Source organism: Paenibacillus radicibacter (genome assembly GCF_024721995.1).
In the GTDB taxonomy this organism is placed as follows: domain Bacteria; phylum Bacillota; class Bacilli; order Paenibacillales; family NBRC-103111; genus Paenibacillus_AM; species Paenibacillus_AM radicibacter.
Map to the genome: position 1 here is coordinate 288358 of NZ_JANQBC010000005.1, position 49042 is coordinate 337399.

Sequence of the window (49042 nt, forward strand, 5' to 3'; positions counted from 1 at the left end):
CATTGTCCCTGATGAGACGGATGAAATTATGGCTGCACTTATTGAGATGGCCGATTATTTTGAAGCGGATTTAATTCTAACAACAGGTGGGACTGGACTAAGTCCAAGAGATGTGACGCCAGAAGCGACACTTAACGTAGTCGATCGTGAAGCGCCTGGTTTTGCTGAAGCGATGCGCGCGAAGTCGATGGAGAAGACGCCTCGTGCAATGTTGTCCCGTGCAGTAGCAGGGATTCGTGGCAAGACACTCATCTTGAACTTACCAGGTTCTCCGCAAGGTGTGAACGAGAATTTGGCAGCCGTAATCGATGTATTACCGCACGCGCTTGGCATTCTCACAGGTAGAGAAGGAGAGCACTAGCCATGAGTCAGATGGAAATGCTTCGGGAAGTGAAGGTCGAAGATGCGATTGGGTTGCGACTTTCGCATGACTTAACGCAGATTATTCCCGGACAATTCAAAGGCAGATTGTTTACCAAGGGGCATGTCGTTCGCGAAGAGGATATTCCTGCTCTATTATCGATCGGAAAAGAACATATTTATGTGATGGATTTAGCGCCGGGTTATGTGCATGAAGATGATGCAGCTCGGCGCTTAGCTGCAGCTTTTGCAGGAGAAGGACTTACACTGAGTTCACCGCATGAAGGAAAAGTTGCAATCAAGGTAGCGATTGATGGGCTTGCTAAGATTAACGAGGCGTTCGTACATGAAGTGAATACACATGAGCAATTGATCATGTCTACGGTACATACGAATAAGATAGTGAAAGCGGGGCAATCGCTTGTTGGAACAAGGATTATTCCGCTATTTATTGAGGAATCGAAGATCGAGGCGATTGAGCAGCTTGCGCAGCAGTATCGAGATCGTGGCGAATCCCTTGTAGAGGTGAAACCTTTTTCCCAATTGAAAGTCGGGCTTATTACTACAGGTAGTGAAGTTTTCAAGGGACGGATTACGGATAAATTCGGACCTATTGTAATTGATAAGGTTGCTGCGCTCGGGAGTACGGTGGTAAGTCAGGTGCTAACCCCAGATGATAAATCGGTGATTGTGGAGGAAATCCGCAAGTTTGCAGCGCAAGGTGTAGACGTAATCTTGCTGACAGGCGGAATGTCCGTTGATCCCGATGATCGAACACCGGGTGCAATTCGCGAAGCAGCTACACATGTGATTTCTTATGGCACACCGATGTTACCTGGTTCCATGTTAATGATGGCTTATCTAGATGAGATTGCAATCATGGGACTTCCGGGATGTGTAATGCATGATCCGTTTACTTCGTTTGATGTATTGTTCCCACGAATTTGTGCGGGAGAGAAAATTGTGCGCAGCGACATTTCGACCATGGGTTATGGCGGTATGTTAGGTTGCTAGGTTCATATGTAACTGACAATTCATTGTTTTTATATTTTTTAATATAGCGAGGTGAGAATGATATGGGTTCCATTGGCTTTACAGAATTTTTATTAATCGGAATTGTATTGCTTTTATTATTCGGTCCGAAGAAGCTTCCTGAGCTTGGTCGTGCGTTCGGTAAAACGCTGCGCGAATTTAAGAATGGCGCTCGCAACATGATGGAAGAGGATACGGTGACAACTACACCTGCTCCTGCGACTGCCCCGATTCAGCAAGTAGCAGCTCAGACAGAGTATGTCGCTGCACCTGCTGCTCAGAGTGCGCAAGCATCGGAAGCAAGAGTGCGTACACCGGATTCCAGACGTTTACCTGATTAAGAGGATAATGAACGAAAGCAGTTCATAAGGTAGGTTGATAACTATGAGTAGTGATAAAGATATGGCGTTATTCGATCATATTGGCGAGCTTCGCAAGCGCCTGATTTGGGTGCTCGTCTTTTTAATTATTGGTATGGCTGTGGGGCTGTATATCGCCAAGCCTGTTCTTCTGTATCTACAGCAACTTCCACCAGCAAATGGCATGAAGTGGCATGTGTTCTCGCCCTGGGATTCTTTGCGACTGTATATGAGCTTTGCGCTTGTGATCGGCTTCATCGTGACGATGCCTGTGCTCATGTATCATCTGTGGGCTTTCGTTAGCCCTGGGCTTCGTGATGTGGAGCGAGGAGCAGCGCTCATGTATATGCCGTTTGCGGTCGTGTTGTACTTACTGGGGCTTGCTTTCGGTTATTTTGTCGTATTTAAAATGGCCTTTCACTTCTCAACATCGATTGCTGGCAATCTGCAAGTGGAAGAAACATACGGAGCAGCGCAGTATTTCTCCTTCATGTTTAACATTATTATTCCACTGTCGATCTTGTTTGAATTACCGATCGTAGTCATGTTCCTAACGAAAATTAGGCTACTGAACCCGGCTAGATTAGCGAAATTCCGCAAACTCGCTTATATGGTGCTTGTCATCTTGGCTGCGGTGATCACACCGCCTGATGCGATATCTGCGATCTTGGTATTCGTACCGATGGTGGTGCTGTATGAGTTTTCGGTGTTGTTATCGGGAATCATTCATCGTAAGCAATTAGTGGTGGATGCAGCATGGGAACAAGAATATGGCGCGAAATAAAGAAAGAAGCCTCGCTTAGCAGCGCAGGCTTTTTCACGTATATAGGCTGATTATGGAAAAATGTAAAAAACTCCGTAAAGCCACTTGCAAAACGAGCTGGAAATCAGTATCATAAAAAGTGTTGTTAGCACTTGGAGAGTCCGAGTGCTAAGCACTCTACTAATAAAATTAATCAACATTTCTAAAGGAGGCTATTTTCACATGATCAGACCGTTAGGAGATCGCGTAGTACTTGAAGCCATTGCTAAAGAGGAGACAACTGCAAGTGGCATCTTTCTTCCAGATACAGCGAAAGAAAAGCCGCAAGAAGGTAAAGTTGTTGCTGTAGGCAACGGCGCACTGAACAAAGATGGAGAGCGTCTTCCACTAGAAGTGAAAGAAGGCGACCGTGTTATTTTCTCCAAATACGCAGGTACAGAAGTGAAATTCGAAGGTCGCGAGCTATTGATTATGCGTGAAAGCGACATTCTTGCTGTATTAGCTTAAATATTAATTCGTGAATCGAAATAAATAATACATGAAATACATTCATACCCACTTTTAGAGGAGGTTTTTTTCAAATGGCTAAGGACATTAGATTTAGTGAAGACGCACGTCGCGCGATGCTTCGTGGTGTAGACGCTTTGGCAAACGCAGTAAAAGTAACACTTGGACCTAAAGGTCGTAACGTGGTGCTTGAGAAGAAATTCGGTAGCCCGCTAATTACGAACGACGGTGTAACAATTGCTAAAGAAATCGAGCTTGAAGATGCATTCGAGAACATGGGTGCACAGCTTGTTAAAGAAGTAGCAACTAAGACGAACGATGTAGCTGGTGACGGTACAACAACTGCAACGGTTCTTGCTCAATCCATGATCCGTGAAGGTCTTAAGAACGTAACTGCGGGTGCTAACCCAATGGTTATCCGTAAGGGTATCGATAAAGCGGTTCGTGCTGCTGTTGAAGAACTACAAAAAATTGCGAAGCCAATCGAAGGCAAGCAATCCATCGCTCAAGTAGCTGCTATCTCTGCTGCTGACGATGAAGTAGGTCAGTTCATCGCTGACGCTATGGAAAAAGTGGGTAAAGACGGTGTTATCACTGTTGAAGAATCCAAAGGTTTCGCTACTGAACTAGAAGTTGTAGAAGGTATGCAATTCGACCGTGGATACGTTTCCCCTTATATGATTACTGACACTGACAAAATGCAAGCTGTCCTAGACAATCCTTTCATTTTGATCACAGATAAGAAAGTGTCCAACATTCAAGAAATCTTGCCAGTTCTTGAGAAAGTTGTACAACTTGGTAAACCGCTTGTTATCATCGCTGAAGATGTTGAAGGCGAAGCACAAGCAACTCTAATTGTGAACAAACTTCGTGGAACATTCACTTGCGTAGCTGTTAAAGCGCCTGGTTTCGGTGACCGTCGTAAAGCTATGCTTCAAGACATCGCTGCTCTTACTGGTGGTCAAGTGATCACTGAAGAATTGGGTCTTGAACTTAAATCCACTGTAGTTACACAATTGGGCCAAGCGCGTCAAATCGTTGTAACTAAAGAAAACACAATCATCGTTGATGGTGCTGGTAACAAAGAGGATATCAATGCTCGCGTTAACCAAATTCGTACACAATTGGAAGAAACAACTTCCGAATTCGATAAAGAGAAATTGCAAGAGCGTCTTGCTAAGCTTGCTGGCGGCGTAGCGGTAATCAAAGTTGGTGCTGCTACTGAGACTGAGCTTAAAGAGCGTAAACTTCGCATTGAAGATGCACTTAACGCAACTCGTGCTGCAGTTGAAGAAGGTATCGTAGCTGGTGGTGGTACTGCACTAGTGAGCGTATACGGCGCTGTTGCAGCAGTTAATGCTGTAGGCGACGAGAAAACAGGTGTGAACATCGTTCTACGTGCTCTTGAAGAGCCAGTTCGTATTATCGCTGCGAACGCGGGTCAAGAAGGTTCCGTAATCGTTGAGCGCTTGAAAAAAGAAGAAGTTGGCGTAGGTTACAACGCTGCTACTGACGAATGGGTGAACATGATGGAAGCAGGTATCCTAGATCCTGTTAAAGTTACTCGTTCCGCTCTTCAAAACGCAGCATCCGTTGCAGCTATGTTCCTAACAACTGAAGCTGTAATCGCGGATAAGCCAGAAAAAAACGCACCAGCAATGCCTGATATGGGCGGCATGGGTGGTATGGGCGGCATGATGTAATATGAGGGCTGAGCCCTTGTGTAGCAAGGGATTGTCCTCAGGGCAACACTGATTGCCCACATTGTGTAAAATGAAGACACCTTAGAGTGATGGAAATTGCTCTAAGGTTTTTTCTATATCCAAGAGATAGCCTCGCTGGCCATCTCTTGACAGCAGAACGCTCACTCCATCATGGAGTGAGCGTTCTATTCATTAGTCCAAGCAACCTCTTATCAATACCTAAAAAGACTTCGGAACGGGTAGCCGTACACTCTTTAACATAAGTGCAACCGTAAGTTGACAAAGTGCATGCCCCAGTTGATAGAAATAGAGGGAATTTGGGTATAAGATAAAGATGGCAATATGATAAAATACAAGGAGGAAAAAACATGAGCAAAGTAAAGATCGCCAAAATTGTTATTACCTTAGGAGTACTAGTCCTTTTGAAAATTTTTATGGATTCAGCACCAAGAATTAGCGAGTCAATATCTAATGCAGTCGTTTTCACAGGCTTTCTAATTTTCGTAATTTATTATGGCATATCCGAAATTAAAAAAAAAAATGAAAAGAAATAAGAGAGAAGCAAGCTTCTAAAGGAGGTAAGACAAATGACTTTTGGTGAAAAGCTTTTTCAACTTAGAAAAGAAAAAGGACTTTCTCAAGAGGCTTTAGCCGAAAAGCTAAACACAACAAGACAAGCAATAAGTAAATGGGAGAATGGGCAAGGCTATCCTGAAACTGAAAAAATCCTAATGATTGGTAATGTCTTCGAGGTATCTATGGACTATCTATTGAAGGATTCTGTTGAGCCAAGCAATGATAAACAGGCTGGATATTATGTCAGCAAAGAAATGGCAGAAGGATATTTATTGTCAGTACATAAGGCTTCTAAATATGTAGCATCAGGTTTCTTTCTGATTGCATTGTCCTTAATCCCCTACTTTATATTTAACCAAGATCCGGCGAAATATATGATACCAACCATCATTTTGGCTACGGTTGGTATTGGGATGTTTGTGTCAGCATCATTTATACAAGAGGACCAATATAAAGTATTAAAAACAGAGCCGTTGCTGTTTGATGAAAAGTACCTTAAAGAGTTGAATACAAGATACGAAAATCTAAAGAAGAGATATTTCGCAATTAATTTAGTAGGCACCAGTTTATTTGTCGCTGGAATCATAGCCATAGGAATAGAAAGAAGGTTTATTGATACCGGATTTTTAATGCCCTATTATCCAGTCTGTATTGGATTGATTGCAATCGGAGTCCACATTATAACGCGAACTTCAACCCTGATTGACGCATATAAGCTACTAGCAAAAAATGAGCTGTATACGACTAAATTCGGCTTCAAGTTCAAAAGGAAAATAAAGAGAAAGTTTGATGATTTATAATAAGCAACGGTTTGAAGCTTAAAGTTGCTACTTCTTGAAGTCACAATAGCCGCAAGCTCTTTCTTACATCAACACTAACCGCTTGAGAGCCCTATATTTAAACAAAAAAGAAATCGCTATTTGGCAAAATGGAAATATAACCAACCATAACCAAAAGGAGCGATTTCATTGTATAAAAGATTCCATGGACCAGCTTCATCTGCCAATGGATTTGGAGGTCGATAATCCTCCCAATCATCGTATTCGTCTTGCTAATGAAGCGGTGAACCGTTTGGATGACCAGTCCTTTAAGGCAGCTTATCCTAGTGGAGGACGAGACAGCTCCCAACTTTTTAAGATAGCTCCTTAATCTTTGGGACGCTTCTTTCTTCATCGTCTTAGTGACATGAAGATAAACGCGCTTTGTAATTTCGTCGTCCTGGTGCCCTAATCTCATGAATGCCGACTCCAGCCTCTGCAAGTAATTATGTATGCGTGTGACGCAAGGAATGAGGGGTTAGTTCCATTCTATCCAGCGAGCCTTAGAATCCTTCTCATACGGTTCTGGATCGTTTTAATAAATTCAGGATAGCCCATATCCTTATCGTTTTTGGCAAATATGAAATCTTGATCGTAATACACATCTCGATGAAGCATCGTAAGCTCATTTTGACGAGCTTTTAGCTTTTCAAGGTATTTCACCTTTACCCGTGAGTGGATCTCGACCGATATCAAGGGTGAATGACCAGGTCGCATCACAAATACAGCGTTTACCGCCGCATTTACAACCACGTTTTCTAAAGTAGCCTTTCGGATTTATCGAACCAAATTTTCAAGAAAATCGGACAAATCCCCCACCAAGAGACTCAAAAAACACATAATAACGTCCTTGTCTCATGGGCGGCATGATGTAATAAGGCGTTAAGCCTTTTTACATCAGGGTTAGATGACTGCGCAGCGTCTATTCCCGCATTTTTCCCATATGATACAGAAGAAGCTTCTCACGATTTCAATTGAACTTGTGGGGAGCTTTTTTTACTTGTTAACAAAGATTGAATGCTTGTGTTAGATTATTTTGAAATATTTATCACTTGCAGGAAAATAATTTCATGGTAAAGTGGTAGCTGGTCGACATAAACATATAACACCTAGAGGGTTGTTCTGAAAGGGAAATATCAAATGAATTTTCAGTCCGTATTCACCAAATCACGGTGGAAGATTTTTACTTATGATGTGTTCATTACGATTGTTTGCGGTTTGCTAGTGGGGGCGGGGATTCAGCTGTTTCTGACGCCTCATCATTTACTAAGCGGGGGTATTCCAGGTCTTGCGTTGATTGCGAATTATGCAGTTGGTTGGGATATGTCTCTGACGTATTTCATACTGAATCTGCCTTTAATCATATGGGGTTATATTTCTCTCGGAAAGAAGTTTATTCTACTTAGCTTAACTTCGGTTCTAGCTACGACGGTTGCACTGAAATTCATACCCGCCTATCAAGTGACGACAGATCCGATTATTGCGGCTATTGTGGGGGGAATTATTATTTCCATCGGTGTAGGTTACTCGCTACGTGTTGGGGGATCTACGGGTGGATTCGATATTATCGGATTTATTATGACGAAGAAGCGTGACTTCCCCCTGGGTAACGTGTTATCTGTATTAAACTCATCAATCGTTGTCGTGGTTGGTTTTCTTAATAGTTGGGATGTTGCTTTCTACTCGATGCTCTCGATCTATGTGAAGGGAAAGGGAATCGATATGATACACGTTCGTCATATGAAGGTGACAGCGTTCATCGTGACGGAGAAGAAAGAATTGATGGCAGAAGAACTCGTCAAATTCTCACATGGTGTAACTATGATTGATGCGTATGGTTGTTACAGCCATAAGGCCAAATATATGCTGATGACGGTCACTACTCGGCATGAGTTGCCTGCTCTTCGGAAGCGCGTGCTTGAACTAGACTCCAAGTCGTTCATTAACATTGTGGATACCGCGGAGGTTGTTGGAAGATTCCGAAGGATCGTATAAAGTTGAAAACTAACCAGAAGCTTCTTACGAGTTCAATTGAACTCGTGGGGAGCTTTTATTCATTTAGTTAATTATCCTTAAAAAATAAAAGAGATGGCAATATGCCACCTCTGGATTTATAATTTCCTATATTTTTTCAAAGCGAAGATATTCAGCACGATAAAAAGGATAGCAAATCCAGTAAGCACTAGAATGTCGAAGCTGACTTCACTTAAGCCCTGCCCCTTGTACATGATCCCTTTGAGCGCATCAGCAGCATAATATAGCGGCATGATCTTGCCTAAAGATTGCAGCCATGTCGCCATGTTATCCAGCGGGAAGAGGCCAGAGAAGAACACTTGCGGTACGACAACGAGCGGGATGAACTGAATCATCTGGAATTCGGATGAGGCGAAGGTAGACAATAGGATTCCAAGTGTTAGTGCCACAAAAGCAATAAGAATATTGATCAGAATGACGTGCCAGATAGAGCCTACGAGCACCAGATCAAGCACATTGATGGAGTAGATGACGACGATGATTGTCTGGATCAAGGCAAAAAGTCCATAGCCGATCAAATATCCCATAATGATCTCACTTCGACGAATAGGAGTCGACATTAAGCGATCCAGTGTACCTGTCATTCGCTCGCGAAGCAGTCCAATTCCTGAGATCAGGAACACGAAGAAGAAGACGAAGAATCCAACGAGAACAGGGCTTAACACGTCGAAGAAACTGGTATTGGCATCTCCGTACACATAATGAATGTCGATATTCGATTGCAGCTGGCTTGTCATGTCAACGCCCATCTGGGTCTGAGCGCTTAACAGAATAGCTTGTTGAATTTTCATTTGCAGCATCTTGGATGTGGACGGATCGGTGTTCTGAAGCGTCAAATCGATCTTCCCGTCTTTTAATTGGAGCAATCCATCGAGATTGTCCTTGGTGATAGTGTCTGCTGTAATTTTATCGTATGGACGAACGTCAATTTTTCCTTTTTCAAGTACGGGAATAATATTGTTATTCATGTTGTATACGCCGAGCTTAGGTGATGAGGCATCGCTATTGAAAATAAGATACATCAGTGACAGTACCAAGAGTGGGGCGAGAAATAGCAAGGCGAGAGTCCGTTTATCTCGTATCATTTGTAAAATGATGCGTTTAATCAAAGCAGAAATTCTCATACGTTCACGCCTCCTGCCCGTAAAAAGACGGTTTCGAGATCGTCTGTTTCATATTGCGCTTTCAGATCAGCAGGAGAGCCTTCGGTTAGAATATGTCCTTGTCGTACCATCGCGAGGCGGTCACAGCGTTCGGCTTCATCCATGACATGTGTGGTGATGATGATGGTTTTGTGTTCTTCATTTTTCAAGCGGAATAGTTCTTGCCAGATCGTGCGTCTCAGCTCAGGGTCAATGCCGACAGTTGGCTCGTCAAGAATGAGAATTTGAGGATTCTGTATGAGTGCGATAGCAAGGGATAGACGGCGCTTCATACCGCCTGAGTAGGCAGATACTTTCTTCGATAATTGATCAGTAAGATTAACAAGTCCCGCGGCATAGGCGATGCGGGTTGTTTGTTCGGATTTTTTTAATTTAAAAAGAGAGGCAAAGAATTTCAGATTCTCTGCGCCAGTTAGCTCCGCATAGAGGGCATCAGATTGCGCCATATAGCCAATTTGCTGCAGTACTTCAAGATTAGGCATCTTATTGCCGAGTACAGACACACTCCCAGTATCTGTCTGATCCATGCCGACCATAAGCTTGACGATTGTCGTCTTACCCGCTCCAGAAGGACCGATGAGTCCATAAATTTGCCCGCGCATTACTTCGATATTGATGTTGTCTAACACTTTTTTCTTGCGAAAACTTTTGCTGGTGTTATGTAGTTGAATTGTTGTTTCCATGAGCCTATACACCTTCCTCGTACGAAGTGGTGAATCTCTCTTAAATATACAAGAGACTCCCCACATGTGAGAAGTCTCAAAATAGTCATGATACAAATTATGTTGTTATAACATGCTCATGGCTACGCCAATTCCATACGGAATAAGCCACAAGATCCAGACGATAAGGCTAAATTTATGAAAGTTTGCTTGCGATTTCGCGTTGCCTTTCCACTTCACAAGACCAGCCCAAGCAGCATGAATTAGCATCAGAATAAGGGCAATTTCACCTGTAATCGCGTGTACATAATTGTTCGTCCCTTCGGCAGCAGCAATGGAACTCATGAGCATCGTGCCTGTTGTATCACAGATTAGACCGATTAGGAAATAAATCAAATGGCTATTCTTCAGTGTACCAGAACGTTTCTCTCCCCATACACCGATCGTATAGAAAACAAGTGCTAAATTAATAAATATAATTGCAGCCACTAGCATGTTGTATCACTCCTTGTTGTTATCGCTGCGGTATGTCTTAAGCATACGCCTAAAATTTGAACGGAGTGTGAACGAACGATTACATCTCGTATGATTGACAAATGATTAGGAAATTACTATACTGTCGTTAATCTTATACGAAACATACGTAGAAGGAACGCAGTAGCAAATTGTCCCTGTTACACAGAAAGCTGGGGGTTGATGGAACTCAGCACAAACAATGTTGCGAATTACATTCTGGAGTATCTTAGGTAATGCTAAGCGAAGTGGCAATGCGATACAATTGCTAAGAGTGGCACGAATTTGCGCGATTAAGAAACGCAGTTCTTGCAATCTGGGTGGTAACACGGTTATTAATCGTCCCTATGTCTATATGACATAGGGGCGTTTTTGTTTTTTTAAAATATAATTTTGTGATCAAACAGTTAAACGAAAGAAAAATGTAGTGCTGGAGGAACGAAGTGTTCGCCTTTGAAATCGTGAAATAACATTAAAACCTAATCAAAAAATTCACGATTGAGACAGCGACCGGAAGTACTATATTTTTCTGCAGTGACTCGGCTGTTTGAGCACAACGACGAAGGAGACGACTAACCCATGAACATTATTGACGAACTATTGTGGCGCGATGCCATCAACCAACAGACTGACGCAGAAGGTCTAAGAGAATACGTAGAAAGTAACAAAATCTCCCTATACTGCGGTGTGGATCCAACTGGTGACAGTATGCACGTAGGACACTTGATCCCGTTCATGGTGATGAGACGTTTCCAACTTTCGGGACATAATCCAGTGATCTTGATCGGCGGAGCAACTGGCACTATTGGTGACCCGAGTGGTCGTAACTCCGAGCGTCAATTGCAGACAATGGAGCAGGTTCAGGACAATGTGGATGCGCTTAGCGCACAGATGAAGAAACTATTTTTCACAGAGGAAAATAGCCAACTGAAAATGGTGAACAACTACGATTGGACAAAGGAACTTAGCATTCTAGATTTCTTACGTGAATACGGCAAGAACTTCAACCTGAACACGATGCTTGCAAAAGATACGGTGGCTAGCCGTCTAGAAACTGGGATCTCGTTCACCGAATTCTCTTACCAAATCTTGCAGTCCATGGACTTCTTATACTTGTTCAAAGAAGAAGATGTTCGCCTGCAAATCGGTGGTGCAGATCAGTGGGGCAACATTACAAGCGGTCTGGATCTTATTCGCAAAAAAGAAGGTCACGAAGCTAAAGCATTCGGCTTAACGATTCCGCTAATGCTGAAATCAGACGGCACGAAGTTCGGTAAATCCGCGGGTGGTGCGATCTGGCTAGATCCAGCGAAAACAACGCCATACGAGTTCTTCCAATTCTGGTTAAACTCCGATGACCGCGATGTAGTGAAATACTTGAAATACTTCACATTCTTGTCCAAGGAAGAGATTGATGAGCTTGCTCAGAAGGTTGAATCCGATCCAGGCAAGCGTGAAGCACAACGTGTACTTGCAGCAGAGATGACGAAATTCGTTCACAGTGAAGCTGCACTCGAGCAAGCAATCAAAATCTCTGAAGCACTATTCAGTGGAGATGTACGCGCTCTAACTGCGGATGAGATCGAAGCAGGATTCAAGGATATGCCGACATTCGAATCTTCCAAAGAGACGAAGAATCTCGTGGACTGGTTGGTAGATCTAGGTATTGAGCCTTCCAAGCGTCAAGCACGTGAGGACATTACAAAGGGAGCAATCTTGATGAACGGTGAGCGCGTAACGGATCTTGAGACGAATGTTACAGCTGAGAATTCATTCGATGGCAAGTTCATTATTATCCGTAAAGGCAAGAAGAACTACAGCCTAGTTAAACTCGTATAATTACAAGCAACCCATAGGAAGCCTCTTGAGCGTTCATATCATGAACGGTTCAGGGGGTTTTTCTTTTTTTGCTATAAGCTTGATCACAACACTAGAAAATTGTTACAATGGAACAATTGTGTCAGGGGAGACTTCCCCCCAATTTAACTATGCTGTCTGCAAAAACGTACATAGTATCAATGAAAATGGGGTGCTGCAATATGAAGCGGAGAATATTTTCATTAACGTTAATAGTCATTGGAATGGTGATTCTGGCGTATCCGAGACTATCAGAGATTTATTACGAGAAGCAGCAGCAAAACCTCGTTAAAGAGTGGGAGACCAGCCTCCAAAATATTCAGGTTGAAGAGGATTCCAACTTTGAGCAGCCAGTTCAGACGAACGTAACTGTGGACTCTGATTATAGTCAATATAAGAACTTAGACGGTATTCTGGTCATCGATAAAATTGATTTAAAGCTACCTATCCTGCATGGTGCTACGATGGAGAATATGAAGACGACGGCAGCGAGTATTGCGAACACGGGAAAAGTCGGATCAATTGGAAATTACGCATTAGCTGGTCACCGAAATCGTACGTTTGGGAGAAATTTTAACAGACTAGATGAACTTGAACGTGGTGATTTTATCAAGGTGGACGTTGGGACGCAATCATTCCGCTATCAGGTTACGGAAATTTTTCGTGTAAAGCCTGAGGAAGTATGGGTCTTAGAAGGTAACGGTAAAGATAAGGAAATCACTTTAGTTACCTGTGATCCTATTGAGAATCCGACACATCGTCTTATTATAAAAGGGAAAATGGAAGAATAACTTGGAACTTCAGCAGATTGGGATGAAGTCGATAAATCTCGTAGAGAGGTTGTCGACTTTTTGAATTTCTATTATTCAGGATATGTTTAGGTGCCTAATTTTATAATAAATCGAGGATTTTCGACTCTTTTAAAAAGTAGATAACAAGGAGGTATTTGGGAAAGTATTTGACGTTTGATTGAAACGGACACGTGCTCAACTTCAAGGGAGTAAGGTGTTAGTTGAGAGACTTAGCATGTGTCTCTACAAGAAATGTGAGGCGACAATTTTGAAAATAAATACATTTAAAAAACCGCTATTGTTAATGCTTATCTTAGCAGTTGTACTAAGTAGCGCAGTGCTACCTTCTCAAGTTTTGGCTAATGTGGACACCGAGAGTCATGTAACCAACAATCTGGAGAAAGCTACTCAAGTGATTCAGGAGAATCTCATTACGGGTGTCAAGATGTATGATAAGAGGCCTACGATGAGTGAAGACGGCTCCATTACGGCTAATGGTAATGAGATTCAGACCGTTCGACCGAAGGTTAAAGACGAAGTAGCCATTATATTCGACTGGTCATTGCCCAACGACAGTCATAAGTATGAAGAGGGTTCGACCTACACGTTCCAGCTCCCGCCAGAATTTTCGATTAAGAATATCATGTCTGGCAAGTTGACCGGTGGTGTTGGTGACTATGTTGTAAATACAAGTGGTGAAGTTACGTTTACATTCAATGACAGTATTCGGGGTCAGAAACTAGAAGGTAACTTTTACGTGTGGGTTGCGTTCGATGAATCCAAGCTTGGTGATGGCTTGAAGCACAAGATTGATTTTAAATCAGTTGGACAAGGGATTATCGAAGTGAATTTCATCAATGTAGCCGATGATAAGCTTAAGAAGTCGGGTGTAGCGAATAAGAACAATTTTAACTCGGATGAGATCGTGTGGACGGTTGATTTTAATCAGGGTGAAAAAGAAATCAAGAATGCGGTATTGACCGATAATCTTCCAGCGGATTTGGTTTTAAAAGGTGATATTGAGATTCGAGAGCTAATCGTTCAATTGAACGGCACTGTTAAACCAGGAGCTGTCATTAGACAGGAAAATGCTTTCCCAATCCATCTTGGCGACATCCATCAAGCCATTCGGGTGACGTATACAACGAGTGTAACAGCACCAACATCTGCACCGTTTAAGAACAAGGAGTTCAAGAATGAAGTCGTATTAACCGGTAATGATGGGAATGTCAATGAAACGGATATTGGAAAAGCAACAATAAGCTTTAATGAACCGCTTGCGAAGTCGGGTCAAGAAAGTGCTTATGATCCCATTACGCAGACGATTACTTGGAAAGTACAGTACAACTTTAATCAACAAACCATTTCTAAGGATAAAGCATGGATCGAGGACACTTTCGACACGGCGAAACAAGAACTTGTGAATAACTCCTTAAAAGTTTTTGCCGTAGACATCGATAAGCAAGGTTCGGCGATCAACCCAGCACTAGTAGATTCGGTTGAATACACGTTAACTGGAGTCGGTACTGGTTTTGACGAAGGGTTTAAGCTGCAATTCAAGAACGACATCAGCAAAGCGTATGTGATTGAATACCAGACAAAAGCTAAGTATCGGATCTATACGAATGAGACGGTATCCAATCAAGTCAAAATTCACGATGACACGACCAAAGTAGGCAAGAAGGATATTCAAGAAGTTATTTTTGCTAAACGTGTAGAAAAGGAAGACTTTAAGAACAAAACGATCAAGTGGAAAATCGTACTGAATCGAGATTCGAAAGAAATGACGGACGTCGTAATTGTAGATGATTACGAAGGAAGACATATGAAGCTCATTCCAGATAGCCTAAGCATTACGGGGGCGAATAAAGACGATTTTGTACTTGTTGCAAATGATGGGGATCCGGACTACACCAAAGGGTTCCGAATTGAATTGAAACCGGGTGTGAAGATTAACGAGTTGCATGAGTTTTCGTATGTCACCGAGTTCGATCCAACAGCAGGTAAGCCGGTGGGTAACGTATATAAAAATACGGCAACGCTGAATTGGAAGGAAGATAACAAAACGCAAACGCCAATTTCCAAGGAAGCGATTGTAACTCCACAGAACTATACGACTGACAACGGAAACAAAAAAGGTGAATACAACGCCGAGGAAAAAACAATCAAATGGACCATTGATGTAAACTACAACTTGTTTGACATTAAAAATGCGATCATCAAAGATGCATACACAGGTGAGCAAACGTTCGTAGAAGGTTCATTAACTGTAAATAAATTAATTTTGGATACGGCCAATAATGAGATTAAGCCAGGCGACGCTGTTTCCGTTCCAGATGGAGGGTTCAAGTTAAATCCGGATGGTAAAGGATTTGCGCTAAATCTCGGTAATATGGGCAAAGAAGCGTATCGAATTTCGTACAAGACCAGCCTAGACGGAGATGTTGCTATCCAAGGGAAATATTCCAATCACGCAACAATGGAAGATGAGGGCACTTTGCGATTCACAAAATCTGCAGAGGTAGAACCTAAACATGGTGGTCAGTACATTTACAAATCTGGTAAGCAGCAAGGTAAGAGTGATTGTGCTTCATGGTCGATTACGATTAACCCAAGCCAATCCTATGTAGGTAAGAATGCCGTCTTAACGGATACCTTATCTGACAATCAAATTCTGCTTAAAGATACGATTAAGCTGTATAAGACAAAAATTCCTGGAGACAACTCCGGTAATGTGTCTGTAAAAGGGCACTTGGTTCCTAAAACCGACTATGATCTAGTAGTAAAGGATAATACATTAACATTGACGTTCAAGCATGTACTTAAAACGGCATACATCTTAGATTATGAGTCGTTCATTAACGCCGACAGTGGGGAACGTATTCATAACCAAGCCAAGTTTGAAGGTCATACGACAACTGTAGTTGGCAATGACAAAAAAGAAGGCATCGAAGTTTCGTTATCCGGGGCAGGCGGTGGGGCTTCCACGGGTAAAGGAAAGATTAAAATCGCTAAGGTCGATGATCGGAATGCTCCGATTGAAGGGGTTATATTCGAACTTTATAATGCTTCGGGTACGACTTTACTCGAAACGCTTGCACCTACGGATGCCAATGGAGAAACACAAACATCTAGAGAATATAGATTTAATGATAAAACTGTCGGCTTGCCTTATAAGCTGAAAGAAGTTTCCGCGCCAAAGGGTTATCTCATTGATGCGGAATACGGCGCAGCAGCAGGGAAGATGGTTTCATTCAAAGACGGGAATGCACCATTTACGATTATGAACAAAATCATACGCCAAGGGTTTGAATTGACGAAACTAGATGCGGTTGATGCCAATAAGAAGTTAAAAGGCGCTGTGTTCGAATTACGCTTAAACGGCAAGCTCATTGATACCTTAACAACGGGTGCAGACGGTAGAATTGCCAAAGGCGATTTACCAGCTGGAGACTATGCATTAGTTGAAGTAACGGCTCCTGATTTCTATGTCGTAGATGCAACTCCTATTCCAGTCCCTATCGTAGCGAATCAGACGGAAATCGTAACGTTGACCAAAACGAACGTATTAGGTTCAGATGGTAAGCTCATTCTGACTAAAGTCGATGCAAAGGATCATGCTGTTATCGAGGGAGTCGAATTTGAATTACGCGATCATAACGATGTGGTCATCGCGAAGAAGAGGACAGATCGTAGTGGTGTGATTGAATTCACGAAACTGCCTTATGGCCTGTATACATTGGTAGAGACTGAAGCTAAAGGCTACGTTATTGAAAAAGCTGTAACGGAAGTACCCATCAAGCAACCAGAGACTCACTTGCAGATTGAAAACAAAGCGAATGATCGTTCTGTCATACTAACGAAGTATAATGCGAACAAAAGTCTGAAGCTTGAAGGTGCTGTATTTGAGCTAAGAAGCTTATCAACAGCTACTGATCTGTTAGGAAATCCGATATACAAAGTTGTGACGGGAATCGATCCATCTAAGCTGAAAACAGATAAGAATGGCGAGTTGCACTTAAGTAATCTGGAACCCAACAAATATCAGTTGTTGGAAGTTACAGCACCAGTTGGTTACTTAGTAGATAAACAGCCAATCGAATTTGAGATCAGGGATAAACAAACGGAACCGACTTTAGTTGAGAAAGTAAACCAAAGAAAACCGGATGAACCCATTGATCCGAGGACCGAGGATCCAGGTACAGAAACGCCTGTAGATCCGAATAAGCCGATAGATCCCGTAGATCCAGATAAGAAGCCACCTATCGATCCGAATAAACCTGATCCGAAACCTGAGAACCCGGACGGGAAGGTAACGACAGATCCAGATACATCGGATGGGGGCAAAGTCGAGGTGCCGACAGATAACACCACTAATGTTAGTAAAGAGCCCGATCATGATAAAGTGGGCAAACCAACAGGTAAAGATAAAGGAACAGCGATGCTTCCACAAACCGGCGAGGAGAGCCAGTTACCGCTTCAACTAGCAGGTATAGCTCTGATCATTGGCGGATTGCTGCTTGCACGCAAAAAAAACCGCTGTTATAAATGATAGAATTGCTGTTAGACTTAAACATCTAGTATAGAGAGCCTCTTGGGAGTTCATATAATGAACTACTCAGGAGGCTTTTTGTTATGGTAAGATGCTAGGATAATAGTTCCAATTAGAAAATGAGGCTTGAGTGTGAACCTATGAGTAGATTGTATAAGGATAAGTTTATAGTAGGGTTATTTCTATTAACTCTCCTTGCTGGACTTGCGATGTGGTATGCAGCAAGATTAGATCCAAGCTTACCACGTGTAAACAAAGGGATTCTCGATCTTAGTCAATGGCAGCCTACTAAGGATCCTATTCTTCCGTTAGATGGTGAATGGGAGTTCTACCCGAGGCAACTGCTAACAACCGGTTATGGCCAACCTTCAGCTAAGGAAGGACAATGGATTGAAGTACCGGGGAGTTGGAACAACTGGAAAGATGCTCAGGGGTTAGTGATGGATGGGAGAGACTATGGGACATATCGTCTTCTCATTAAAAATGCACCACTTGATCAGATGTTGTCCATTTCGAAGAATTATGTGCGATTTGCGGATAAGCTAGTGGTGGATGGTATCACAATGGGAGAGTCAGGGCATGTAGCCGAGAGTCGGGAAGACTATGAGCCGCGAAATGTTCCTTACACCGTATATTTTCACACAGATAGTAAACAAATCGAAATTCTGCTGCAAACTTCGAATTATGATTATTGGATGGGTGGGATTACCAATTCGCTATTCCTTGGATTAAGCGGGCAGATGGCGATGAAGAAGAATATTCAAACTGCGCTCGAATTTACGGCTGTGACTATACTTATGCTTTTTAGCTTGCTGCACGTTGGTTTATATCTCTTTTTCCATCGTAATCGGCTGTTGTTAATGTTTGGATTATTCTTTCTATTGTGTGCCTTAACGATATTTACGAATGGTGAACGGCTTATATTACAGCTGTTTCCTTGGATTTCATTTGAGGTTGCTTTTAAAATTAAAAATATTTCGCAATATATGATGCCAGGATTGTTGTTCTATATTTCGGGTAAATTGATTCCGCTTAAATGGGTAAGAAGAATATTGATCTGGGCTGCAGGGGGATTGTCGATCTATTCAGTTGGGGTCCTCATTCTGCCGTTTCAATTGTACTCTGCTGGAATTGATGGTGTATATTTTGGATTGACCGGTGTATATGCAGTCCTCATGGTATCCCTGTTAATCTGTTATTTGACAGGCCGATATGGTCCGCTTAATCGATTGAGATTTCAATTGTTTATTGTGGCGTCGTGGTCTCTCTTGATAACAGGGGTTATCGTCATTCTGAATAGCCAGAATGTGATATCACTTTTACTTACGAATATTACGGTATTTATCTTTATTATTTGTTCTGCCATGCTGCTGATTCATGAATATATTGAAGCTTATGTCTCAATGAGAAAGTTAACGAAGCAGCTGCAGATGGCGGATGCGATGAAAGATGAATTCTTGCTAATTACATCACATGAATTAAAGACACCGCTGCACGGCATTATTAACTTGTCACAGTCCTTGCTTGCGGAACCTATTCGTAAATCTTCATTATCGGAGCAAAAGGATCGCTTGCAACTCATTCGCAACACCGCCTATCGGATGTCCAACATGGTCAATGATATTATTGATGCTGCCAAAATGAAAGATGGCAATCTCGTTTTGGAAAATAAGCGGGTAGATTTAGTCTCATGTATGTCCATCGCACTTGAAGTTTTTGAATTTTTAGCAAAAGGTAGAAATACGAGGTTAAGCCTGCAAATTAATTCTGAGGCAAGATATGTGCTTGCTGATGAGAATCGATTCATGCAAGTGCTGTACAATGTGATCAATCACAGGTTAAGTCTTATTCATGAAGGTGTAGTTACGATCACAAGCATGAGCGATAGGAGTATGACTCGAATATTAATCTCCTATCCGATTGTTGATCAGGAAAATGAGAAGCGGGATAATGGATTTGCCTTGGGACTATCAATTGCCCGTGAACTTATCGAATTGATGGGTGGAAGGCTTAGTCTTGGGCAAGTTGATGAATGTATGGAGATAATCCTCCCCTCTGCTGGAGAAGATGAGAGTTTGGAAATTGCTGCATCACTCCATATGGATGATGAAATGAAACTATTGGAGGGCTCCTTAGGGAAGCCGTTTAAAGAGAAGCGATCGAAAATTCTTATTGCGTCTGCTGACCCTATTAACATCGAGCATTTATATAGCTTGCTTGTAATGGAAGGTTTTGATGTGATTGGTGCATCGACAGATGAAGAAGCGTATGCCCAGATTACACGTAGAGATCGTCCTGATCTCATCTTTATTGATGTGCTCTTGCCGGGGGCGAACGGCTATGAGTTGTGCCGCCGAATCAGGCAGCATTTTACCCAAGCAGAGATGCCGATCCTGATGATTCCTGCCCGTAGTACGCCTGCTGATATTGAAGCGGGAATTGCAGCTGGTGCAAGTGACTTCATTAATAGGCCCCTTGATGCAGGAGAAATTCGGGTGCGTATTCATACGATGCTATCGATGAAACGACTTGTAAAAGAGGCATCGGTGAATGAGATGGCGTTCCTTCGTTCGCAGATTAAGCCCCATTTCTTGTATAACGCTTTGGGGACGATTATGTCGCTTTGCTATACAGACGGCACGCGAGCTGGGGAATTGCTAAGTACGTTCAGTCGCTACTTGCGTATTATTTTTCATATGGATAATACCGAGGAGACCGTTACGCTTAGCAAGGAAATGGAACTGATTCAAGCCTACGTCGATATTGAAAAAGAGCGCTTCGGGGACCGAGTTCGTATTGAGATGGATGTTGATCAGGAGCTATATAATTGCCATGTCATGCCGCTTACAATCGAACCTCTGGTAGAGAATGCGATTCGTCATGGGGTGTCGAAGAAAATAAGTGGTGGAACGGTGCGACTGACGATTCATAGACAAGGTGAGTTTGTCGAGGTCACTGTGAATGATGATGGTGTAGGGATGTCGCAAGAACAGATTAATGGAATTCTAACTTCGAGTCTTCAAGGACAAGGCGTTGGATTCCGCAACATTATGCGTCGTGTGGCCCACCTGACAGGTAAAGAGCCGATCGTGGAGAGTGAGCAGGGCGTGGGAACGAGGGTGACGATCTGGTTGCCTTTAACTTATAGTTAGGATCTCAATACTGTTTGTAATAGTAAGTTTACGGAAAAAGCTTATATAAATTGGTTATTTTTTCTATGAAGCAAACCTATTTCGTATAAAGTGAGTTACAATTGTATATACAAATTATTATACATTGTCAGGAGTTGCTAAGTGTTAATATTCATATGGGACGAAGAAAATATACAACACATTGCTCGTCATAATGTTGAACCGATGGAAGCGGAAGATGCATTGATGGATCCGCAGCGGATAAAGTTTTCAGCTCATAGTGGCAATGTGGGTATTATTGGTTCAACAGAAGACGGAAGACGATTAGTCGTGATTTATATAAAGAAAGTAATGGGGAAAATACGAGTAATAACCGCACGGGATGCCACAGAGCCTGAAGCCCGGGCGTACAGAAGGAGGAATCGATAACTATGAAAATTATCACGTCAAGAGACCAGATTCCAGAACATATGAGTGATGCGGAAGCAGCGGAATTCTGGTCAAACCATGCTATGAGTGATGAACTGTTAGAAGATTCCATTATCGAAGAAGAGGATTACGATTTGCCGCGCAGAAAATCTACAACGATTTCTATTCATCTCGATGAGGATTTGCTCCAACGCCTCAACACTTTGGCTAAGCAGAGAAATAAGGATTATCAGACACTTATAAAACAATTTTTGATTGAGCGCACCTACGAAGAAGAAAAGAAAGGCTCTACTTTCAGAGAGGATATCCCTCTTTCCCTTGCGAATTTCGATCAGTATAATATGGAACGACAACTGGAGAGTGCGTTCGGAGCAATGCAGGAGGAGTTGTCCCGGTTGGTTTCAGGGACCATTTTCCTGCAAATTCGGAACAATCATATCGTTAAGTTTGGTATTCGATTCCAACCTCTAGGCAAGATGTACAACCAAGGCGAGGTTAAGGCGGAAGGATTGACAGAACTTCAGCAACGATCATTATTGAAACATGCAACGGAGGCTCTCAAGAACAAAACAAATTGGAAGAATGGCGAAATAACTTTTAACTTTTCATTGCAAAATAACGAGCTGCAAGCAGATTTTCAATTTGAATCGAACTACAACATATCACAACAGTTTAAATTGAAATCAAATTAATTCTGATTATGAAGAAATAGCTCGTCCAGCAGTGGACGGGCTTTTTCGAATTTCAGCGATTGTTAAGTGATTTTTGATAGACTATTTTCGATAGATTGAAGAGGTTTAAGGTGGTAGATGATTGCTACTCTTTACATAGTGATAGCAGGAAACAAGCCAAGTAACAAGAATGAAACAAGATCATCAAGTAAATAAGGATAGGTGAGAACGAGTTGATAACAGCATTTTTGGTTGATGATGAGGCGCATGCACTCCATATATTAGAGCTTTTTCTTGGGCAGATCGGTGAAGTTCAGGTCATTGGACGATCCAATAATGGGAAGGACGCGATTGTCCAGCTACAATCCTTGAAGCCTGATGTTCTATTCTTAGATATTGAGATGCCCGAGATGAATGGGATTGAGCTTGCAGAGGTTGTGCGCAACATGCAACCTGATGTTCAGATCATATTCGTAACAGCATACGATCAATATGCAATTTCGGCGTTCGAACAAGCAGCAATCGATTACATGCTCAAACCATTAGAGCGAGAGCGACTATCCAAGGCAATTGCTAGAGTGCGAAAAGAAGTGAATCGCAGCGAAGTTGCAAGTGCTGTTCAACCGTTGAGTCTGGAGAATGTACAGCTGGAGCAGCCTAAACTTCTCATTAATATGCTAGGACCTTTCGTAGTCAGTACGGGTGGAGGATCAAGGCTCAAGTGGAGAACGGCGAAGGAGAAGGAACTGCTTGCTTACCTTGCGCTGCAAGGGGATAATCGGGCACATCGCGATATCATCATTGAAGATTTATGGCCAGAAGAGAACTACCAGAAAGCCAAAATTTATATGCATACGTGTGTCAGTCTGCTGCGTAAAAATTTGAAGCAATTTGGATTCCATCATATCGTGAAGTATGAGAATGAACGCTATTTTCTCGATATGAGTCAGATCGATATTGATTTGTACCATTTGAAGCAGCATCTGAAGCAATTGAAGGCAGGGGAGATTGATCATACGCAGATGGAACAAGTCCTCTCTCATTACCAAGGTCAACTGCTAAGTAGTGAAGATTACGTTTGGGCGAGTCAAGAAGCGGAGAATGTGGACAAAATCATTTCCCAGTGGCACTTAACTCTTATTGAAAGCAACTTGAATGTACAACAATATGAGCAAGTGATTCATAAAGCAGAGCAGTTAATTATGTTCTCGCCGTATGATGAAGAGCTGTATCGCTACCTGATGCAAGCCTTCCAAGGGATGGGGAAGAACGATCAAGTTCACTTGGTATACCAGAGGCTCATGCGTAAACTTACCGAGCTTGATATTATGCCTTCCGTACGGACCAAAGAAATCTATGAGAATATTGCGAAATCTAGTTAATGTTGGTAGTATCGATATAGGAATACGAAGAGCGCTCACGTATGTGGGCTCTTTTTCATACATATAAGGGGGTTGTACCATGTTTCACATCACAGAGGATAGCGGTGGGGTTCCTCAGGATCGTCAAGAGATCATCAAGGGGCTTCGTGCATTTAATTACAGTAATATGCCAGAACATCTGCGCGATCGTGGCGGTGAAATCAATCTATATGTAAGAGACGATGAAGGTACGATTCGCGGTGGCTTGCTAGCGTCCTTTCATTGGGATTTTATAGAGGTACATATATTGTGGTTAGATGAAGCTGTACGCGGTGAGCGCTATGGAACTAAGTTGATCAATGTAATTGAAGCGAAAGCACGCGAATTGAATTGTGTATTAATTAAGCTCGATACGCTAAGTTTCCAAGCCCTCGATTTTTATAAAAAGAATGGATTCACGGTATTCGGTCAGATTGATGATGTAGCGGGTGGCAATACGCACTATTACTTACAGAAGCGTCTATAATTTTTAGCAGTTCCTTGCATATGTTGTGTTAAAAAGCATAAAGCGGGTGCTGTGTATGCGAGTGGTTCAGACGGGTTTAGAAGGTGTCGTATGGATTGAGCCTGCTGTTTATGGGGATCATCGTGGTTATTTCATGGAGAGCTATAATGAAGCAAATTTTGCGAAGCATGGTATCTCTCATACATTTATCCAAGACAATCAATCGCTCTCCGCGCAGGCAGGAGTCATTCGAGGACTGCACTTTCAACTTGCTCCCAAAGCGCAGACGAAGCTCATACGAGTACTAAGCGGGGCTATCTATGATGTTGCTGTCGATATTCGACCTGATTCGAACACGTTTGGCAAATGGGTGGGCGTGATTCTTAGTGCGAGCAATAAGCGGCAACTGCTGATTCCCAAAGGGTTTGCCCATGGGTTCTGTACGATTACACCAAATGTTGAAGTGCTGTACAAAGTCGATGAATATTACTCGCCTGAGCATGATCGGGGAATCTTATGGAATGACCCGCTACTTGCCATTGATTGGCCAGCATCCAATCCAGTTCTATCGGATAAAGATGCTAAGCTGCCATTACTATCTGAAATTCAATTATAATATGTCAAAAGGAAACAAGGGCACCTGTCGATTCCGACAGATGCCCTTCCTATTTTCCAAGAGGCGTAGCGTCTTATAACGGTTTGGAACCGTATGGAACGCCTCGCATCGTAAAGATATAATCCCTTGATTCACGAGCCATCTGAAGTACTTGGTCCATGTTCACATGAACCAGTTGACCATGACGTTTAATCGCTCTGCCGCTGACAAAGACAGAATCGACATTCATCGTCTCCGCACATAGTGCCATGGCTCCGACTGGATTGTTCATCGGGAACAAATTGAGATCGGTGTAGCGAACAAGAGTTAAATCTGCATCTTTGCCTGGTGTGAGCGTACCGACTTTCTGATCGATACCGAGAACTCGCGCACCTTCAATTGTCGCCAAATCAAGTGCCTGCTGACTGCTCATACCGAGAATTTTCGGCGTATCTACACCAGAATCCCATTGTCCTTGCAAATAGAACATCCGCTCAAGTTGCAGCACAAGTCTAACCTGCATGAACATATCTCCTGCCATTGCCGTAACGGAATCAACCCCTAGACTTGGCTTAACCCCAACATTCAGTAGCTTTCCGGTGACTGGAATCCCAATCATCTGCATTTCGGAAGCAGGAGAGATCGCAACGGTTACACCGCTATCCGCCACATATTTATACTCTTCCTCTTCTAGATTCGTACAGTGTACGAGATTCACATCAGGACCGAGCAGTCCGGCTTTGTACATTTTCTTAACCGATTTGATGTTCGGAATATCGCCAACATGAATACTAATCGGAAGTCCGAGTTCACGGCACATGTGCATTTGCTGGGTAAGCAACTCCATCGGTGTTCCTTCTGGTCCTGTAAGCGCAACTCCCAAGTGAAGCAGATCATCAGAATGTGTGAAATACCGCTCGAGCAGCCCACATAGAATGTGGCGAGTCTCATTCATGGACAAGTTGTCTTGGACATTGTAGTAGAAACTGCCGCGTATACCTGCATGTTTCAGACCCATAATACCTGCTTCTGCATGGGCGAAGGTAGGCGTGTTATGACACCAATCAAGCAGCGAAGTGACTCCGCTATTGAGTGCTTCTAATGCACCGAGAAAGTTGCCTACGAACACATCATGCGGGCGATACACATTGCGTAAGCCGCGCAGTACCACTTGTTCATAATCGTAGAAGGTAAAATCGGTTGCAATCTCACGAATCGCAGCTTCCCAAGTATGGCGATGTCCATCAATAAAGCCAGGTATGACAATCATATTCGTAGCATCCACCAGATGCGCATCGGGTACTTCAATTTGAGGGTGAATCGCTTTGATTTTACTACCTTCTATTAAGATGTCTGCCTTCGTATAATTCCCGATCCTTTTATCGAAAGTGAGTACGCAGCCATTCTTAATTAACGTCTTACTCGACATTACAACGACTCCCTCCAAGAGAACATCGCCTAGTTCCATAGGCATTTATCCCATACTATGCGAAAAGGTAGAGGAGCGTTAATGCAGTTATCATTTTCGTACAATGTACAGCTTTTATTTCAGATTATCACAGTAAACATGCATCGCTTCGCGTAAGAAAGCTGCAAGACCTTCCTTATGCTTATCGATATTTGCAGTGAATCTCTCGTCCATGACATATAGATCGCCAAGTCCATAGAAAATTTCAGGTGTGCAGTCATAGAAGTTATTCGTAATCCAAGCGCGCAGTTCACCAACAGCCTCTTGCACCATTGGATCAGTTGGGCCGTTATCCATGCCTGCGATCACTTTGGCATAAATACGTTCATTCTCACCCATAATGTTCGACCAGTCTTGCTTGGAGTAGCCGCTTGTGCGTTTATTAACCCCATCCATCGTGCTATCTCCATATTTGGCACGAGCCTCAGCTTCGTATTTGTTCTTGTACTCTTCAATTGCGGACATATCGAATCCGTCGAATTTCTCTTTATGACTCATCGGAGTTCCTCCTTCAATGGACTCAATCGTTTTGTTGACGGTCTGAATCATAGTCTCCAGCCGTTGTCTCTTTTGTTCCAATAACTCACGGTGGGTGAGAAGTGCCTGTTTCTGATCGAAGTCGGGGTTATCTAGAATTTGCTTGATTTCATCCAGCGAGAATCCAATCTCTTTGAAAAATAAAATGTGCTGCAAGCGGCCCAGTTCGTACTCCGTGTACAGTCGATATCCCGCGCGGCTAACTGACTTCGGAGTCAGAAGACCGATCTCATCATAATGGTGCAGCGTCCGGACACTCACCCCTGCGATTTCAGCCACTTCTTTAACTTTGTAACTCATGTTCTCACCTCCACAATTGTTATCTTACAGCCTCACGTAACGTTAGAGTCAACAGGGTTAGGCGTCTAATATTCATTTTTATTGAAAAATAAAACAGCCTACCTTATACGTGTAAGGTAGGCTTCATCCGATTTATTCTAAACAACCCCAAGCAACATTCCCTTGATGCAGCACAGCTTTTCTCAATGATCTACGTGCGACTGCCTCAGAGCTACAGCTAGCCTCGGTGAGAACACAACTTGCGTCATCTCCAACTTTCGGCCATACGCGATCACCCTGATGATCCAGTGGCAGTACACCGCCAGTAATGAATCCAAGTGCCTCTGCAAGCTTACGCTCAGTTCTCCATCCATACAATTCAGCGAAAACACTTGCACGTTCCAAGTTATCACCAGTTCCGAAAGGTGACCAATGATCGGTGATGCTGTCTTGTCCGAACATGACGTTTACGCCTCTTTCATGAAGCAGGGGCAGTGGCATATTCATCGTACCAATCGGCACTGTTGTCGCTAGCGAGATGCCAAGCTCCGCGAACAAGTCTGCCATTTCACCTGCAACGTGAGTAGGTACACCAGCTAGTCCAAACCCGTGACTGATCGTAACACGACCCTGCCAACCAATTTCACGAACCATCGCAGCTAATCGGCGCATCGTGAACACGCCAAGTTGTCCACCATCATGCAGATGCATATCGATTCCAGCATTGGCATCGACCGCAAGCTGGACCATCGCATCAAGCGACGCTTCAATGTTGCCATCAACGGTTGCAGGGTCAAGTCCACCTACTAAGGTTGCGCCAGAGCGCATCGCTTCGCGAACGAGTTCAACAGAATCAGAGTGGAGCAGACCATGTTGTGGGAATGCAACGATCTCGTATGTAACTCGATCACGATAAGTTTCTAGTGCTTGCAATGTTGCTTCGAGATTGCGAAGCCCGCTCGTTGGCTCAATATTACAGTGCGTCCGCACGTGTGTAGAGCCATTTTTCAAGACAAGTTCTAATAAGTGTTCAGCACGCTCTCTTGCAACTGGTAGTTGGGAGGGAAGGAGAACCTTCTCTTCCTCAATACGTGTGAATATCCCCTTCGTTGCCGGACGAACTGCTTTCCATGGACCGCCATAATACGTTTTGTCGATATGAATGTGCATTTCTCGAAAAGCAGGGAGTAATAACAGGCCGCCTGCATCATAGTTTGGCAGTTCCGTATGTAAAGGGACATTCGCCGCTATAATCTCTGCGAATTTTCCGTCTTTGATCCGTACATGACAACGCTGCGTTTGTGTAGAAACGATCTCTTCACCTTCGAATTCATATCCGCTCTCTAGCAGCAAGTTCTTGATCCAATATTCTGTATGCATATATATCCCACCTTACTCTATTTTTGAAGAAAAGATAATTACTTCGCACCTGCCAGCTTTAACATGCGGATCATTTCGGAATAGTTACGACTAATCGCATGTTGTAAGGGTGTAACACCATCTTTATCTGCAATATTCACATTGGCTTTATGTTGAATAAGAAGCTCAACAATTTGCTGATGCTTCTCACCACCGTCACCAAGAATGACGGCTTCAAGTAGGGCTGTCCAACCCAGGTTATTTATATGGTCGATATTCACATCAGACGTTGTAAGTAGAGTCTCGACAATTTCCACATGACCGCGATCGGCTGCAGGAATAAGTGAAGTACCTCCGAAGCGATTCGTGAGCTTTGTATCTGCACCCGCTTCAATGGCTAGCTTCACAATAGCGAGATTGCCTTCCGCACTTGCATATAAGAGTGGGTTGTCTGACCGTGCATCACGAATGTTTATATCAGCTCCAGCCTCAATAAGCGCTTTGAATGCTTCGACTTCTCCTGCGTGTACAGCCGCCATCATCGGTGTTCTTTCTCTGCTATCTGTTGTGTTCTTATCGGCACCATCTTTAATTAATTGCAGCAGCTTGTCTACGTTGCCACGCTCTGCTTCTATGATTAGTTGTTCATTCAATTGTTTCGTCTCCTTTGCAGGTGAAATGGTTTCTGTGGCTGTTGGTGTTCCTTCAGATGAAGGAAGTACCCCGCATCCGGTTAAGAGAACCACAATCGAAGATGTGATGAACCATCGAACCATAAGATCCTCTCCTTTTTTGAGAATGACATACCCTTATGTTAGCATGGGAATATCTATACGAAAAATATTAATAAAGTACATTTCCTATACGTTAATCATATGGATATGAAGGGGGACAAGGACTTGGATATTAGACAACTTCGTTATTTTATCGTAATTGCAGAAGAGCAAAGTATATCTGCCGCTGCTAAGCGATTGCACATGGCACAAACACCGCTTAGCCAGCAGTTAAAGAACATGGAGCAAGAGCTTGGGGTGTGTCTGGCTAATCGCAGCGGTAAAAAGTTAGAACTAACGGACGCGGGGAAAACACTATATAACCATGCGCTTCATATTACGAATGCAATGGCCGAAACAGAGATGGTTGTGAAGGAAATAGGGCGGGGAATTAGGGGGAAGATCAAGATTGGAGTAAATACGTTATCCTCGGAACAATTGCCTCGTCTCTTGCATCAATTTCAACTTGAAAATCCGAATCTTTCTTATAAAATCCAGCAGAATGAGTCCGATTATCTGTGTGAATTCGTGCGAAACCGCACGATCGATATGGCAGTTATACGCATGCCGCTGGAGACAAATGGGTTATCGTTCTATTTACTTGCTAATGAGGCGTATTACCTGCTCACATCAAATAAAGAGGAGCGAATTTCGACGGATAAAGTTACATTTGAGCAAATTCAGCCGTATCCGCTCATTTTGCCAAGTGCAGAAGGTCTCGGTTTGTATCACATGATTGTGAAGCAACTATCGCAGCGTCAGATGGAAGCTAATATTGTATGTGAGTGTTCGGATATTCCATTGTTGCTACGCTTAGTAGAATCTGGATTCGGTGCGGCGATCGTACCGGAGTCTGTACTCCGCACCCATCGAGGTTATCACATCCATTCGTATCCTTTGCTCGACACTTCATTTACAGCTGCATCGGCATTAGTGTGGCTCAAGGATCATCGGTTACCCAACGCTGCACAAAAATTTATTGATTATGTCATGGAACAGTTACATAGCTAGTCTGCATAAATGTCCAAGTCCCCTCATATGCATGTACCATGGAGGCTGAGTGGTGATCAGCATGATGTTAGCGTTAGGGAAGAGCCTAATGCTTCTGCTGACCGGAAGCCCAATTCGAAATCTAGAAGGTTGAGGGGATGAGGGAATGCGCCGAGTTACGTGGATCATGACAATCGTGATTTGTTTGGCGGTCGTATTGTCAGGCTGTGGTCAGAAAAGTGCAGGAGCTGTAGTGAAAGATTTGAATGAGAAGATGTCGGGTTTAGAAAGCTATCAAGGCACTGGGCGTATGGTTGTACAATCCGGAGCTCAGCCGCAAATGTATAATGTGGAAGTATGGTACCAAACACCGAGTATGTATCGAATTGCATTAACGAATCAAGAACGCGATATTACGCAGATCGTCCTTCGCAACAATGAAGGGGTGTATGTGTTAACCCCTCAGCTTAACAAGAGTTTCCGCTTCCAAAGCAATTGGCCAGAGAATCAAGGTCAAGTCTACTTGTATCAATCCCTTGTGAAGAGCATCGTGGATGATCAAGAACGTCAATTCGCAACAGATGACAAATCCTACATTTTCGATGTAGCTGCGAATTACAGTACAGGAACACTCACTCGTCAAAAGGTGTGGATCGATAAGAAATTCTTACAACCACAAAAGGTTGAAGTAGCGGATAGCAATGAGAATGTTGTGGTGAAGCTCGAGTTCACACAATTTGAGTTCAATAAGAAGTTTGAGAATGATTCCTTCGATATGAAGCGCAATATGACGTCTGAGAACTTAAAGTCGATGCAGACGATGGGACAAAATGGGGAGAAGAAACCCGAGCAAAACAAAGAGCTTAGCTTAATCGAGCCAGGTTATACACCAGCAGGTGTTGCACAAAAATCAATCACACCTACTCAATATGGTGAAGATAAAGGTTTGTTAGTTAGCTACCAAGGCAAATACAACTACAACCTCTTAGAGACAAAGCCGCAGGAAAAAGCAGCTGCAACGACGATGCAAGGTGAAGTTGTAGATCTTGGATTTACGATGGGCGTACTACTTGGAGACGAGAAACGCACGTTAACTTGGATGTACAATGGCGTTGAATACCATCTGACAACAGGTGATTTACCAGTAACTGAGATGGTTAAAGTAGCGAAGTCGGTTGACGCGCCATTATCGAAGTAGGCATAAGCGTAAGTCAGACCTTTAGCATTGACACTCAGGGCTTTCAGGGCTTAACATAAGACAATAAAAGTCAACATAAATAGGTTATGGAAGTGGGGGAAGGACTCTTGAGTTCTTCCCCTATCTTGCATAAGACTGAGTAGGTGAGAGTATGGAACATTTTTATAGACCAACATGGGTAGAAATTTCATTAGATGCATTAGAGCACAATCTACAACAATTCCGTCAAGCATTGCCGGCAGACGTACGCATTATGACCGTCATTAAGGCAGATGCTTATGGGCATGGCGCACTTGAAGTTGCAAGAGAAGCGGCACGCGCAGGAATTGATTATTTAGGAGTCGCATTCTTAGATGAAGCATTGAATTTAAGACAGGCAGGAGTCAAGACGCCAATTCTAGTGCTCGGTTATACACCGCCAGAAGGTATTGAACTTGCCCTTCAACATAGCATTACACTAAATGTATATAGTAACGATCTTCTAGACGCATTAGAGAATATGGACACCAAGGGTGGCTATGTAGAATCAGACCCACTTAAAATTCATATTAAAGTCGATACAGGCATGGCGCGACTTGGTCTGCATGAAAAAGCGGAAGCTGTAGCGTTCATTGAACGTGCAATGTCGATTCCGAATGTGGAAGTAGAAGGTTTATTCACACATTACGCTTGTGCAGATGAACTGGATAAAAAGTATACCCATAAGCAGCATGCGAAGTTCCAGGAAGTCGTCGATTATTTTGATGCAAAAGGAGTGACATTCCCTTTGCTGCACGCAGGCAATAGTGCAACAGGTATCGATGTACCTGAACTTACACATAATATGGTAAGACTAGGCATTGGGATGTACGGGATGTACCCGTCCGAAGAAGTAAACAAAGAGCGAATTGCTTTAAAACCTGTTCTTAGTTTGAAAACAACGATTGTAAATCTCCAGACACTACCGCCGAATTCAGCGGTAAGTTATGGAAGTATTTATCAAACAACGGATTACGAACGCATCGCGACAGTTCCGATTGGTTATGCGGACGGTTACTCACGGATGCTGTCTACAAAAGCCGAAGCATTGGTACATGGTGAGCGCAGACCTGTGGTTGGACGCATCTGTATGGATCAATGTATGCTGCAAGTCGATGGGCTTGCGAATGTGAAGCTCGGTGATGAAGTTGTATTAATCGGTTCACAAGGCGATGAGCGAATCTCAGCAGAAGATATTGCTGCACTACTTGGGACGATTAATTATGAAGTAGTCTGTATGATGTCTCACCGTGTACCTCGTGTGTATACACGTGGGGGTAAAGAGATCAAAGTGATAAATTCTTTACAAGTAGAGCGGTTAACAGCCGTGGAAATTGTTGAATAATCGTATAGCATAGTTGATATACGCACTGCATATATTATCTTTTGTATAAATTTGCAAGATGAATCGCATAATGGTAATATGTCTATGTAGTGTGTTGTTCTGGGGGTGCCATAAGGATGAGCAATGCTCATAATACGAAGAGAATTATGATCTCTTTACCGGATTATTTACTTCAAGAAGTGGACGGCATAGTAAGGAAAGAAAATTCAAACCGCAGCGAATTCATTCGTCAAGCTATGAAGTTGTATCTAATTGAACGCAAGAAACGGGTTATTCGCGAGTCTATGCAGCGCGGTTATCTGGAGATGGCGAAAATTAATTTACACCTGGCTTCAGAAGCATTCTTGGCGGAGGCTGAGGCGGACGTTACGCTCCATCGCTTAGTGAGCGGGGTGTAGACGTTGATTGTAAAACGCGGAGATGTGTTTTTTGCAGATTTATCCCCTGTTGTCGGATCTGAGCAGGGTGGTATTCGTCCGGTTCTTATTATCCAGAATGATATTGGTAACCGATTTAGTCCGACTGTAATTATTGCGGCTATTACTGCGCAAATCCAAAAAGCTAAGCTGCCAACACATGTAGAAATTGATGCTGAAGTTCATGGCTTTGATCGTGATTCTGTTATTTTGCTTGAACAGCTTCGGACGATTGACAAGCAACGTTTGACAGATAAGATTACTCATCTCGATGAGGATACGATGCGTAAAGTCGATGACGGACTTCAGGTCAGCTTAGGATTAATTGAATTTTAGAAAAATTACGAGTGAGGGACTGCTGGTTCCTCTTTTTTTTGCAAAAAAGCGAACTTTGGAAGCGGGGATCGACATGAATCAAGATACAAGTATGGCGACAAATGTTGGGGAAGAAGACAAAGCGAAGCAGCAATTAGAAATTGAAGCGCGTATTCTGAAGACGATTGCAACCGAGTTATCTTTGCCGCATGGTAAGGTGAAGACGACGGTGGGACTACTTGATGAAGGGAATACCATTCCGTTCATCGCGCGTTACCGGAAGGAAATGACAGGTGAGCTGGATGAGAATCAGCTGCGCGACATCGAAGAGCGCCTCCGTTATTTGCGTGGACTTGAAGAACGTAAGAATGATGTGATCCGTTCTATCTCGGAGCAAGGGAAGTTAACACCAGAACTGGAGAAAGCGATTAAGGCAGCCGTAAAGCTGCAAGAAGTCGAAGATCTATATCGTCCTTATAAGCAAAAAAGAAAAACACGCGCATCCGTTGCAAAAGAGCGCGGACTTGAGCCACTTGCGCAGTGGATACTTGCTCAGCCGAAAAGCGGCGTTCTTACTAATGAAGCTGCTACATACCTCGATGAAGAGAAAGGCGTTACAACAGCAGAAGAAGCGATTCAAGGGGCAATGGACATCATTGCCGAGATGCTTGCAGATGATGCTAAGATTCGTACTTGGGTACGTAGATTTACGTTTGATCAAGGGATTATGCGAACAGAGGCGAAGGATGCAACGCAGGAAACAGTTTACGAAATGTATTATGCCTATCAAGAACCAGTGAAGCGTCTTCCACCACACCGTACACTTGCGATTAACCGCGGTGAGCGTGAAGATGTGCTCAAGACTGCACTAGATGTGCCAGTAGATCGCATTCATGAATGGATTGGCGGGCAATGGATTCGTGGTGCTTCAATTGTAACTGATGTACTGCGTGCGACGATCGAAGATGCCTACAAACGTTTAATTGCACCATCGATAGAACGTGAAGTTCGTGGGGAGCTTACGGAAAAAGCGGAGCAGCATGCGATTCAAATTTTTGCAGCTAACTTACGAAACTTGTTACTTCAACCCCCTGTTAAGGGACATGTTGTGCTCGGTGTTGACCCGGCATTCCGGACAGGCTGTAAGCTTGCGGTCGTTGATGATACAGGTAAAATGTTAGAAGTTGCCGTGACGTATCCGACGCCACCTAACAATAAGGTTACAGAAGCGAAGAAAATGTTCCGAACACTTGTGGAGCGTTATGCTGTGAAGTTGATTGTAATTGGTAACGGGACAGCTTCTCGTGAAACCGAGCAGTTTGTTGCTGAATTTATTCGTGAGATGGCAGATAGCGGTCATCATTTGCAGTATTTAATCGTCAATGAAGCAGGAGCGAGTGTGTACTCAGCATCTAAGCTTGCACAAGATGAATTCCCAGACTTGGATGTCGCAGAGCGTAGTGCGGTTTCCATTGCACGACGTTTGCAAGATCCGCTTGCTGAACTTGTGAAGATTGAACCGAAAGCGATTGGTGTAGGGCAATACCAGCATGACGTATCCCAGAAGCACTTAGAAGAAAGCTTAACAGCGGTTGTAGAATCTGCGGTTAACCATGTTGGGGTCGATGTGAATACAGCGTCTGCTGCGTTATTATCCTATGTTTCGGGTGTGAATGCGACGATTGCGAAGAATATCGTGAAATACCGTGATGAGATCGGTAAATTCACGGGTCGTAAGCAATTGCAGAAAGTACCTCGCCTTGGTGCGAAGACGTATGAGCAGTGTATCGGCTTCATGCGTATCAGTGAAGGCAAGGATGCACTCGACAACACGCCGATCCACCCTGAGTCGTATGATGTTGTGGCTCGTCTAATGAAAGAATTAGATGTGAAGGCATCTGCGCTAGGATCGCAGTCGCTGCGTGAGCGATTAAATGCTGTTGATGCAGGTGAATTGGCAGTGAAGATTGATGTTGGTGTACCAACATTGAAAGATATTCTAGATGCCTTGCAACGTCCGGGCCGTGACCCGCGTGAGGAGCTAGAACCGCCGATTTTCCGTACGGATGTGCTCCAGATCGAAGATTTGGCACCTGGTATGGAATTGAATGGAACAGTACGCAATGTAATCGACTTCGGTGCTTTCGTCGATATCGGTATTAAGAATGATGGACTTGTCCATATTTCACAGCTGAGCAATTCCTTCGTGAAGCATCCGATGGATGTTGTATCCGTTGGTGACGTGGTAAAGGTATGGGTGATGAGCGCCGATGTGAAGAAGGGTCGCGTATCCCTGACGATGAAAAACCCAAACAAGGGGTAGGGAGTGTCCAAAAAGATAAACGGAAGAGAAAAATGCACTGGAGGAACGAAGTGATCGCCTTTGAAATCGTGAAGATACCAATAAATAAATTCAAATTCACGATTGAGACTCACAGGCTTTCCAGAGGAAAGCCACTTCGTAAGCATTAAGTGTTTTTTTCTCTGTAGTGATACAACTTTTTGAACACGCCCTTGAACTTAAAAAAAGCAAGTGAAGCTGGATAACCAGCCTCACTTGCTTTTTGTATTTTCCGATTCTTTGTCAGCTTGTAATTTAGAACGATAAAAAAACCAGGATTCATTTAACATCCGAATTTGTTTCCGGTTTTTCGTTGAATATGCTCGCATCAATTGATTACACAGCCATTGTGGCATATATTGTGCCATCCTATCCCCTCCAAGGGCTCATCTGCCAATCTGAGTAGTAACAGCATATGAGGCAGATGCGGATAGGGTGCAGGTCCGCCTATTTTTGCAAGATCATGTTCGAATACTTGGACTTAGACTTCAACTTCGTCTTCGTACCATTGCTCAAGTTGAGCTTGCAAAGCACGGATTTCTGTTAGTAACGAGATCAAGGGATAGGCTTTCTCATCCACAGCTGCGAATGTTTGCTCCAGACTATTAATGTAGTCTAGACCGCCGATGATAGTACAGTTCGGTGATACAAGCTCTAAGTTGTCAAATTCAGCGATCACATGAGGTAGAGTAGGGATTTGCTCTGCAGTCAGCTTCTCAACTTCTTTATGTAATCGACGGTTTAGTGCAGTTAGCTGATACATGTGGGTAGCTGGCATTTCGACAAATTCCAAGCGATCCCCCGTTTGTAGTAAAGCGAATTTCATTTGTGGCATAGTCGGACAAGCTCCTCTCGGAAGACGAATAATTATACTACTTGACAGTATAGCGGTTTAAAAGGTACAAATTCAAGAGACGAGCTTACATCTAAGGGGAGGTTCTAGCCTATGAATGATCAACAGCTTCAACAATGGGTGGAGCGTATTTCTCTAGATTCTTTCGGCTGGCCGTTTCGGCACAAAGCGACGTTCAACAGCAGGCTTCGAGCGACCGGTGGACGCTATTTTACCAAATCACACAACATTGAGATCTCTACGCTCCAGCTTGAGAGTAACGGCGTAGAAGAAGTAGAGAAAATTATTAAGCATGAGCTATGTCACTATCATCTTCATCTTCGGAAAATGGGCTATCAGCATCGGGACGCTGATTTTAAGCAGCTACTCGCCAAAGTGGGTGGAACGAGGTTCTGCCGATCTTTACCGATTAAACGTAAGGTGCAGCCCTATCGTTATAAGCTGATCTGTGTGGATTGTTCCATGGAATATTTGCGCAAACGCAAGGTTGATGTTCGTAAATATCGATGCGGCAAATGCAGTGGTAAATTGCGACTATTACTGCTTGACTCGTCAATTCATTCGTGATAAATTATGTAATACATTCCCTGATAGCTCAGTTGGTAGAGCACACGACTGTTAATCGTGTTGTCACAGGTTCGAGCCCTGTTCGGGGAGCCATTATTTTGGAGAGATACCCAAGTGGCTATAAGGGGACCCTCTGCTAAGGGGTTAGACTGCGTAAGCGGTGCGAGGGTTCGAATCCCTCTCTCTCCGCCACACTTTTTACAAGTGAAAGTCGCATTGCGGCGGCTTTTTTTTGTGAGTAAGCTAGCGGACATCATGTTATGCCATCCAGGATTTTCAAGAAAAATAATAGTTGAAATCAATCGAGTGATCGCTTATAATAACTTTTGTCGCTAAAGACGAACGGTCATCAACATGACTACAAGGCCCGTTGGTCAAGGGGTTAAGACACCTCCCTTTCACGGAGGTAACAGGGGTTCGAATCCCCTACGGGTCACTTAGAGCCATTAGCTCAGTTGGTAGAGCACCTGACTTTTAATCAGGGTGTCGAAGGTTCGAGTCCTTCATGGCTCACTTTTAAATTTTGCGGTCGTGGTGGAACGGCAGACACGCTATCTTGAGGGGGTAGTGTCCCATGGACGTGCGGGTTCAAATCCCGCCGACCGCATACGAGTGAGAAAGTCCTTGCATAGCAAGGGCTTTTTTGTTGCAGTCAAACAAGTATATACGGATAACAGTTTCACCAATGTTGCATTGATGTAAATGTTGAAAAAGCGTGGACACTTTGTATTTTAATTTCAAGAAATTGTGTTAATATTGAAATAATATTTTTTGTTTTACAGAGGAGGTTTAACTTATGAAATACATTAAAGGCTTATATGTATCACTTGTACTCATGATGTTAGTAAATTTGGTAGACACAACAATATTTGATAATGAATATTCAGGGATTGCTATGTTCGTTTGTTTAGGCATATTTTTAATAGGAACAGCCTTTTTTATAAATACCAGACAATTAAAAAAATAGGATATGTAAAGCAAGTTGTAACAGGCAGGATAGTTGAATATTAATTGTTGAGCAGGCTGTTAAAGCCTGCTCACTTTTTTTATGTAAATATAACGAGTGTTGCCCCTTATGTCCTTATGATTCTAATAACAATTCCTCTTTCTTTTCCGTCCCTCTTTTTGAAGCGTGAGCAATACTAACCTCCACAAAGTTCAGCGCTTCTTCCGATATGGGATATAGCCCTGTCTCCTCTGAAGGAAGCTTCCTCACTTCCCAAAACTTCTCCATTAATTTCTCGTCTCCATTAAAGGTATCGTGTGATAACTTGTTTAATTCGCAGGCAATGTTATAGCCTTCATCAGATTCCGGTGGAACGGAGTGTTGTAGACACCACTCAACCCGTCGCAGTAAAGAGGCATATTGTTGAGTAGCTTGGTCATTACTATTAATATTCGGAAGAGCTTTCTGAAGGAATGCACTTTCGTCATCTTTGAAGTAATCGATCCACTGTTTGGAGCTGGGTTGTACGTTTTGCACAAGATGAGAAACCCGATCCCACGAGAGTGTGCCTTCAAGATCAATCATGTTGATCAAAGAAGTAGTATTCCCAATACTGCCCTGTAGTGTAGTGAGTTGTTCCTGAAGATGATTATGATGAGCGATCAGAATATGACGAAAAGATAGCTTGTCCATTACATTTTGAATGTCCTCAAGAGGTAGTGATAGTGATTTAAGCAACGTTATCTTTTCAAGAGTGAACAAATCTTCCTCTGAATAATAACGGCGACCGTTATCTTCTTTATAACTCGGTGTTAAGAGACCGATCTGATCATAATAACGTATCGTTCTAACGGAAATGTTCCGCTGCTTGGATACTTGTCCTGTTGTCCATCTATTCATGCTTTTTCTTTCCTCCCAAAAAAAATGCTTGCAGGTGACGTAACGTCACCTATTATCATTGAATTATATCACATAGGATTGAGGGATTAAGGATGACTAGAACAGAAATGTGGAAGAATATGGATCAATGGACATGGCGTGAATTCACTGCATTACTCGCACTTGAATTCGTGTTTGTAATATTCGTTATTAAATACGCAATACAGTTCATGTATGAGAAATGGTTGGAGAATACACTTTATTCAGGGACTCTTACTGGGCTTACCATCGCGATTACACTTTTGCTAGGATTATATTTTGTTGCTTTACGATCGAAGAAGATGTCATGGACAGAAGTAGGAGTGAAGGGATTTCCTGCGAGAGATTGGTGGAGGATTGTGCTTTGGCTACTGGTTCTCATCGTATTGAGTGTAACGACTGTTTATCTAACGAGTTTTCTTGGAAATACGGTAAACAACAGTAAAACAGAGAGTCTGCAGCAAAATGTCACTCTATTTACTATGATTATTGGTATTGTATCGGCAGGAATCGTGTCACCGTTCTATGAAGAGATATTTTACCGTGGATTTATATATCGTTGGTTAAGGACTCGTGTTGGTATGAGATGGGCGATTGTGATTAGTTCACTAATCTTTAGTCTAGCACATTTCCCCACAATGAATGTTATGCCCGTGAATTTTATTAGCGGAGTTGTGTTTGCATGGACCTATGAACGGACGGGATCGGTAGTGCCTGGGATGATCGTTCATGGAGTGTTTAATACGATTGCCGTGGTATTAACAGCGATGGGTTAGAACGATGATGAGATGAAGTGTTCGGGGAAAGAAAAAGACTGGCTCATTAAGCCAGTCTTTTTTATTATTAACCAGTAGGGAGCGGGCAATTTCTTGGTGGATTTCCGCAACCACGAGGTTCGATCGATGCTGCAAAAGCAGTAGAAGTTACGGATAATGTGAACAAAGCGACGAGTACAAGTATAGATAATTTCTTCTTCATACAATCACCACTTATGTAAACCCATTTTTTTGAAATAAAGGATATTTGCGAGAAGTGTCGAACGTGTAGATGAAACCGTAATTTTCGACAAATATCATGGGGGTTGTGGAAAATGAAAATCTATAATCGAATCATGCTGGCTATTCTATTAATCTCGTTAAGTGTGATGTTGGCGGGCTATGTGCAGCTTAATAATTCCGTGACTTGGGGAACGGAGAATGCGAGCAAGTTCGTCAAGGGACAGCCTGCTGGGAGTGTGGATATCGGTCAATACAATGTGATGCTGGATGGGCATATCAGTCAGCTAAGGTGGAAGGGCGGCATTATGCTATTCATCAGCGGATCAGCTCTACTTCTTAGTTTTTTTGGCTTAATCTTTAAGAACACTGCTAAATTCGTGTATCCACGTAAATCCTAACCCTATAACTCTATATAGATGAAAATAGACGAAGCCTTCTCTTATGAGGAGGTTTTTTTGTAGTTATATTCCAAGTCATAATGTTCAATCTAAAAGTTGGATATCCTATCCGTATAGTTATGTGCATAATGTCACATGATCGTTTAATCAATAGAATTATAATAATACACGTTGTGTTTTTAATGAATTAACAATGAATATCGTGAGGAGAATTAACATCTATGAGTGACAGCGAGTTAAAAAAACTGCGATGGTACAACATTGCACTTATGGCATTCGTCTCTGTATGGGGATTCGGTAATGTCGTCAACAACTATGCCAACCAAGGCTTAACAGTTATTACATCTTGGATCTTGATTATCGCTTTGTATTTCATTCCTTATGCCTTGATGGTAGGACAGATGGGTTCCGCATTTAAACATAGTAAAGGCGGAGTGAGTAGCTGGATTAAAGAAACAATGGGCAGTAACCTAGCTTATATGGCAGCTTGGACTTACTGGGTTGTACATATTCCATATTTGGCTCAGAAGCCTCAATCCATCCTTGTTGCATTAGGTTGGGTGTTCACAGGCGGAGGCGGACTTACGAAACAATTCAGTACGTTCTGGCTACAATTTATTACGCTTGTGATCTTCGTCTTCTTCGTATGGATTGCTTCAAGGGGTATTGCATCTTTGAAGAGAATCGGTACGATTGCCGGGATCAGCGTATTTATTATGTCGATTCTGTACATCGTGCTTGCAGTTACAGCTCCACCACTTGCAGGGGTGGAAGTAGCAACGAAGAACATTACGTTCAATTCCTTTATTCCGGAATTTAACTTTGCATATTTCACGACAATCTCGATGCTTGTCTTCGCAGTAGGTGGTTGTGAAAAAATTTCTCCATATGTAAATAATACGAATAATCCAGGTAGAGAGTTCCCGCGCGGGATGATCATCCTTGCGATTCTCGTATCGGTCAGTGCCCTTCTAGGCTCTTACGCAATGGGCATCATGTTCGATTCCAATAACATTCCAGCCGATTTGAAAATGAACGGACAATACTACGCGTTCCAAATTCTTGGGAACTATTACGGAATTGGTAACACATTCATGATCATCTATGCGCTTGCGAATACACTTGCACAAATTTCAGCACTAGCATTCTCCATTGATGCACCACTGAAAGTATTGCTTGCGGATACAGATGACAAGTACATTCCAAGATCACTACTTAAAACGAACGACAAAGGTATTCCGATCAATGGTTATCTGCTCACGACGATCTTGGTAAGTATCTTAATCATGGTTCCTGCATTCGGTATTGGCGAGATGAACACGCTATTCAACTGGTTGCTTGATCTGAACTCTATTGTGATGCCGCTTCGTTACCTATTCGTGTTCCTTGCGTTTATGGCACTTATGCGTGCAGCAGATAAGTTCACTTCTGAGTACCAATTCGTGAAAAATAAATCCCTTGGATTTATCATCGGGCTATGGTGTTTCCTATTCACGGCATTTGCTTGTCTCATGGGGATGTTCCCGAAAGTTGAGATGTTCTCATCTGAATGGTACTTCCAATTGACGCTCAATATTGTGACACCATTCATTTTGCTTGGACTTGGTATGATTCTGCCGATTCTTGCTAGACGTAACAAGAAAGCGAATCTTTCTTAAATAGATATAGATAGTTGAAAGCTTGCAGCTGATCCCCGGATCGGTCTGCAAGCTTTTTTTACGCCCCGTGAAATATTATTTCACTATTTTTAAAATAAAATTTCAAAAAACATTGACCATTTTGAAATTTTTCGTTACTATGAAATTGTAAGCGGATTTACGCAGCATAGGGATAGGAGGGAAGGCAATGGATGAGTATCTGGCGGGTCTAACAACAGAAAAGGTTAATGAATCGACACTAAAGATAGATGAAAGTACAACTGAACAGATGTTACATCTAATGAACGTACAAGACACGCTAGTTCCTGCTGCGGTTGGAGCGGAAATTCCGCAAATCGCCAAAGCAGTTGATATTTTGCATCAAGCATTAAGAAATGGTGGCAGAATGTTCTACGTGGGAGCTGGATCTTCTGGCAGACTTGGCGTACTAGATGCATCAGAGTGTCCTCCTACTTACGGTACAGATCCTGAAATGGTTCAGGGATATATCGCTGGAGGAGATGTCGCGCTAAGAACGGCTGTTGAAGGTTATGAAGATAGCGTAGAGGAGGGGATTGCACTCATTGAGCGATGTGGTGTAACGGCTAAGGATGTGGTTGTTGGAATCACAGCTAGCGGGAGTGCGCAATTCGTAATTGCTGCACTGCAGAAAGCCAAAGAAATTGGTGCTGCTACCATTAGTGTAGTAAACAACAAAGACTCCAAGTTAATTCCAGTTAGTGATGTATGTATCGCACCAATTGTTGGTCCAGAAGTAATCATGGGGTCTACTAGATTAAAAGCAGGAACAGCGCAGAAACTTGTACTGAATATGCTTACAACATGCACCATGGTAAAACTTGGAAAGACCTATAATAACTTGATGGTCGATTTGAAGGCGAGTAATATTAAGCTCAGAGATCGTTCTGTAAGAATAATTAGAGAAGCTACAGGGGTAAATGAAGAAACTGCCAGCCAGTTTTTAGAGAGCGCTTCCAAAAACTGCAAACTCGCAATCATGATGATTAAGACTGGGCTAGATGCAGCAGAGGCAGAAGCATTACTAGAACAAAGCGAAGGCAGTCTTAAGACAGCCATTAGCAGCTTTAGTAAAGTTGTTTAATATTATTCAGGGAGGTTTATTCAAATGAAAAGAAAAATGCGTCTTATTACTTCGGTATTGGCATTAACGATGGCAACTTCCGCACTAGCAGCTTGTGGCAATAGCGATAGCAAAGATACAGCTGGCACGCCGGCTCCTGGTAAAACTGCAGATGCAGGTGCAAAAGATACGATTACTGCACTATTACCACCAGTTTCTCCTAACTTCCAAAAAACATTTGATCAAATTTCCAAAGAATTTACAGAAAAGTATCCCAACTTAACGCTTAAGATTGAGCCAGCAAGCTGGGAAGATGTGAAACAAAAATTAGACACACAAGTAAACGCAGGTAGCCCACCAGATATCGCGTTCGGTGGTTCAGATTCCATTCCGAAATACTTGCAACAAGGTTTACTTATGGACATTACGGATGTAATTACACCTGAGATGACAGGTGATTATGATAAAACTCCACTTGAATACATGAAGAACGGCAAAGGCCTATACGGCTTGCCAGCTTACATGGAAGTTCATGCTCTTGGTGGTAACAAAGAATTCCTAGAAAAAGCAGGAATCGACTGGAAGAAAGTTCAAGCAAACGGTTGGACGTATGACGAATTCCGTGAAGCAATCAAAAAAGGCGTTGTTAAAGAAGGCGACAAAACACGTTATGGTTTCGTATTCGCAACGAAAGGCGTAGCAGCAATCGACTACTTGGCTATCATGGCGAAGAACGCTGGTATGCCGCACGCATTTAACAAAGACTTGAAATATGCTTATACAAGCAAGAACTACCTTGGATTACTCAAAGATCTTCGTCAATTGATCGACGATGGTTCCATGCCGAAAGAGCTTAGCTCCGTAGATGCTGGTAAGCGTTGGAACATGCTTCTAACAGGTCAAACGATGGTAACAGGTAAAGGTCTTGCTGTATTCGAAAACTCTGCAAAAACAAACAACAACAAAATTAAAGCAAATGACGGAAGTGCTGTTAAAGACAGTATTCCATTAGACTATGTCGTACTACCAGCTCCAACGTTCCAAGGTGCTAAGGCTTCTTCTGCTACTGTAGTAGATGGATACTTAACATTCCGTGGCAAGAAAGAGCCAACTGCTGAGCATAAAGCAAACGTACTTAAAGCTGCATACTTCTTAGCAAGTGGTAAAGTTGCTGCAACAACAAACAACGATCTATTCGCTGCACACATCACAGAAAGTGCGAAGAAAGAAGCAGCTAACATGAAGATCGACAGAAACCCAGACAACATCGCTGCTGTAGACAACATGCTGAAGAACGCAACTCCATCACGCTCTGACATTCCAACTGAGCTTGCTGCTAAAGCAATCAAATTGGAAACAGAAGTAATCGTACCTAAATTCCAAGCTGTTCTTGCTGGAGAACTTAAGCCAGAAGATATGTTTGAAGCTGTTAAAGCAGCTGCAATTAAGGCATTTGGTGAAGATGGAATTGTAAAAGACTAATTTAGTAGTATATTGTCTTTCGGATAGTCGCGCAGCACAAGTTGCGACTATCCGAAAGCTTTATAATAACCAAGTTTTTGAAACGGGGTTGACAAGATGGCGAATATCGCAAAACCGATGAAAAAAAGAAAGTTCAATGAAGAAGGTGCTTGGGGATATGTGTTCATCGCTGTCGCTTTGATCGCTTTTGCGATGTTCACCGCATATCCAGTTATCAAAGCAGTCATTATTAGCTTCCAAGACTTTAAACCGCTTGGCTCTACCTTCATTGGATTTGACAACTATGCAGCGACATTTACAGATGCACTATTCTGGAAGTCCCTTAAGAATACGGTCGTATACACGATCGCAACTGTACCTGTGAACTTATTCCTTTCGATGGCAATTGCAATCTTAATTTTACCGCTTAAAAAGAAAACACAATCGTTCTTCAAAGGGGTCTACTACTTGCCTGTAGTGGCATCAGGCGTAGCTCTATCTGTGGTATGGCTATGGATCTATGATCCAATGGCTGGAGGTATATTGAACCAATTCCTAGGCTTCTTCGGGATTGAGAACAAGAACTGGCTTGGAACGAGCAACAATGCGATGTTCTCGCTTGTCCTTATGTCTTGGCTTTCCAGTCATGGCACAAGCATCATTATCTACCTTGCTGGACTATTAGGTATTGATGAGACTTACTATGAGGCGGCTGAGCTTGATGGAGCTAACTTTATGCAGAAATTGTGGCACATCGTTATTCCAAGCTTAAAACCAGCAACATTATTCTTGCTTGTAACAGGTGTGATTGGTTCCTTCCAAGTATTCCAGAATGCGTTCTTAATGACAGGTGGCGGACCAGACAACGCAACAACAATGGTCGGACTTCTTATCTTCAATAACGCGTTCACATTCTTAGACTTTGGTAAAGCGGCTGCACAATCACTTATTCTAGCAATTATTATTGGAATCATTTCATTAATTCAATTCAAATACGCGGGTAAAGACGTCGAGTATTAAGAGAGGGGGATACAAAAATGGCTTTGTATAGCAGTCACGTAGGAAGTCCTAAAAAGAAATACATTCGTAACGCAATCATTTTTACCATCCTTCTGCTTTTTGCTTTGGCGACGGTATTCCCGATTTATTTCATGGTGATCTCATCCTTTGGTGATCCAGTTGAGGCAGGAGCGGTTACTTATTCCATTCTACCAAGTAAATTTACGTTCGCATCCTTCAAGTTCTTCTTCGATTATAGTGAACATTCCTATCGTTGGATTCTGAACTCTTTGATCGTTGCGGGTTCGATTACGATTTCAAACGTTTTATTTGCAAGTATGGCAGGCTTTGCTTTCTCGAAGCTTCGTTTTAAAGGTAGAGGCGTATTGTTCGCTATTTTACTAGTCTCCATGATGATTCCTTATCAAGTGACACAAGTACCTTTATATGTGATGATCGTCAACATGTTTGAATTACAGAATACGTACACAGCACTCATCGTACCAGGTATCGTAACGGTGTATAACATTTTCTTAGCCAAACAATTTATGAGCAGTATCCCGATGGAAGTGCTAGAAAGCGCAAAAATCGAAGGCTGCAATCAATTCCAAATCTACACACGCATTATTCTACCTTTGTCCAAGACTGTACTTGCTGTAATGGCAATTCTAACATTCATGGACAGCTGGAATACATTCTTCTGGCCGTTACTCGTTACGAATTCAATGGAAATGCAAACCATTCAAGTCGGACTTAAAAACTTCCGATTCGCGAATACAACATTCATTTCTCCAATGATGGCCGGTGCGACAATTTCTGCGCTGCCAATGTTTATCCTTTTCTTCAGTTTACAAAAATACTTCCTTGAAGGTGTTACTGTAGGCGCTGTTAAAGGTTAATTCGCTTCACTTGATTTCTGAATGTTTGGAGGTATCGCATCATCATGATCATCCCTTGGGATCAGCAGTATACACAAGCGGTTATTTCACTTTGGAACATTGAGGCCGTAAAAGATGGATATAAGGAGCTTTCGGTAGAAAGCTTTAAACATATTTTTATGCTCAATCCTTACTTTGACCCAGCATGTACGTTTCTTCTACTAGATAATGATCAAGTAAAAGGATTTGCTTGTGGATGTACAGGCGACGATCTGCCACTAGGCGATGTTGCCGGGTACATCACAACGATTGTACTCGCGCAAGATTATTGCACCGATGAGCATTACACGATGATGATTCAGGCATTAGAACAACGTTTTGTTGAAAAAGAAAAGAAGCAAGCAGACATCCTATTCTTTAATCCGATGCGCCTGCCATGGTACATCCCAGAAACACCACAGCATGAACATAATAATGCGCCGGGTGTCCCTATTACGAGTCGTTTGTATGCAACTCTTCTTCACAATGGATATGTAGAGCGTGCGAAGCAAAGTGCCATGTATCTGCATCTAGACGGTTTTACAATTCCAGAGGATGTGAGATCGAAAGAATCACATGCACTTGAAGCGGGATATACTGCCCAATTGTTCGATTCTGCGAAGCATCATGGTGTTCATGACATGCTAGATGGTTTCGATAATCCACTGTGGCGCAAAGAAATTGGACATTCCACAGAAACGGGTATTCCAACGGTTATTGCAGCACATGATGGCAAAGTAGTTGGGTTCGCAGGACCTGTGATCCGTGAGGAGAGCGGCAGGGGATATTTTGCAGGAATAGGCGTACATCCAGAGCATGAAGGACATGGCCTTGGGACGCTGTTATTCTTCAAACTATGTGAAGCGTTTGAGCGTGTAGGTGCTGACTATATGTCACTTTATACTGGAGTCACAAATCCAGCTATTCGAATTTATGAAAAAGCAGGTTTCAAGACAGTCAAACATTTTGCGATCATGAGAAGGGAGCTTGTACAATGAACAGAGAAAAGTTAACGATTCTAGCAATTGGTGGTCACGTTGGAGATATGGAACTTACGGCAGGTGGCGTTCTGGCGAGTCACTCCTTAATGGGAGATCATATCGTCACACTTGCACTAACAGCGGGTGAACGCGGAGTGCCAGCAGGTCAAGATATGGCAGAGTATCGTGCACAAAAGGTGAATGAAGCGAAGATGTTTGCGGATATGCTCGGCGGGGAGTCGAACGTGTTCGAAATTCCGGACGGGGAGCTTGAAGATAATACGGACATGCGTTATCGTGTCTGTGATGTCATTCGCCGGGTACGTCCGAATATTATCATTACGCATTTCAAGAACAGCATGCACAAAGACCATATGACGACTCACCGAATTGTGAATGATGCACGGTTCTTCGCAGGACTTGCTTCATTTGAGCGTGAACTTCCTGCTCATTTCGCTTCCAAATTGTACTATTCGGAGAACTGGGAAGATGCGGTGGACTACCGTCCTTATGTGTATGTTGATTTCTCTGAAGAAGCTTATGATCTATGGATCAAGGCGGTTTCTACGCACTGGTTCGTAACGGGTAGCAAGTCGTTCCCATACCTAGAATACTACAAGCATCTTTCTCGTGTACGCGGGATTGAAGCACGCAAGCAGTATGCCGAGACGTTCATGATTCCTGAAGAGACGATGCGTCTGCGTAATTCTGAGCTATGAGTATTTATGTAGCAGGACTTGATGGCGGCGGAACGAAGACAGCGGTTAAGGTGATGGATGCAAGCGGGAAGCTCGTGCATGCCTTTACTTCCGGTGCGATCAATTACAATGGACAAGATGAAGCGAGTGTACACGCAAGCTTGGAGGTTATTTTTAACACGATAGCTGAGGTGTGTGGTGGGCTTGAGCATTGTAAGCAGGTATGTATTGGTGCGGCAGGGGTTAGTAATCCAACGGTTTCTTCGCGCCTAACAGCGAGTGTGCGTGCATGTGGATATGTTGGTGGCTTGCTTATTACTGGTGATCAGGAAACAGCGCTGTGCGGAGCACATGAACGGGAATACGGGCTGATCCTGATTGCAGGTACAGGTTCGATTTGTTATGGAAAGAATGAGTCTGGCATCACTTGTCGTGCAGGCGGTTATGGGCATCTGATTGATGACGAAGGTAGCGGATACAGCATTGGCCGTGATTTGTTGTCACTACTCGTACGAGTGAATGATGGCAGAATGCCCGCTTCAATCGTGCCTCAGATGATCTATGAGCAATTGCAGATGAATGCTGTGCAGCAGATCATTCAATTTGTGTATGATAAAGGGACGAATAAGAAAGATATAGCAGCGCTTGCTCCGATTCTATCGCGTGCTTGTGAAGCGGGCGATGCAGCGGCACTAGCCATTGCGGATCAATGTGCGCAGTCATTATTAGAACTTGTTATACCTGTTGCGAAGAAGTTAGAACTTCAAGAGGGTAGCCTTGGCATGGCAGGCAGCGTGCTGCTTCATAACATGCATGTGCAGCAAGCTTTCATAGAGAAACTAAAGTTTATTTTTCCAAAAATGAGTTGTCTACCTGCTGAGCATGATGCTGCGACAGGTGCGGGACTTATGGCTCTGAATCGTTTATAGGGTAAATAAAAAATGACCCCCATGGCTTGAACACTTTTTGAAGTGACCCCTAAAAGTTAGACACGGTTATTTCATCAGGCAGCTTGGGTGAAATGAGTTCGGTACTGTACCGGACTCATTTTTAATTTTGCCTTCATCCGTTTCGTATTGTAGTAATCTATATATTTTTCTAGTTCAGTTTTAAAATGCTCCACACTTTCAAATTCCTTTAAGTATAG

At 42.9% G+C, this 49042-nt stretch carries 48 protein-coding genes, 5 tRNA genes and 1 other annotated feature (1 of these 54 cut by a window edge); of the genes, 41 read left to right on the forward strand and 12 right to left on the reverse strand.

What is annotated here, in order from left to right; translation table 11 throughout:
- The 9 genes from mog to NV379_RS13160 form a co-directional block, all read left to right on the forward strand.
- Window positions 1-361: the 3' portion of a molybdopterin adenylyltransferase gene (gene mog / locus NV379_RS13120; protein ID WP_258207760.1), read on the forward strand. 128 nt of this gene lie to the left of the window's left edge; the window shows 361 of its 489 coding nt (coding positions 129-489); its start codon lies beyond the left edge, outside the window; it ends in the stop codon at window positions 359-361.
- Between the two features lie 2 nt (window positions 362-363).
- Window positions 364-1374 carry a molybdopterin-binding protein gene (locus NV379_RS13125; protein WP_258207761.1) on the forward strand — a complete coding sequence of 337 codons (1011 nt, stop codon included), beginning with the start codon at window positions 364-366 and terminating at the stop codon, window positions 1372-1374.
- 62 nt (window positions 1375-1436) lie between these two features.
- Window positions 1437-1733 (forward strand): twin-arginine translocase TatA/TatE family subunit, encoded by a 297-nt coding sequence (locus NV379_RS13130; protein ID WP_258207762.1) that lies wholly within the window; start codon window positions 1437-1439, stop codon window positions 1731-1733.
- Window positions 1734-1776: 43 nt separating this feature from the next.
- Window positions 1777-2535, forward strand: coding sequence for a twin-arginine translocase subunit TatC (gene tatC / locus NV379_RS13135; RefSeq protein ID WP_258207763.1), 759 nt, complete (start codon window positions 1777-1779; stop codon window positions 2533-2535).
- 201 nt (window positions 2536-2736) lie between these two features.
- Entirely contained in the window at window positions 2737-3021 is a 285-nt protein-coding gene (gene groES, locus NV379_RS13140; protein WP_258207764.1) for a co-chaperone GroES, read from the forward strand.
- A gap of 74 nt (window positions 3022-3095) precedes the next feature.
- Window positions 3096-4724 carry a chaperonin GroEL gene (gene groL, locus NV379_RS13145; RefSeq protein ID WP_258207765.1) on the forward strand — a complete coding sequence of 543 codons (1629 nt, stop codon included), beginning with the start codon at window positions 3096-3098 and terminating at the stop codon, window positions 4722-4724.
- 368 nt (window positions 4725-5092) lie between these two features.
- Entirely contained in the window at window positions 5093-5278 is a 186-nt protein-coding gene (locus tag NV379_RS13150) for a hypothetical protein (protein ID WP_258207766.1), read from the forward strand.
- A 33-nt stretch (window positions 5279-5311) separates the two neighbouring features.
- Window positions 5312-6100, forward strand: coding sequence for a helix-turn-helix domain-containing protein (locus NV379_RS13155; RefSeq protein WP_258207767.1), 789 nt, complete (start codon window positions 5312-5314; stop codon window positions 6098-6100).
- Between the two features lie 1158 nt (window positions 6101-7258).
- Entirely contained in the window at window positions 7259-8113 is an 855-nt protein-coding gene (locus NV379_RS13160) for a YitT family protein (RefSeq protein ID WP_258207768.1), read from the forward strand.
- Between the two features lie 116 nt (window positions 8114-8229).
- Here the strand turns inward: NV379_RS13160 and NV379_RS13165 are convergent, their stop codons facing one another.
- The 3 genes from NV379_RS13165 to NV379_RS13175 form a co-directional block, all read right to left on the reverse strand.
- A complete protein-coding gene (locus tag NV379_RS13165; protein WP_258207769.1) occupies window positions 8230-9276 on the reverse strand; it encodes an ABC transporter permease in 1047 nt (348 codons plus the stop codon).
- Window positions 9273-9998, reverse strand: a complete 726-nt coding sequence (locus NV379_RS13170) for an ABC transporter ATP-binding protein (RefSeq protein WP_258207770.1) — start codon at window positions 9996-9998, stop codon at window positions 9273-9275. Before NV379_RS13170 ends, NV379_RS13165 begins: the two co-directional genes overlap by 4 nt.
- A 105-nt stretch (window positions 9999-10103) precedes the next feature.
- Window positions 10104-10472, reverse strand: a complete 369-nt coding sequence (locus tag NV379_RS13175; protein ID WP_258207771.1) for an HsmA family protein — start codon at window positions 10470-10472, stop codon at window positions 10104-10106.
- Between the two features lie 140 nt (window positions 10473-10612).
- Window positions 10613-10840: a binding site (T-box leader), on the forward strand.
- 229 nt (window positions 10841-11069) lie between these two features.
- Between NV379_RS13175 and tyrS the strand changes: the two genes are divergently transcribed.
- From tyrS to rfbC, 9 genes are all read left to right on the forward strand, one after another.
- On the forward strand, window positions 11070-12329 hold the full coding sequence (gene tyrS, locus NV379_RS13185) for a tyrosine--tRNA ligase (RefSeq protein ID WP_258207773.1): 1260 nt from the start codon (window positions 11070-11072) through the stop codon (window positions 12327-12329).
- A gap of 200 nt (window positions 12330-12529) precedes the next feature.
- Window positions 12530-13138: a class D sortase gene (locus tag NV379_RS13190; RefSeq protein ID WP_258207774.1), complete on the forward strand. Its 609-nt coding sequence runs from the start codon at window positions 12530-12532 to the stop codon at window positions 13136-13138.
- Window positions 13139-13406: 268 nt separating this feature from the next.
- Window positions 13407-17690, forward strand: a complete 4284-nt coding sequence (locus NV379_RS13195; protein ID WP_258207775.1) for a collagen binding domain-containing protein — start codon at window positions 13407-13409, stop codon at window positions 17688-17690.
- Window positions 17691-17830: 140 nt separating this feature from the next.
- Entirely contained in the window at window positions 17831-20842 is a 3012-nt protein-coding gene (locus NV379_RS13200) for a histidine kinase (RefSeq protein ID WP_258207776.1), read from the forward strand.
- Window positions 20843-20983: 141 nt separating this feature from the next.
- Entirely contained in the window at window positions 20984-21250 is a 267-nt protein-coding gene (locus NV379_RS13205; RefSeq protein WP_258207777.1) for a BrnT family toxin, read from the forward strand.
- 2 nt (window positions 21251-21252) lie between these two features.
- The gene (locus NV379_RS13210) at window positions 21253-21942 is read left to right on the forward strand and encodes a CopG family antitoxin (protein ID WP_258207778.1); all 690 of its coding nucleotides are present in this window, start codon (window positions 21253-21255) and stop codon (window positions 21940-21942) included.
- A 212-nt stretch (window positions 21943-22154) separates the two neighbouring features.
- Entirely contained in the window at window positions 22155-23303 is a 1149-nt protein-coding gene (locus NV379_RS13215; RefSeq protein WP_258207779.1) for a response regulator, read from the forward strand.
- Window positions 23304-23382: 79 nt separating this feature from the next.
- A complete protein-coding gene (locus NV379_RS13220) occupies window positions 23383-23808 on the forward strand; it encodes a GNAT family N-acetyltransferase (protein WP_258207780.1) in 426 nt (141 codons plus the stop codon).
- Window positions 23809-23863: 55 nt separating this feature from the next.
- Complete coding sequence (rfbC, locus tag NV379_RS13225) at window positions 23864-24403, forward strand: dTDP-4-dehydrorhamnose 3,5-epimerase (protein WP_258207781.1); 540 nt, start codon at window positions 23864-23866, stop codon at window positions 24401-24403.
- Window positions 24404-24476: 73 nt separating this feature from the next.
- Here rfbC and NV379_RS13230 read toward each other — a convergent pair whose 3' ends face one another.
- The 4 genes from NV379_RS13230 to NV379_RS13245 all read right to left on the reverse strand — a co-directional run bounded on the left by NV379_RS13230 (window position 24477) and on the right by NV379_RS13245 (window position 28801).
- On the reverse strand, window positions 24477-25811 hold the full coding sequence (locus NV379_RS13230) for an amidohydrolase family protein (protein WP_258207782.1): 1335 nt from the start codon (window positions 25809-25811) through the stop codon (window positions 24477-24479).
- Between the two features lie 114 nt (window positions 25812-25925).
- On the reverse strand, window positions 25926-26687 hold the full coding sequence (locus NV379_RS13235; protein WP_258207783.1) for a MerR family transcriptional regulator: 762 nt from the start codon (window positions 26685-26687) through the stop codon (window positions 25926-25928).
- A gap of 132 nt (window positions 26688-26819) precedes the next feature.
- The gene (locus tag NV379_RS13240; RefSeq protein ID WP_258207784.1) at window positions 26820-28046 is read right to left on the reverse strand and encodes an amidohydrolase family protein; all 1227 of its coding nucleotides are present in this window, start codon (window positions 28044-28046) and stop codon (window positions 26820-26822) included.
- Window positions 28047-28084: 38 nt separating this feature from the next.
- The gene (locus NV379_RS13245) at window positions 28085-28801 is read right to left on the reverse strand and encodes an ankyrin repeat domain-containing protein (protein ID WP_258207785.1); all 717 of its coding nucleotides are present in this window, start codon (window positions 28799-28801) and stop codon (window positions 28085-28087) included.
- A gap of 123 nt (window positions 28802-28924) precedes the next feature.
- On the opposite strand from NV379_RS13245, the gene NV379_RS13250 reads away from it, so the two are divergent.
- The 6 genes from NV379_RS13250 (at window position 28925) to NV379_RS13275 (ending at window position 35403) form a co-directional block, all read left to right on the forward strand.
- Window positions 28925-29809: a LysR family transcriptional regulator gene (locus NV379_RS13250; protein WP_258207786.1), complete on the forward strand. Its 885-nt coding sequence runs from the start codon at window positions 28925-28927 to the stop codon at window positions 29807-29809.
- A gap of 145 nt (window positions 29810-29954) precedes the next feature.
- Window positions 29955-30986, forward strand: coding sequence for a LolA family protein (locus NV379_RS13255; RefSeq protein WP_258207787.1), 1032 nt, complete (start codon window positions 29955-29957; stop codon window positions 30984-30986).
- A 151-nt stretch (window positions 30987-31137) separates the two neighbouring features.
- A complete protein-coding gene (gene alr / locus NV379_RS13260) occupies window positions 31138-32349 on the forward strand; it encodes an alanine racemase (RefSeq protein WP_258207788.1) in 1212 nt (403 codons plus the stop codon).
- 116 nt (window positions 32350-32465) lie between these two features.
- Window positions 32466-32747: a CopG family ribbon-helix-helix protein gene (locus tag NV379_RS13265; RefSeq protein ID WP_258207789.1), complete on the forward strand. Its 282-nt coding sequence runs from the start codon at window positions 32466-32468 to the stop codon at window positions 32745-32747.
- A gap of 3 nt (window positions 32748-32750) precedes the next feature.
- Complete coding sequence (locus NV379_RS13270) at window positions 32751-33101, forward strand: type II toxin-antitoxin system PemK/MazF family toxin (protein ID WP_258207790.1); 351 nt, start codon at window positions 32751-32753, stop codon at window positions 33099-33101.
- A 91-nt stretch (window positions 33102-33192) separates the two neighbouring features.
- Window positions 33193-35403: a Tex family protein gene (locus tag NV379_RS13275; protein WP_258207822.1), complete on the forward strand. Its 2211-nt coding sequence runs from the start codon at window positions 33193-33195 to the stop codon at window positions 35401-35403.
- A 230-nt stretch (window positions 35404-35633) separates the two neighbouring features.
- Here NV379_RS13275 and cmpA read toward each other — a convergent pair whose 3' ends face one another.
- Together cmpA and NV379_RS13285 are read right to left on the reverse strand one after the other, a co-directional pair.
- The gene (gene cmpA, locus NV379_RS13280) at window positions 35634-35789 is read right to left on the reverse strand and encodes a cortex morphogenetic protein CmpA (RefSeq protein WP_373426111.1); all 156 of its coding nucleotides are present in this window, start codon (window positions 35787-35789) and stop codon (window positions 35634-35636) included.
- A 113-nt stretch (window positions 35790-35902) separates the two neighbouring features.
- Window positions 35903-36256 (reverse strand): hydrolase/acyltransferase, encoded by a 354-nt coding sequence (locus NV379_RS13285; protein ID WP_258207791.1) that lies wholly within the window; start codon window positions 36254-36256, stop codon window positions 35903-35905.
- Between the two features lie 111 nt (window positions 36257-36367).
- Between NV379_RS13285 and NV379_RS13290 the strand changes: the two genes are divergently transcribed.
- The 7 genes from NV379_RS13290 (at window position 36368) to NV379_RS13320 (ending at window position 37808) form a co-directional block, all read left to right on the forward strand.
- Window positions 36368-36841, forward strand: a complete 474-nt coding sequence (locus tag NV379_RS13290; protein WP_258207792.1) for a SprT family protein — start codon at window positions 36368-36370, stop codon at window positions 36839-36841.
- 17 nt (window positions 36842-36858) lie between these two features.
- Window positions 36859-36934, forward strand: a tRNA-Asn gene (locus tag NV379_RS13295).
- Window positions 36935-36941: 7 nt separating this feature from the next.
- A tRNA-Ser gene (locus NV379_RS13300) sits at window positions 36942-37033 on the forward strand.
- A 172-nt stretch (window positions 37034-37205) separates the two neighbouring features.
- Window positions 37206-37277: transfer RNA gene (locus NV379_RS13305), tRNA-Glu, on the forward strand.
- 4 nt (window positions 37278-37281) lie between these two features.
- A tRNA-Lys gene (locus tag NV379_RS13310) sits at window positions 37282-37354 on the forward strand.
- Between the two features lie 12 nt (window positions 37355-37366).
- Window positions 37367-37448 (forward strand) — tRNA-Leu (locus NV379_RS13315).
- Between the two features lie 189 nt (window positions 37449-37637).
- On the forward strand, window positions 37638-37808 hold the full coding sequence (locus NV379_RS13320; RefSeq protein ID WP_258207793.1) for a hypothetical protein: 171 nt from the start codon (window positions 37638-37640) through the stop codon (window positions 37806-37808).
- 114 nt (window positions 37809-37922) lie between these two features.
- On the opposite strand, the gene NV379_RS13325 is transcribed toward NV379_RS13320, so the two are convergent.
- Window positions 37923-38687, reverse strand: a complete 765-nt coding sequence (locus NV379_RS13325; RefSeq protein ID WP_258207794.1) for a MerR family transcriptional regulator — start codon at window positions 38685-38687, stop codon at window positions 37923-37925.
- A gap of 92 nt (window positions 38688-38779) precedes the next feature.
- Here NV379_RS13325 and NV379_RS13330 point away from each other — a divergent pair, with 92 nt between their 5' ends.
- A complete protein-coding gene (locus NV379_RS13330; protein WP_258207795.1) occupies window positions 38780-39481 on the forward strand; it encodes a CPBP family intramembrane glutamic endopeptidase in 702 nt (233 codons plus the stop codon).
- 67 nt (window positions 39482-39548) lie between these two features.
- Here the strand turns inward: NV379_RS13330 and NV379_RS13335 are convergent, their stop codons facing one another.
- Window positions 39549-39683 (reverse strand): hypothetical protein, encoded by a 135-nt coding sequence (locus NV379_RS13335; protein WP_258207796.1) that lies wholly within the window; start codon window positions 39681-39683, stop codon window positions 39549-39551.
- A 112-nt stretch (window positions 39684-39795) separates the two neighbouring features.
- Between NV379_RS13335 and NV379_RS13340 the strand changes: the two genes are divergently transcribed.
- The 9 genes from NV379_RS13340 (at window position 39796) to NV379_RS13380 (ending at window position 48824) form a co-directional block, all read left to right on the forward strand.
- Complete coding sequence (locus tag NV379_RS13340; protein WP_258207797.1) at window positions 39796-40101, forward strand: hypothetical protein; 306 nt, start codon at window positions 39796-39798, stop codon at window positions 40099-40101.
- Window positions 40102-40322: 221 nt separating this feature from the next.
- Complete coding sequence (locus tag NV379_RS13345; protein WP_258207798.1) at window positions 40323-41759, forward strand: amino acid permease; 1437 nt, start codon at window positions 40323-40325, stop codon at window positions 41757-41759.
- 187 nt (window positions 41760-41946) lie between these two features.
- Window positions 41947-42861 (forward strand): N-acetylmuramic acid 6-phosphate etherase, encoded by a 915-nt coding sequence (gene murQ, locus NV379_RS13350; protein WP_258207799.1) that lies wholly within the window; start codon window positions 41947-41949, stop codon window positions 42859-42861.
- Between the two features lie 24 nt (window positions 42862-42885).
- Window positions 42886-44322, forward strand: coding sequence for an ABC transporter substrate-binding protein (locus NV379_RS13355; RefSeq protein ID WP_258207800.1), 1437 nt, complete (start codon window positions 42886-42888; stop codon window positions 44320-44322).
- 96 nt (window positions 44323-44418) lie between these two features.
- The gene (locus NV379_RS13360) at window positions 44419-45321 is read left to right on the forward strand and encodes a carbohydrate ABC transporter permease (protein WP_258207801.1); all 903 of its coding nucleotides are present in this window, start codon (window positions 44419-44421) and stop codon (window positions 45319-45321) included.
- 17 nt (window positions 45322-45338) lie between these two features.
- Window positions 45339-46199 (forward strand): carbohydrate ABC transporter permease, encoded by an 861-nt coding sequence (locus NV379_RS13365; RefSeq protein WP_258207802.1) that lies wholly within the window; start codon window positions 45339-45341, stop codon window positions 46197-46199.
- A 44-nt stretch (window positions 46200-46243) separates the two neighbouring features.
- A complete protein-coding gene (locus tag NV379_RS13370; RefSeq protein ID WP_258207803.1) occupies window positions 46244-47215 on the forward strand; it encodes a GNAT family N-acetyltransferase in 972 nt (323 codons plus the stop codon).
- Window positions 47212-47916 (forward strand): PIG-L deacetylase family protein, encoded by a 705-nt coding sequence (locus tag NV379_RS13375; protein WP_258207804.1) that lies wholly within the window; start codon window positions 47212-47214, stop codon window positions 47914-47916. Before NV379_RS13370 ends, NV379_RS13375 begins: the two co-directional genes overlap by 4 nt.
- On the forward strand, window positions 47913-48824 hold the full coding sequence (locus tag NV379_RS13380) for an N-acetylglucosamine kinase (RefSeq protein ID WP_258207805.1): 912 nt from the start codon (window positions 47913-47915) through the stop codon (window positions 48822-48824). Before NV379_RS13375 ends, NV379_RS13380 begins: the two co-directional genes overlap by 4 nt.
- Window positions 48825-48898: 74 nt before the next feature.
- Here NV379_RS13380 and NV379_RS13385 read toward each other — a convergent pair.
- The coding region (locus NV379_RS13385) for an IS3 family transposase (protein ID WP_258207824.1) at window positions 48899-49042 on the reverse strand (144 nt) is incomplete at its 5' end.

What these genes read in the sequence shown, in the direction of transcription:
- NV379_RS13130 (WP_258207762.1), top strand. Translation starts at nt 1,437, where the DNA reads ATGGGTTCCATTGGCTTTACAGAATTTTTATTAATCGGAATTGTATTG.
- NV379_RS13220 (WP_258207780.1), top strand. Translation starts at nt 23,383, where the DNA reads ATGTTTCACATCACAGAGGATAGCGGTGGGGTTCCTCAGGATCGTCAA.
- tyrS (WP_258207773.1), top strand. Translation starts at nt 11,070, where the DNA reads ATGAACATTATTGACGAACTATTGTGGCGCGATGCCATCAACCAACAG.
- NV379_RS13360 (WP_258207801.1), top strand. Translation starts at nt 44,419, where the DNA reads ATGGCGAATATCGCAAAACCGATGAAAAAAAGAAAGTTCAATGAAGAA.
- NV379_RS13380 (WP_258207805.1), top strand. Translation starts at nt 47,913, where the DNA reads ATGAGTATTTATGTAGCAGGACTTGATGGCGGCGGAACGAAGACAGCG.
- NV379_RS13325 (WP_258207794.1), bottom strand. Translation starts at nt 38,687, where the DNA reads ATGAATAGATGGACAACAGGACAAGTATCCAAGCAGCGGAACATTTCC.
- NV379_RS13340 (WP_258207797.1), top strand. Translation starts at nt 39,796, where the DNA reads ATGAAAATCTATAATCGAATCATGCTGGCTATTCTATTAATCTCGTTA.
- cmpA (WP_373426111.1), bottom strand. Translation starts at nt 35,789, where the DNA reads ATGGCACAATATATGCCACAATGGCTGTGTAATCAATTGATGCGAGCA.
- NV379_RS13125 (WP_258207761.1), top strand. Translation starts at nt 364, where the DNA reads ATGAGTCAGATGGAAATGCTTCGGGAAGTGAAGGTCGAAGATGCGATT.
- NV379_RS13235 (WP_258207783.1), bottom strand. Translation starts at nt 26,687, where the DNA reads ATGAGTTACAAAGTTAAAGAAGTGGCTGAAATCGCAGGGGTGAGTGTC.
- NV379_RS13175 (WP_258207771.1), bottom strand. Translation starts at nt 10,472, where the DNA reads ATGCTAGTGGCTGCAATTATATTTATTAATTTAGCACTTGTTTTCTAT.
- NV379_RS13155 (WP_258207767.1), top strand. Translation starts at nt 5,312, where the DNA reads ATGACTTTTGGTGAAAAGCTTTTTCAACTTAGAAAAGAAAAAGGACTT.
- NV379_RS13320 (WP_258207793.1), top strand. Translation starts at nt 37,638, where the DNA reads ATGAAATACATTAAAGGCTTATATGTATCACTTGTACTCATGATGTTA.
- NV379_RS13275 (WP_258207822.1), top strand. Translation starts at nt 33,193, where the DNA reads ATGGCGACAAATGTTGGGGAAGAAGACAAAGCGAAGCAGCAATTAGAA.
- NV379_RS13290 (WP_258207792.1), top strand. Translation starts at nt 36,368, where the DNA reads ATGAATGATCAACAGCTTCAACAATGGGTGGAGCGTATTTCTCTAGAT.
- NV379_RS13165 (WP_258207769.1), bottom strand. Translation starts at nt 9,276, where the DNA reads ATGAGAATTTCTGCTTTGATTAAACGCATCATTTTACAAATGATACGA.
- NV379_RS13330 (WP_258207795.1), top strand. Translation starts at nt 38,780, where the DNA reads ATGACTAGAACAGAAATGTGGAAGAATATGGATCAATGGACATGGCGT.
- NV379_RS13150 (WP_258207766.1), top strand. Translation starts at nt 5,093, where the DNA reads ATGAGCAAAGTAAAGATCGCCAAAATTGTTATTACCTTAGGAGTACTA.
- alr (WP_258207788.1), top strand. Translation starts at nt 31,138, where the DNA reads ATGGAACATTTTTATAGACCAACATGGGTAGAAATTTCATTAGATGCA.
- NV379_RS13265 (WP_258207789.1), top strand. Translation starts at nt 32,466, where the DNA reads ATGAGCAATGCTCATAATACGAAGAGAATTATGATCTCTTTACCGGAT.
- NV379_RS13200 (WP_258207776.1), top strand. Translation starts at nt 17,831, where the DNA reads ATGAGTAGATTGTATAAGGATAAGTTTATAGTAGGGTTATTTCTATTA.
- groL (WP_258207765.1), top strand. Translation starts at nt 3,096, where the DNA reads ATGGCTAAGGACATTAGATTTAGTGAAGACGCACGTCGCGCGATGCTT.
- NV379_RS13255 (WP_258207787.1), top strand. Translation starts at nt 29,955, where the DNA reads ATGCGCCGAGTTACGTGGATCATGACAATCGTGATTTGTTTGGCGGTC.
- NV379_RS13355 (WP_258207800.1), top strand. Translation starts at nt 42,886, where the DNA reads ATGAAAAGAAAAATGCGTCTTATTACTTCGGTATTGGCATTAACGATG.
- NV379_RS13335 (WP_258207796.1), bottom strand. Translation starts at nt 39,683, where the DNA reads ATGAAGAAGAAATTATCTATACTTGTACTCGTCGCTTTGTTCACATTA.
- NV379_RS13285 (WP_258207791.1), bottom strand. Translation starts at nt 36,256, where the DNA reads ATGCCACAAATGAAATTCGCTTTACTACAAACGGGGGATCGCTTGGAA.
- NV379_RS13375 (WP_258207804.1), top strand. Translation starts at nt 47,212, where the DNA reads ATGAACAGAGAAAAGTTAACGATTCTAGCAATTGGTGGTCACGTTGGA.
- groES (WP_258207764.1), top strand. Translation starts at nt 2,737, where the DNA reads ATGATCAGACCGTTAGGAGATCGCGTAGTACTTGAAGCCATTGCTAAA.
- rfbC (WP_258207781.1), top strand. Translation starts at nt 23,864, where the DNA reads ATGCGAGTGGTTCAGACGGGTTTAGAAGGTGTCGTATGGATTGAGCCT.
- NV379_RS13210 (WP_258207778.1), top strand. Translation starts at nt 21,253, where the DNA reads ATGAAAATTATCACGTCAAGAGACCAGATTCCAGAACATATGAGTGAT.
- NV379_RS13245 (WP_258207785.1), bottom strand. Translation starts at nt 28,801, where the DNA reads ATGGTTCGATGGTTCATCACATCTTCGATTGTGGTTCTCTTAACCGGA.
- murQ (WP_258207799.1), top strand. Translation starts at nt 41,947, where the DNA reads ATGGATGAGTATCTGGCGGGTCTAACAACAGAAAAGGTTAATGAATCG.
- NV379_RS13365 (WP_258207802.1), top strand. Translation starts at nt 45,339, where the DNA reads ATGGCTTTGTATAGCAGTCACGTAGGAAGTCCTAAAAAGAAATACATT.
- NV379_RS13190 (WP_258207774.1), top strand. Translation starts at nt 12,530, where the DNA reads ATGAAGCGGAGAATATTTTCATTAACGTTAATAGTCATTGGAATGGTG.
- tatC (WP_258207763.1), top strand. Translation starts at nt 1,777, where the DNA reads ATGAGTAGTGATAAAGATATGGCGTTATTCGATCATATTGGCGAGCTT.
- NV379_RS13170 (WP_258207770.1), bottom strand. Translation starts at nt 9,998, where the DNA reads ATGGAAACAACAATTCAACTACATAACACCAGCAAAAGTTTTCGCAAG.
- NV379_RS13345 (WP_258207798.1), top strand. Translation starts at nt 40,323, where the DNA reads ATGAGTGACAGCGAGTTAAAAAAACTGCGATGGTACAACATTGCACTT.
- NV379_RS13230 (WP_258207782.1), bottom strand. Translation starts at nt 25,811, where the DNA reads ATGTCGAGTAAGACGTTAATTAAGAATGGCTGCGTACTCACTTTCGAT.
- NV379_RS13160 (WP_258207768.1), top strand. Translation starts at nt 7,259, where the DNA reads ATGAATTTTCAGTCCGTATTCACCAAATCACGGTGGAAGATTTTTACT.
- NV379_RS13370 (WP_258207803.1), top strand. Translation starts at nt 46,244, where the DNA reads ATGATCATCCCTTGGGATCAGCAGTATACACAAGCGGTTATTTCACTT.
- NV379_RS13240 (WP_258207784.1), bottom strand. Translation starts at nt 28,046, where the DNA reads ATGCATACAGAATATTGGATCAAGAACTTGCTGCTAGAGAGCGGATAT.